The sequence below is a fragment of the Halopiger djelfimassiliensis genome (assembly GCF_000455365.1).
In the GTDB taxonomy this organism is placed as follows: Archaea; Halobacteriota; Halobacteria; order Halobacteriales; family Natrialbaceae; genus Halopiger_B; species Halopiger_B djelfimassiliensis.
The window spans coordinates 1,017,001-1,072,799 of the sequence record NZ_HG315684.1 but is presented as its reverse complement, the minus strand read 5'-3'; the positions used below and the strand labels follow the sequence as shown (position 1 = coordinate 1,072,799).

The following is a 55,799-nucleotide window of genomic DNA, read 5'->3' as shown; positions in this document are numbered from 1 at the left end:
CCAGCAGCGCCACGAGCATCTCGAGTCCCAGCAACACGCCGAAGTACGACTGCGGGGAAAGATCGACGGGTCCGACGGTCGGAACCGACAGCGAGAGCCCGACCTCGTGGAATCGCGTGACGACGATGACGAAGAAGACGTAGACCATTCCGTTGGCGAACCGAACGAGCGTATCGCCGACCAGCAGCGGCCGGAGCTCGGTCGGCATGGCCCGCAGATCCGCGAGCACCTGCTCGACGCCGGCGAACTCCGTGCCGAAGCTATCCTCCTCGACGTCGTAGCGGAAATGCTGGACGAGCGTGCCGACGACGCCGAAGACGACGGCGACCACGAGGATGAGTTGGAAGGCGAAGACGACGTCGCTGTCGGTCGAGCCGAAGGGGAAAAACAGCGCGGCGGCGAACAACGGCCCGACGAGAAAGGCCGTCCGGCGGAACGTTTCGGTGCTCGCGAAACCGGCGGCGAGTTGCGAGGGCGGAACTGACTGTTTGACGATCGCGAAGGTCGCCCCCAGCCCGAACGACTTCCAGGCCTGTGCGAACACCAGCCCGACGAAGATCGCGGCGATCTCGAGCGGGATCGGGCCGGCGGAGATCCCCTCGAGCGCGGGGGCGGCGAGCCAGATGCCGAACCCGATCGTCGAGCACAGGCCGAAGACGGTCAGGGCGTACCGCGACCCGAGACGATCGGAGATCGCTCCGCCGGGATAGGGGTAGATCGCGCTGATAACGTTCCCGAAGGTGCCAAACAGGCCGACGACGAACGCCGATGCTCCCAGCGCGTACATGTATTCGCCCATGTACCGGCTGGTCATCTGGAAGCCGAGGCTGAACGCGAACATCGCCGCCGAGAGGACGAGCACGTCCCGCTCGAGCGCGAAGAACTGGCGAAACGCGTCGAACGGATCGGCGTCCTCGGTTTCGGGGGCGTCGTGCTCGAGACCCATGGCTGAGGGTGCTGACTCGACCGGCTTTGGTTTTCCGCCGACGGTCGTGGTGCTCGTATACATGCCCCACGAAATCCGTTCGGTACGGCTACAAACGAACCGGACAGTCGATCTCAAAGGACAGTATAAAGACGAACCGGTCCGTCGTCAGGCACATGACGACGACGCTCGGAACGGCGAGCGCAGGGCCCGGCGAGATCGATACGGGCCGTCTCGAGATCGGCGAGACCAGAGACGGGAGCCCGTTCGGTCTGCCCGTCGCCGTGATCAACGGCGAACGGTCGGGAAAGACCCTGTACATGCAGGCAGCGAGTGATGGCGACGAACTCAACGGTGTCGGCGTTATCCAGCGCGTCGTGCCGCAACTCGATCCGGCGGCCCTCTCGGGAACGATCCTGATCGTCGGGATCGTTAACTACCACGCGTTTCAGGTCGCCGAACACCGGAATCCGATCGACGATACGAAGATGAACCGGGCCTATCCCGGCGACGAAACCGGCACCTCCAGCGAGCGGATCGCCGCCGCGACCTTCGAGGCCGCGACGCGAGCGGACCTCGTGCTCGATCTCCATCAGGGATCGACCAGCCGGATGATCGACGAGGTCCGGGTCCGCTGTGGGAAACGCCACCGCCTCCACGACGAGTGTCTCGAACTCGCGAAGGCGTTCGGCTGTGGCTACGTGCTCGATCAGAAAGGACCCGACGGCCAGCTCGCCCGTGCCGCCCCGGACAAGGGCGTCCCGACCGTCGATCCGGAACTCGGCGGCTGTGTCGGCTGGGACGAGACGAGCATCCGGAAGGGCGTCGACGGCGTGTTCAACGTCCTCCGCTACTACGGTTTCCTCGAGGAGGACGGTGCCCTCGAGCGCCAGACCCGTGCCAGCAGTTTCGAACAGTACGGCGCGCCGAACGGCGGCCTCGTCGACATGCACAAGGACCTCGGCGAGCAGGTCGCAAGCGGCGAGACGCTGTTCGAGGTGACGACCCCCTTCGGCGAACCGAAAGCGACTGTCACCGCCGACAGCGACGGAATCCTCTGGCGTGCGCGACGACTGCCACAGGTTGCAACCGGCGAGTACGTCTGCTCAGTCGGGACCGACATCGACTCCTACTAACCATGCCAGCCGATCTCCGCTGTCCCGCGTGCGAGACGACGTACGCGGCCGGCCCCGACGAACCGTGGCGGTGTGAGTGCGGTCACGCGCTCGAGTTCGCCGACCGACCCCACCCGGACGGCGAGCCGCTGCCGCTGTCGCGACTCGACACCAGCCGAGGGCTGTGGACCTTCTTCGAGTTCCTCCCGATCGAGGGACACGTGACCTTCCACGAGGGGTTCACGCCGCTCGTCGACGCCCCCGAGTGGGACGCGCAGTTCAAACTCGAGTACGTCCTCCCGACGGGGTCGTTCAAGGATCGGGGCGCGACGACGACCCTCTCCCGGGCGATCGAGCTCGGCGTCGAGCGGGTCATCGAGGACTCCTCGGGGAACGCGGGTGCCTCGATCGCGACGTACGCGGCCCGCGCGGGACTCGAGGCGGACATCTACGTGCCGGCGGACGTCAAGCAGTCGAAGCTGATGGCGATCCAGCGGGCCGACGCCCGCCCCGTCCGCGTCGAGGGCAGCCGGCAGGACGTGACCGACGCCTGTATCGACGCCGTCGAGGCCGGCGAGGGCTGGTACGCGAGCCACGCCTGGAACCCGGCCTTCTACGCGGGCACGATGACGATCGCGTTCGAGATCGCCGCCCAGCGCGACTGGACCGTTCCCGACGCCGTCGTCCTGCCGATCGGCCACGGGACGCTCTTTCTGGGCGCGTATCGTGGCTTCTCGCTGTTGAACGAGGCCGGCATCGTCGACGGGATGCCGCGATTGCTGGGCGCGCAGGCGGCGGGCCACGCGCCGATCGTCGACGCGCTCGCGGACGACCCGCTCGACGGGGACGGGAACGGCAGCGACATCGCCGACGGGATCCGGATCGCCGAACCGGCCCGCGAGGACGAGATCCTCGAGGCGATCGACGAAACCGACGGCGACGCCATCGCGCTCGGCTCCGACCCGATCGAAAGCGCGCTCGATCGACTCCACCGCGGCGGGTTCTACGTCGAACCGACGAGCGCGGTCGCCCCGGCCGCCCTCGAGCGATACCGCGCGGACGGCCACCTGGCCGACGACGCGGAGGTCGTCGTTCCCCTGACCGGAAGCGGATTGAAAACGCTTTGATGCAGTCGGTTACCCGACTACTGCCCCCGTTGTGACGAGGTCTTGAAACGAATAGTGTCAGGCCGCGAACTCGGGGACGGGGCATCCAAACACTCTTTACTGATTCGCTGTAAACTGTAATAAGCACCGAATCTCATGTCACGCACCTCGAACCGGGCTAACGGCACCGTTATTCGCGACTTTCTCTCGGTCGCGGATCTCCTTGAGGAGCCGCAGCTGGCCCAGCTATACGCGTACCTCGCTGGCGAAGGGGAAGCGACCGTCCGGGAGGTGATGAACGCGCTCGATCTCCCACAGGGAACAGCCTACACGTACGTCAACCGGCTCGATGATGCCGGCGTCATCGAGGCAACCAGTGACGGGCAGCCTCGGACGTACGCCGCTCACGAGATCGATCTGACCGTCACGGCCGCTGACGGCGAGCGTGAATATACGATCACGCCGGCACTGATCGACGCCGTCGGCCGACGCGAGATCGACGAAGATATCGACACCTACATCGATCGACACGGAGTTGCTGGCCTCGCAACGGCGCTCACTTACGCCGTTGCCCGGGAGCGCGGAGAGGTGACCCACCGGTTGATGGCTCGCGATCTCGATATTTCGCCGCTGGCCGCGGAGATCATCCTTCAGGCGCTTCGGCCCGTCGTCCGGGAACACTTCGCCATCGAGACAGCGGGAGCGTCGATCGCCGATCTTGGTGTCAACGATCAAGACACGATTGACGACGCGTGAGTACCACCCATATCGCTGATACCGGACTGTTCGTCGCGATGGGGCAGCCGTCGAACAACCGATATCGTGCCGTCCGCCGGTTTGCCAGACGAAACGACGTTACCTTTCTGGTGCCGGAACGAGTCTACGACGAACTGTCCGTCAACGATTCGACTACTCGAACGCCACCCGTTGAGACCGCACTCGAGGACGGATGGGTCGCCGTCGGCGACTCGCTCGACTTCTCGCGGCCGGTCGTCTCGCGAGTGATGGACGGAGTCCAGCGGTACATCGCCAACACCGACGACCGGCCGGCGGACGAGGTCGAACGTGCCGACGCCGCGCTCGCTGCACTAGCGGCGCAGCGTCTCGCCGCCGGCGAGGTGACCGAGGTGTACGTTTATACGACCGATATCGCCGCCGGCGAGGGCGCTGAAGCTGTACTCGCCAGCGAGGGTTACGGCGATTCGATCACGTTCGTAAACGGTTTCCGATTTCTCGAGGATCTCTGCCCGGAAACGGATTGAAAACCCTTTGATACCCCCATCACGGAACCCACAGTAGATGGTCAGCCGGCCACCCGACTACTGCCCCCGATGTGGCGACGGTCTCGAGACGATCGCGTTCGACGGACGCGAACGGAAGCGCTGTCCGACCTGCGAGGACGTCGTCTGGCACAATCCGGTTCCGTGTGCCGGCGTCGCGGTCGTCGATCGAACGACCTCGGGTTCGGAGCCCGCCGTTCTCTGTGTCGAACGCGGCGTGCCGCCGGGCGTCGGCGAGTGGACGCTCCCCGGCGGTCACATGGAGGTCGGCGAGGAGCCCGAAACCGCGGCGGCCCGCGAACTCGAGGAGGAAACCGGCGTCGCCGTCGATCCCGACGCCCTCGAACTCCTCGATGCGACGACGTTGGCCCCCCGGGACGGCAAGCACGTGATGATGATCCACTACGTCGTCGATCGGGCACACGCCGACGGCTCGCCGACGGCGGGAAGCGACGCGACGGCGGCGCGGTTCTGGACGCCGTCGGCGTTCGACGCGTCGGACGAGACGTTCCGGCCGGTACACGAACGGCGGTTCCGGGACGCCGCGTCGCTGTTCGGCTGACGGCCCGATCGGTATCAGGGGATTAATGAGCGCCCCGAGCCAGGGTCTGACGATGAGTATTCCGTCGTTCGTCATCGGGATCGCAGGCGGAACGGGAGCCGGGAAGACGACCGTCGCGCGCACCGTCGCCGAGACCGTCGGCGAAGCCGTCACTCGCATTCCGCTTGACAACTACTACGAGGACCTCTCGCATCTCGACTACGAGGAGCGGGCGAACGTCAACTACGATCACCCGTCGGCGTTCGAGTGGGAACTGCTTCGCGAACAATTGAACGCGTTGCTCATGGGGCAGTCGATCGAGATGCCCCAGTACGATTTCGACGTCCACAACCGCAAGGACGAGCGCGTGACCGTCGACCCCTCGGACGTGATCGTCCTCGAGGGGATCCTCTCGCTGTACGACGAGGCGATCCTCGAGATGCTCGACCTTCGCGTCTACGTCATGACCGACGCCGACGTCCGCATCCTCCGGCGGATCGAGCGCGATGTCGTCGAACGCGGCCGCGATCTCGACGGGGTTATCGACCAGTACCTCGAGACGGTCAAGCCGATGCACGAGCAGTTCGTCGAACCGACGAAGAAGAACGCGGACGTGATCATCCCCGAGGGGGCAAACCGAATGGCGGTCGATCTGCTGATCGAGAAGGTCGAAGCCGAACTCGCAAGCGACGGCCCCGACGGCGACCCCGAGCGCGAACGCTCGGTGAGCCCGACCACGGACTGACCGATTCGATGCCGGCGGTCGATCGGTCCGGCCCGTGAGACGAAACCCGACATTCCTTTACTCGAGCCCTGAATACGGGCGGGTATGTTCCTCTCCCTTCGCGCGGAGGTCGAGGGTGCCCTCGAGGGGGCGCTGTCGACGCTCGACTTTCCCACCGACGATCTCGGGATCGAAGAACCGCCGGAAGACGTCGCGAGCGTGCTGGCATCCAGCGTCGCCTTTCGACTGGCCGGCGAGGCCGGCACACCCCCGCCGGCGGTCGCCGACGAGATCGCCGCCGAGATCGACGCCGACGAACTGACCTACGTGTCGGCCGTCCGGACACAGGGACCGTACCTCAACTTCCTGCCCAGCGACGCCTACCGCGCGGAGACGCTCGAGGCGGCGACCGCCGACAGCTACGGGGCGTTGCCCGACCGCGAGGAGTCGGTCGTCGTCGAACACACCAGCGCGAACCCGACCGGGCCGGTTCACGTCGGCCGCGCCCGGAACCCGATCATCGGCGACGCCGTCGCCAACCTGCTCGAGTACGCCGGCTACGACGTCGACCGACACTACTACGTCAACGACGCCGGTCGCCAGATGGCCGTCTTCACGTGGGCCTACGAGACGTTCGACGAGGACGACCTCGAGGAGCCGCCCGAACGCGACCGCATCGAGTACGATCTCGTGCGCTACTACCGCAAGGGCAACGCCTACCTCGAGAACGCGCCCGAAGCCGAGGTCGAGGCGGCCGAGGCCGAGATCGACGCGATCATGCAGGGTCTCGAAGCGGGCGACGAGGAGACCTACGAACGGGTCAGCGAAGTCGTCGATCAGGTTCTCGGCGGCATGACGGAGTGTCTCGAGCGGCTGCCCGCGGAGTTCGACGAGTTCGTCAAGGAGACGCGGTTCATGCGCGACGGCTCGACCGACGACGTCGTTTCCCGCCTCAAGGACCTCGACGAGGCGGTGTACGAGGACGAGGCCTGGCAACTCGATCTCACCGATCACGGCATCGAGAAGAACCTCGTGTTCCTGCGCTCGGACGACACCTCGCTGTATCCCACCCGCGATCTGGCTCACCACGAGTGGAAGTTCGACAACTACGACCGGGCCGTAACGGTACTGGGCGAGGATCACAAGCTGCAGGCCAGCCAGCTTCGGACCGCCCTCGAGTTGCTCGGCAACGACGCCGATCAGCTCCGGCAGGTGCTGTACTCGTATGTCAACCTGCCCGAGGGGAAGATGTCCACGCGGCGGGGCACCGGCGTCGATCTCGACGATCTGCTCGACGAGGCGATCGATCGCGCCCGCGACGAGGTCGAAACCCGGCTGGACGACCGGATCCGCGACGACGAACTGGACGAAACGGATGTCGAGCGGATCGCCCATCAGGTCGGTATCGGCGCGGTCCGGTACGACATCGTCGCGAAACAGCCGACGAAAGCGATCACGTTCGAGTGGGACCGCGCGCTCGACTTCGAAGCCCAGTCCGCGCCGTACGTGCAGTACGTCCACGCACGCTGTTGTGGCATCCTCGAGGCGGCCGGGATCGATCCCGACGACGACCTCGCCGGGCAGGGTCTCGACGGGGACGTCGACGTCGACCTGCTGGATTCGGCCGCCGAGCGGGACTTGCTCGAGACGATCGGCCGGTTCCCGGCGGTCGTCGACGAAGCGGCGGACGATCTCGAACCCCATCAGATCGCGACCTACACGCGGGAGTTCGCCGACCGGTTTAACGCCTTCTACCGGGAGTGTCCGGTGCTGGGCGACGACGTCGATCCCGCGGTTCGGGACGCGCGGCTGGCGCTGGTGGCCGCCTCGAAACACACGGTCGCGAACGCCCTGTCTATCCTCGGCGTGGCCGCGCCACGCTCGATGTAGACTCACCGATCGGGGCCGGCCAGCGGGAGACACGCTCGGCTCATGTGGTGTTCCCCGGCCGGAAAACAGCTGCCGACGCGCTCGACCGCTGGACTACTCTTTCGTCTCGAGCATCCGGCTTACCAGTTCGTCTTTCGTGATCTCTTCGCCGATGTACTCGAGGATCCACTCGACTTCCGCGTAGAACGTGAGCAGCTGGTTGCCGTCGTGTTCGAGCACCCACTCGACCCTCGAGATTTCCTCCGTGAAGGCCTCGGAGTCGGTGACCGCCGCCGCGAGGTCCTCGGCCAGCACCTCGAGTTCGGAGTACAGCGCGTTCCTATCGGTGATCTCGCTGTCGGCGATGACGGTTGCCCGGTCGCCGTTGTGTTCGATGCCCGTGACCGTCAGGTGGTCGCTACTGACCGTGAGTGTATCGTGATCGAAGCCGGGAACGTCGTCGTAGCTGTCGTCCCCGTCTTCCGAATCGGTGTCGGACTCGTCCTCGGAGTCGGAGTCGGGCTCGTCGCCGAGCGACTCCTCGCCGTCATCCGGGTTTTCTTCGTCGGTCTCGGAACTGGAACAACCCGCGAGCACGGTCGCGAGTGCAGCGCCACTGCCAAGGAGGATCTTTCGTCGCTCCATGCTCGAGCAATCGATCAGGTCCCGAATTAGTAATTAGCTCGTACCGGTCCGATCGTTCAAAAATCGTCCGACGATCGGTGGAAAACGGATATACCGGGCGCACTGGCTCTGAAACGCCGGGTTTATGCGACGCTGGCCGATACCGGGCGACGACAGTTCGGAACGGAAGACAGTTCGGAATCGACGACTCTCTCGAGTTCGTCGTAGTCACAGCATTCGATAGCAATCCGGGGTTCGAGCGGTGAACCCGCCGGTTCAGACGGTCCCTACCGTTCCGGTAACGGGTGCCAACCCCGCGTGGGCGACTCGAACGGCCGGCGGGTCAGGGATCGGATTCGGCCTCCGTGATCGCACTCGAGACGTCGTCGCGTGTCGCCTCGCTGTCGTCGGCTTCGGCGTCGGTCTCGTCGGTCTCGTCCGGGTCTTGCTCGGCCGTCGGTCCCTCGAGATCGAGTCCGGACAGTTTGCCGGCGATTCCCCGGTAGGCGACGGCGGCGGGACCCTCGGGTTCGTAGACCACCAGCGGCGTCCCGGCGTAGACGCTCTCGCGGGCCGCCGAATCCTCGGGGACCGTGCCGAGCAGGGGGATCTCGAGGCGGTCGGCGATCTCCTCGTAGGAGATGTCGCTGCCGGCGTGGGTCCGGGTAACGATCAGGCCGGCGATCTCGCCGCCGGCGCGGTCGGTCAACTCGATGGTCTTGCTCGAGTCCTGAATGGCTGCGGGTTCGGGCGTCGAGACGAGCAAGACGGCGTCGGCGAGTCCGAGGGGAAGCACGGTCTCGTGACTGATACCCGCGCCGACGTCGAGAAAGACGTAATCGTACGTCGAGCGGAGTTCGTCGACGACGTCGCGCAGTCCTTCGGGGGAGGTTTCGGCGTACTCGTCGAGTCCGGTTCCGCTTGGCACGGCGACGATGTTGTCCGCCAGTCGGTAGGTCGCGTCGTCGATCGGTGCACCATCGGCCAGCACGTCGTGTAAGGTCGTCGAGTCGGGGGTGAGACTGACGAACCCGGCGAGGTTCGCCATGCCGAGATCGACGTCGACGACGGCCACGCGCTCGCCGGCCCGTGCGAGCGCCGTGCCGAGATTCACCGTCGTCGTCGTCTTCCCGACGCCACCTTTCCCGCTCGCGATAGCATATACCGTCTCTTGAGACATACTCGAATACTGTCCGGACAGTGGCACGGCAACACCTTAAATCGTCACCCCGAGCGAAGCCGTTTTTCGCCGGCGATACGGACATTGGTTACAGTACGCATTCGGTGCAAGCAACGTCTCCGAACGGATTCGGTCGACGGCCGAACCGTGATGGTCGTCGATGGTGTGACGATCGGTTCGTTCGGACGGTTCGATCGACAAAAACGGATCACAAGCGCCGACGAGCGACGTTTCGGCGGAGTCCTCGAGGATCGTTTCCGACACTCACCGCTAGATATAAGTCACTCTGAATGATAGTTTTCGTCGGAAGCTACCGTCTCCAGAACCGTCGTGGGGGGCATGCGCTGAAATGCCCCGGGTGTCCAAGCACCCGAGACGTGGCTTCCAACCCGGTAAGGTCGAAGCCATGATTGCGTACCCGCTCCCGAGACATAAACGTCTCGACGAAATTCCGTTCGTTCGGTACGGCAAGCGGCGCGTCCGAGGTGCGTTTTTGGGTCGCGTTCGGCGGTCGTGTCGAACCGGCCCGCTCGAGTCCGGCGGCCGGCGGGGTCCCCGGGGGATTCCCGCGAGGAGCGCATCTCGCCGCGGTCGCTCGAGCGAGCGCGTCGTGGCTTGGACCGATCCGGGACCGTTGCGCTGAGCCGCGAGTCGCGATCCGGTAAGCGACCGTCGGGATCGGCCCGGTCGTGTCGCCATCGTGGCTTCCGGTCCGGCCCCGCCGGCGCTGTCGGCTCGCGTTCCGGTCCGTGCCGTCGTCGGATTACCGGCCCGTGTCAAAGAATACTTACCCACAGCACCGTTTTGTACGGCCAATGAGCCAGGAGGGCGAGCAGGAGCAATCCGACCGGAAGAAATACGAGTTCCGGAAGGTCATCGAGGACCTCAAGGACTACGAGGGGTCCGGAACGCAACTCGTGACGATCTACGTCCCCGAGGATAGGCAGATCAGCGACGTGGTCCAGCACGTCACGCAGGAACACAGCGAAGCGGCCAACATCAAGTCCAAGCAGACCCGGACGAACGTTCAGGACGCGCTGACGAGCATCAAGGACCGTCTCCGCTACTACGACACCTATCCGCCGGAAAACGGGATGGTGCTGTTCTCCGGAGCCGTCGACTCCGGCGGTGGCCGGACCGAGATGGTCACGAAGGTCCTCGAGAGTCCGCCCCAGCCCGTCGAGTCGTTCCGCTATCACTGCGACTCCGATTTCCTGACGGAACCGCTCGAGGAGATGCTCGCGGACAAGGGCCTGTACGGCCTGATCGTCCTCGACCGACGTGAGGCGAACGTCGGCTGGCTGCGCGGGAAACGCGTCGAACCCGTCAAGTCCGCCTCGTCGCTCGTCCCCGGGAAACAGCGGAAAGGTGGCCAGTCCGCACAGCGGTTCGCCCGACTGCGTCTCGAGGCGATCGACAACTTCTATCAGGAAGTCGCTGGGATGGCAAACGACCTGTTCGTCCCCAAACGGCACGAACTCGACGGCGTCCTCGTCGGCGGCCCCTCCCCGACCAAAGACGAGTTCCTCGACGGCGACTACCTCCACCACGAGATTCAGGATACGGTGATCGGCAAGTTCGACGTCGCCTACACCGACGAGTCCGGTCTCTACGACCTCGTCGACAGCGCCGAGGACGCGCTGGCCGACGCGGAGGTGATGAAGGACAAACAGCAGATGGAGGAGTTCTTCGAGGAACTCAACGCGGGCGACCTCGCGACCTACGGGTTCGAGCAGACGCGCCAGAACCTCATGATGGGTGCGGTCGACCGGCTGCTGATCAGCGAGGACCTTCGCAAGGACGTCGTCACCTACGAGTGTCCGGAGTGTGATACCACCGAGCGCGAAGTCATCGACCGGCGCAAGTCGACGCCGGAACACGAGTGTACCGAGTGTGGCACCGCCGTCGAAGCCGCCGAGGACGACCGCGAGGACGCCATCGACCACCTCATCGAGATCGCCGAACAGCGCGGCACCGAAACCAAGTTCATCTCGACCGATTTCGAGAAGGGCGAACAGCTCTACAACGCCTTCGGCGGCTTCGCCGGCATCCTCCGATACTCGACCGGCGTCTGATCGAACCGATCACGACCCCGTCGACGTGACCGCCGGCCGTGAACGCCCGTGAATCTTCCGGCCAACATTTATTCGGACGTAAATACTTGTGATCAGCAGGTGTGCGCTCGCCGAGCCCGAACCTCGACGTTATCCGGACCGTCTCCCGTCGTCAGCCCCTCCTCGAAGCCCTCGAGGACGGCCCACGGCACAAGCGCGATCTCGTCGAGCGACTCGACTGCTCGCGGTCGACGGTCGATCGGGCGATCCGCGAACTCGAGTGGCTCGCGTTCGTCCAGCGACGCGACGACGGGTACCGTTTGACGGCCGCGGGTCGGGTGGCGCTGTCGGAGTATCGTCGCAGCGCCGGCGCGCTCGACTCGATCGACGAGGTGAGCGACCTCCTCGCGGACCTTCCGCGGGACGCGCCGATGTCGACCGCGTTGCTCGAGGGGGCCCGGACGACCGAGCCGAAACCGCACGCTCCGTTCAAGCCGCTCGAGCGGCTCGTCGACGGCATCGACGCGGCCGATCGGATCCGCGGGTTTTTCGCCGCGGAGCGTCTGCCCCGCATTCGGTTGCGGCTGTACGAACGGACGGTCGAGGGAACCCTCGACGTCGAGGCGGTGTTTACCGAAGCACTCGCGGCGTTTCTCCGCGAGGAGTATCCCGAACAGGTCCGCGAGTTCATCACCGAAGGGGAGTTCGACATGTACGTCGTCGACTCGGTCCCCTACGAACTGGCGATCGTCGAGACGGAAACCGGAGCGCACGTGTTCGTCTTCGTTCTGAACGATCGGGCGGAGATCGAGGGGGTCATCAAAAACGACTCGCAGGCGGCTCTCGAGTGGGCCGAGGAGGTCTACCAGCGGTTTCGCGCGGACGCGACGGCGCTGTCGCCGCCCGATCCGTCGGAGTGAGAACGGTCGCCCGACACGCCCCGACCGGCCTCGATCAGAGCGTCCCGCGGAGATAGACGGCGTCGTCGGTGATCTCGTCGATACTCCCCTCGTCGAGCGGATGTGCCGCCGCCGTCACGTCCCCCCAGCCGAGCTTGGCCTTGATCGTTCCCGTCAGCCCCGGATCCGGATCGACGTAGCCGTGCCCGTCTTCGACCGCGACGATGCGCCCGACCTCGGTCCCGTCGGTGTTCAGTACGCGTTTCCCCTCGTCGGCTTTCGTGATCGCGTCTCGTGTCATGTGCGCAATTCGGTCGATCGCTGCCGTGTTGCTCACGCCCCTCGAATCGACGCTGGCCGAGCCGCTACCGAACCACCGGAACCACGGCCGCAGCCATTATAAAGCGGCGAAACAGTTGTCGGCGGACACCGGCGCATTACGATCGTCGAACCGCTCCCGGCGACTTCGAACCGGCTTCGATATCGAACTCGTTCCGGCGGTAATGACTGTCTAGATCGCCGGCGGTTCGACACAACGGAAGGGTTATCCCGCTAGTCGCGTATTACCATTCGATCAATGGACGAGTCCCCGTCCTTCTTCGAATCGTTCGCCGATCCGCGAGTCACCGACCGGTTTTGCCACCGCCTGGGCGGGCCGGCCGGCGACCTGCTCCTCCTCGGTGTCGTCCACGACCATCCCGCAAGCGTCGGCCGCGTCCAGCGGGTCCTCGAGACGGTCGAGCCGGACGTGCTCGCACTCGAGTTACCGCCGGCGGCCCTCCCGCTGTACCGGGCGTACGCCCGCGACAAGGGGAACGGCGACCGGCCGCCACGGTTTGGCGGCGAGATGAGCGCCGCCATCCGTACCGCCCCCGACGCCGATATCGTGGGTATCGATGCTCCGAACTGGTCGTTCCTGCGACGACTGGTCACGCGCCTCGTCGCCGATCGGGTCTCGAGCGCGACCGCGCGTCGCGTCATCTCGAGTCTCGGCGGCGCGACGCGGGAGGCGCTTGCCTGTCGGGTTGCGGCGACGCTGACACACGCGACGTCGATGACCGTCACCCGCGACGATCCGATCGAGTACGACTGCTCCCACGACGACTCGCCGGCACGACAGGCCGAACACGAACGGTCCCACGTCGCCGGGGTGCAGGCGTTGCTCGGGAGCGTGGCGACCGAAAGTACGAGCGCGCTCGCCGTTCGGGACGAGACGCGCGAACGTTGTATGGTCGAGCGCCTCGAAACGCTTCGGACCCGCGGCGACACCGTCGCCGTCGTCGGGGTCGATCACCTCGAGACGCTGGCCGCGGAACTCGCGACGGCCGAGACCGGCAGTGAAACGTGAGGTTACCGCCGGGCAGGCGGTTCGATCAGGATTTCTCCGTCGCTGGTGACCGTGACGCGGTGATCGTCGACGACGAACGTTAGCGTCCCGCCGGTTCGCGGTGAGCCGTCGTGGCGCGGCCGAAAGAGGTCGTCGAGGGCGTCGGGATCGACGGCGTCGTACAGCGAGATCCGGCCGTCAGTGACGTCGACGCCCATACAGTCGGCCAGCGCGTGGATGACCGTCGTACTGAGCGTCGCGGGACCGTCGGGATCGTGATAGGCGCGGTACAGGGATGGAGGGCGAGACTGCGGTTCGGGGGGTGCGTGTCCGTGCATAACTGTTCGTCTTCTCCTACCCATCGGCAGTTGATCGACAAAAACGTAATCGTTGGTTACCGGGCGAAACGGTCGGAGCGAACGAACGTTCGAACGGAACCGGAGACGGTCGACAGCGTCGCTGAAAGAGCGCGTCGCTCGACGTGTTACCGACGGAGCGTCGAGATACAGTGCCAGCAGTACGTAAACACCTGATCCGCCGCATTGTTCGCGCCACAGTGGGGACAGCGGATCGTCTCGCCTTCGAGGTCACGTTCGGTCTCCGGTCCGTCGGCGTCGTCGAACTCATCGGGGGCGCGCGGATAGCGATCGGGGCCGGGCGAGGAGTGCGATCGCGCGCGGTTGGGATCGGCGAACGACGGCGTTCTCGTGTTGTCGCCGTCCCCGCGGCGGACGTAGGCGTAGTACAGTAACAGGTGCAACAGGACGAATAGCACCACGTACCCGATGAGCCATCCCCAGAGCTCCATCACTGTGCTATAGGTTCTCAAGACACTTGGCTATTCCCCGAGTCACGGCCCGGGGAGAGTCACGACGAATGGAATATTCGACGGATACACTCGCTCTTCCGGGGGGATAGCTGTCAACGGGGCGGCTGCAGGTCGCGCTGGAACTCGTCGAATACCTCGAGATCCGCCGGAAGGTCGTACTCGATCCGACGTTTTGCCTGCCGGTTGACGCCGGCCTCCTCGATCGGAGTGGCGACGTCCTCCCAGCCGGGTTTGATCTTGACGCTCTTTGCGGGCATCCCGACGGCGATGTGGTGGGCGGGGATGTCGTGCTGGACGACGCCGCGTGCCCCGACGATGGCGTTTTCGCCCACCCTGTTGCCCGCACGGACCATCGAATCGTAGGTGAGTCGGACGTCGTCCTCGACGATCGTGTGGTAGTTGCGGACCTCGGTCTGGTCGACGACGTCGTGGTCGTGGCTGTAGACGTGGACGCCGTCGGAGATCGAGACGCGATCGCCGATGGTGAGTTTCCCGCGGTCGTCGAGGTGGACGCCGTCGTGGATCACCGTGTTATCGCCGACGGTGATGTTGTGGCCGTAGGTGAACGTGATCCCTTTGAAAAAGCGACAGTCGTCGCCACACTCCTCGAAGAGGTGATCCGCGAGCATCCGCCGGAACCGCAGCGCGAACTCGACGTTGTCCGCGATCGGGAGGCTGTCGAACTGCCGCCAGAGCCACTGGAGGTGCTTCGACCGCCGGAACTTCGTTTCGTTTTTCTCGGCGTAGTACTCGCTCTCGAGCGTCGTATTACAGGGGTCGTAGCTCTGCAGGCGGACGCGCTCGGCCGGCGAGACCGGTTCGCCGTCCTGCCAGCGCTCGTAGGCCTTGCGGTCGCCCGAGAGGTCGATCAGGACGTCCTCGACGACCGAACAGGTGTCCTCGTCGCTCGCCAGTCGTCGGTCGACCTCGTCGATGAACTCGCGCATTCCCGCCTCCGCCCCCTCGGGGAGCGAGACGTGCCGCTTTGTCATACCCCGAGATAGTGCCCGCCGAGTTGATAGGGGTTCGGTTGTGCGTCCGTGCTGCCGGGTTTCGCAGGTGACACGCGTGCCACTACCCGTTCGTCGATCGGCTCAGGTTCGGTTTCGATCGGTTTCCGAGCCGGTGTCGTCCCACTCGGAGATGATCAACGCGGGCAGGGCGAGCGACCCGAGCAGCAACAGGGAACCCACGACGATCGTCCCGACGGTCACCCGGTGTGGGGTTACGGTCAGCTTTGTGGCGGCAAGCGGCGTCAGCACTGCGACGAGGAGCACGACTGCCAGCAGCCCGTGGGTCGAGTCTACGCGGCGGGCATCGGCCATACCCGAACTATTCAGCGACCGTACAAGAACGTTCGGCTCGAGTCCGCCGCACCGATCGAAAACGCCATCGAGCCGAACCGGTTCGGCCGGCTACGCCGGCGTTCCGTACGCCATAAGTCCCCTCACTACGAAGGGTTCGGTATGCAATACAACGAACTCGGTGACTCCGGGGTCGAGGTCAGCGAGGTCGGATTCGGCGCGTGGGTCGTCGGGACCGACTGGTGGGGCGACCGGTCGGAGGACGACGCGATCGAGATGGTCCAGTACGCCGTCGATCAGGGGATCACCTACTTCGATACGGGCGACGTCTACGGTCACGGTCGCAGCGAGGAACTGCTCGGCGAGGCCCTCTCCGAGGTCCGTGACGAGGTCACCATCGCGACCAAGGTCGGCTACGACTTCTACAACAACCCACAGGCCGGCCACGGCGAACTGCCGAAGGAGCTGTCCCCCGAGTACCTCCGGGACGCCGTCGAGAAGAGCCTCGAGCGGCTCGGGGTCGACTCGGTCGACGTGCTCCAGTTGCACAACGCCAACGTCGACGAGATCACCCCCGACGTGCTCGAGTTGCTCGACGAACTCGAGGCTGCGGGAACGATCGACGCCGTCGGCCTCGCGCTCGGCCCGTCGATCGGCTGGCTCGCCGAGGGCGACCTCGCCATCGAAGAAGAGTTCGACTCCGTGCAACTCGTCTGGAACGTGCTCGAACAGGAGGTCGGCAACCACTTCCTCGAGACGATCGAGCGCACGGGCTCGTCGACCAGCCTCATCCCCCGCGTGCCCCACTCCTCGGGTGTCCTCAACGAGCAGGTCACGCCCGACACCGAACTCGGCGAGGGCGACCACCGCGGCTTCCGTCCCGACGAGTGGTACGAAACCGGCTGGGAGAAACTCGAGCAACTCCGCTTCCTCGAGCGGGACGGCGAGCGGACGATGGGACAGGCCGCCATCGCGTGGCTGCTGAGCCACGAGCCGGTCGCGACCGTGACGCCGACCTTCCGCACGAACGCCGACATCGACGAGTGGACGGCCGCCAGCGACGTTCCCAAGCTCACCGACGAGGAGATGGCCCGCGTCGCGGAGCTGTACGCGGACGACTTCGGCATCGATCGCGACGACGGAATGGACTCGCTCCGGACGTCGGTCGACGGCGAGGACATCGAGGCCGCCGGGCTCGACAAGCTCGCGGCCGACTGATCGCTCGCGGTTTCACGGACGGACGAGCCGGCGGACGGCGACCCCCGTTCGGCGTTCGTCTGCCCGCACTCGAACTCGAGACGGCCGTCAGACGCTCGGTTCCGTCGAAGCTGGTTTCTCTCGAGAGCGGATTCAGGCTGGGTATCCGAAGGAACCGTTCCGGGCGCTATTCGGCGGAGTCTCGCACTCGGTGTTCGGCCCCGCCGTAGCGATCCAGACGGCTCTTTTGCGTGCTCCTCCGGGAGAATTTCACGTAATTTGGACGGGCATTCCTCACAGCTATTCAGGAGGACAGAACGGCCGCTCCCGTAGATACTCATGTGTCATGAAGCACGGTGTGGTCCATTTCCACACCTCTTTTTAAGTCGTGATCATACTCGGATCAGTTCGGTCGAGGATGCCGTCGAAATCGTCGTCGAAGCTCGCAATCGAATCGATATCTCGAAATTGACTATGTGCGATCGTCGTGGCGTCCGTGAAACTGAGTGCGTGGTCGTCGTACGTGGTGAAACACTCGAACGCGGCTTCGAAAATATCGGGGGTGACGTGGTCGAACGTGATCACGTCCGGGTAGGGATCGTTTCCGAGAATCCGGTCGGCAATTGTGGTCGCTGCGGTAGCGTCGTTCGTTCGTCTCCGTGTGAGGGTTACCGCCTCGTCGAGAATATAGTCGTTCGTGTACGGTTGACCAAATTCACCGTCAAGGACGCGGTCGAAGAAGGCTCGTGCCGTCTCGTGTCTCGCGGCATCTGTGTCGTGGTGGGCGTAGAACACACCCGTATCGATGAAGATGCTCATCCGTAGATGATGCCGTCGATGTCGTCTTCTGTGGTTTCCTGACCGGACGCAACGGTTCCCTCATGGAAGGTCTCGTGAGCGTCATTGTCGACGGGAACCCGCGACTCGCGGAATGAATCGATGACGTCGGCTTTCGATTCGGCGGCGTCGTTGACCAGTCGCTCTAGAATCTCCTGTTGGGTAACTTGTTTTCCCGTTTTTAGCCGAATTTCGGCTTGTAACCGCTCGAGACGAGACTTCGTTTCCTCGTCCATCTTTACTGATGTCGCCATACTGCTAGTAGTGTCCTCTACTCAATAACTGTTTCTACCAGTTTGTCAGTGACCTCCTCCTCCGCGTGAACGCGGAGGAATCCCACCACGGGATTTCAGGCCGAGCGAAGCGGCCTGTTGGTTTCAAGACGCATACGTTCCACGCGTCACCTGCTGGGTTGCAGCATCTGCGTAGCTGTCTTGTGGCCCGGTCAACGAGGCCCCATCCGTAGCCGAGTTCTTGGAATCGAAGATTTCCAGTGGTCGAAAACTCTCCGATTGTCTCGACATCGTCACCGGCCTTCTGCCGGAAACCCGGTCGCTTTGGCGGTGACTTTCCCCATCCGTATCGATGTCGTCGAAATCGAAACGGAGCGACTAGCCTACCGTCTCGAGACCGGCTTCCTTTTCGCGCTCCGGTGTCGGTTACGGGTTCGATCGCTCGAGACGTGCCCACAAAAGCTATACCGACCACCGAACGTTCCGGGGTATGACCCTGCATCGACGGGAGTACCTCCGCGTTACCGTGGACGCCCTCGTCCCGGGGACGACCGTCCGTTATCACTACGGAACCGGCAGTTCCCTCGCGACCGTCGTCGACCGGACCGATCACGGCATCACGTTCGACGGCGAGGACTGCGACGGAACGTTCACGGACGGACAGGTACGACGGCTGTTGTCGACGGGACAGCTTCGGATCGTACTCGGCGACGCGGCCGATCGCTAGGTCGCCGTCACCGACCTCCGGTAAGGACCACGAGTGTCGGCGGGCCGGCCGCTCGAGCGAACTCACTTCGAGAGCGCCCGCTCGACCGCTCCGGCGACGCTTCGGGCTTTCTCGGCCAACGGCTCGCTGACGAGGCCGTCGGCGACGGCGGCCTCGAGCTCGTCCTCGTCGACGACCTCGACCGCCCCGTCGGGTCGCCGGATCACGTCGACGTAGAGGTCGACGTAACGGATCTCGTCGGGGAACAGTTCCACGGGCGTACAGACGTTGACGTACGTCCCCTTGCTCGAGCCGTCGTCGCCTTTGTACGTCGTCGGATACCACCACCGGCCCTCGCGGAACTTCGTCACGGCGACGTCGCCCGTTTCTTTCGGCGTCCCGAGCGCGTCGTAGGTTCCGCCGCCGCTCATCGTGCGCTCGAGGGTGACGGTCCCGTCGGCGTCCCAGTCGATCACGTCGCCGTAGCCGAGCGAGATGCGCCTGCCGTCGGGTTTCCCGTGGCCGATCTCGAGGCGGTCGCCCTCGGTCGGCCCGAACTGGCGGGTCACGGCGTCGAAGGGAAACGTCCCGTCCAGTTCGGTCTCGCTCGACCCACAGACCGCTTCGGCGAAGTCGACCGCCGCGCTCGCGGCCCGATCCGCGGCCTTCGTCCGGTGGTGGCCCGGCATCGTCGTCTCGACCCGGCGGCGCGCCTCGTCGAGCGCGAACCGCGATTCCCGGCCGAACCACAGCCAGCCCGTCCGCCGCGGCGCAGCCAGCCGCGTCGGGTCGCCGGGCTCGTCGGCTTCGTCGGCCAGCGCGTCCTCGATCGCCGTCGCTCGATCGACGGCCCGCTCGAGCGCCGCCTCCATCGTTTCGAGATCGGCGTCGGCCGCCGCCTGCTGCCAGCGCAGCCCCCAGCCGTCGGGGATCGACACCGAGAGCAGATCGGTCATGCCGACGAGTTCGTCGGCGCGCTCGCCGCGCAGCGCCGCCGAAACGCCCGTTCGGTCACGCGAGAGCGTACAGAGTCCGCCCTGAACTTCGAGCGTGGGAACCACGCGCGGCCGGTCGTCGTCCCACGGCGGCGTCGGCTCGTGGATCTGGACGCGGTACCGGTTCCCCGTATCGACGTAGCCGTCGACGTCGTCGTACTGCAGGTAGCCCCGGCGGCCGTCGCCGAGGTCGACGACCGCGCCACCGCCGCCGCCGGCCTCGAGTACTTCGGCGTCGAAGACCGCGCCGCGGGGGCATTCGCTCTCCCAGTGGAAGGTATCGATCGCGAGGGTCTCGAGTTCCGAGACGACGGACGCGACCGCGTCGGGCGCGCCAGAGAGTTCGACCCCCTGTCGGTCCCGGGTGGTCTCGATCGTCACGTCAGCCGGGGCGAACGCGAACGGCCGGTCGAACCGCTCCCGGATCGGCTCCGAGGCCTGAACGACGTCGAGTCCGTTGTCGTCGAGCAGCCCGGTTATCGCGGTCGTGTAGATGCCCCGGACGCGGACGGTCGTCATCGGATCGTCACCCGGATTCGTCGCCGCGGTCGGTCGCGGCTGGATCCGTCGGTCGACATGGCGATCACCGCAGCGTCTCGCGATCGGGTGCGAACCGCACCCGGGCGTTGATCGTCGGGCCGAGCGTCAGTTCGACGGAGCCGTCCGGAAGGACGCGACCGTCTTCGACGTAGACGCCCCACGTCTCGAACCGGAGCCATCCTCGCATTTCGTCGGCGTGTGTCGTGATGTCGAGGTAGTCGACGGCATGTTCCGGGTAGTCGGCACTCGAGTGTGCCATCTCCATATCGGAGTAGACGGCGTCGTGATCGTCGAAAAACTCCTCGAGCGCCGTCGCGTCCGCCTCGACGGCGTCGACGACCGCCTCCGAAGCGGCCCGGAGATCGTCGGTCTCGAGGCCGACGTCCCGGAGCGCCTGCTGGGTTCGCTGGTCAAAATGCATACGCCCCGGTTGGACCGGGAACCCTTTGTGGATTCCGAGTCCGATTCGGCGGTCGCGCTCGCGTTCCTCAGTCGTCCGCGGCGAGTCGATCGTGTGTCTCGGGGGCTGTGGATGTCGCTGGCTCGCTCGCCGTGGAGAGGGTCGTTTCGCCGTCTTCCTCGTCGGTGACCGGCGTTTCGGTTCGTCGCTCGTCTTCCTCGACCGATTCCGGGGGTGCGGTATACAGAATGCCGCGACTGCCACTGTACATGAACCGATATGACGAGCGGACCCGGATAAGCGCATTCCTTATACGAGTCATGATACTGTATACCATACTAGGTGGAGCGGGAACGCTCATCAACGCTTACCGGTCGGGCCGCCGTAGGAACGGCCATGAAGCGACAGCGCGACCCGGTCGAACGAGCGAGCGACGAATCGACCGACCTCTATGACGTCTCGACGTGGGAACCCCGATCGATCCTCGATCTCCTCGCGTACACGATCTACAGCGGGATCAGCTACGGGTTACGCGCCATCGTGCTTTTCGTCGCAGTGGCGATCACGCTCGCCCTGCTGGTGCAGCCGGTCCGGCTCGCGCTCGAGGAGCCGTTTCTCGGCGTCTTCTTCGGTCTCTCGGTCGTTCCGGCGGCGCTGCTCGCTGGCTTTATCTGGTACTCGGATATCACGACGAACGAACCGCTCGGACTGCTTGTCGCGACGTTCCTGCTTTCGGTTCTCTTTGCGACGTTCGCCGCCGTCGTCAACTCGTTCGCACAGCCGTACTTTCGGGCGATTCCGTTCGTGGGTGCGGTCCTCTTTTTCTATCTGATCGTCGGTCCCGTCGAGGAGGCGGTGAAGCTGCTCGCGGTCCGGGTCTTCGCCTATCGGAGCGATTCGTTCAACGCGGTCATCGACGGCGCGGTCTACGGCGCGGTCGCCGGGCTCGGGTTCGCCGCGATCGAGAACGCCATCTACATCGCCGGTACGGTTGCCCAGACGGAGACGGGCGTGTTCACCGCTGCAACCGGGATTACGACGGTCCGGGCGCTCGTCGGCCCGGGACACGTCATCTACTCCGCGACGGCCGGCTACTACCTCGGGCTCGCGAAGTTCAACCGGCAGTACGCCGGTCCGCTGGTCGTCAAGGGGCTGCTGGTCGCGGCGATCATCCACGGCACGTACAACGTGACCGTCGGGATCGTTCCCGAGCTCATCGTCTCCGTCTATCCCGTCAGCTTCGGACTGGCGTTCGTCGGCTACGTGATCCTGTACGACCTCACCGTCGCGTACTACCTCTACCGGAAGCTCGCTCGCTATCGCCGGACGTTCCGTGACGTCAGGGACGGTACCGGCGAGATGCCGTCCCCCGAACTCGTCGAATTCGATCCGCCGCGACGGTGACGACCCCGGCGTCGCCGACGGCCGTCGAGGGCGGCCCACGTCACACCCCCGCGCGGCTGCAGGCAGCATCGGCTTGGGTGGAACTGCCACAGTGAGAGACATGTGTGCGACGTTCACGGACGACGACCTCGACAAACGAGTCGAGAACGAAAACGGCGACGTCATCGGGACCATCACCGAGATTCAGGGGGAGACCGCCCGCATCGAGCCTCGTTCGGGCGTGGTCCGCTCGATCAAGGCGGCGCTCGGCTGGCGGCAATCCGACGACGAGACCGTTTCGATCCACGAGAACGCCATCGACGAGATCACGAACGACGCGGTCCGCCTCGAAGGCAGGGCGGACTCGGCGGCGGAACCGGCGGACGGTCCGCCGATCGGTTTCGAGGGGGAGTCGCCGGCCCAACGCGAGGACGAACCCCCCGAGAACCTCGAGGAAGAAGCCCCGGAAACGCTGAGCGATGCGGCCGCGGCGGGTTCCGAAGCCGATCGCGAGATCGATCCGCCGGACGAGCGCGACGAACGGGTTCCGGGGGGAGATCCGCCCGGCGGTCACGTCGACGAACGTGATCGGGGGATCGCGACCGACGAACCGAACCGCGCCGTCGATACAGATCCATCGGCGGCCCCGTCCGCGGATTCATCGACGGACCCAGAACCGGTGACCGACCGGGAACGAGAGCCCGCGAACGCCGCGGAACGGGACCCGGGGACGGAGCCGTGGACGACCGGGGAACCCCGCGAGGAGACACAGGCGACCCACGAGGAGACCGACCCTGCGGAGACGAATACAACGGCATCCGACGCCGAAACGCGGGATCTCTCGGACGAACTGGATCTCGGTCCCGACGTCGAGTCGCTCGAGGACGCCGGCGGAACCGAAGCCCGAGACGCGTCGACGGAGACGACCGAAACCCCGGCGGCCGAGTTGAACCGCGGCGTCGACATCGAATCGGCGGTCGACGAACCCAGACCGGACGTGTCCAGCGACGAACGGGAGACCGAATCGATGGACCTGTCCGACGAACTCGCGACCGGCATCGACATCGATTCGGTCGGCGGGACGGCCGAACCGGACGCGGCGGACACCCGCAGTGAGCGCGACCGCGACATCGACCTCGAGGACCGGGAGCCGGCGGCGCAGCTCGATCCCGGCGTCGACGCCGTCTCGACCGAGTCCGACCGGAAATCGGAGTCGGCTATCGAAGGGAAAGGGAAACCTGAACCCGGTACGGACCGTGCTCACCGGGGGGACCGATCGTCCGATCGGCCGGACGGGGCTTCACCTGCCGCAGCCGCGGTCGCCGCACAACGCGTGGCGCTGGCCGGCAGCCGGGACGCGATGCGATTGGGGCTTGCTTCCCAGCGCAACGCCGCGCGAGCCGCGCTCGAGTGGCCACTGGCGCTCCAGCGTGGCGGACTCGAACTTACGGCGGCGGCGACCGAGCAGTATTTCAGCGCCGTCGCCGCGATGGCGGGACTGACGTTCGGAACCGAACGCGAATCCGGATCGGACGCGTTCGAGGGTGCGGCAGCCGACGCCGAGACGATCCGTACGCAACTGGACGACGAGGCGATCCACTCGCGAGTTGACGACGAGGCGTTCGTTCGGGACCTCGCGGAGTACTTCGAACGACAGGCGGAACTGCTCGAGCGGTCGCTCGACGCGGAGTCGGAATCGGAGGACGGAACGGATCACTGACGAGCGGACCACCCGTTACTCGAACCGTGACTCGAGCAGCCGTTCGACGTACTTCGCGAGGACGTCGACTTCGAGGTGGATCGGATCGCCGACGCTCTTCGTCGAGAGCGTCGTCAGTTCGTACGTCGTCGGAATGATTGCGGCGGTCACGCGGCCGCGCTCGTCGTCGAGGTCGGCGACGGTGAGGCTGATGCCGTCGAGGGTGATCGACCCCTTTTCGACGACGTAGCGGTCGTAGCCGTCCGGGAGTTCGAACTCGAAAAACCAGTCCTCCTCGACCGACTCGATGGCGGTGATGGTCGCGACGGCGTCGACGTGGCCCTGCACGACGTGACCGTCGAACCGACCGTCGGCCGGCATCGCCCGCTCTAGATTGACCGCGTCGCCTTCCTCGAGAGCGCCCAGATACGTCCGCTCGACGGTTTCCGTCGCCAGAAAGACCTCGAACCACTCGCCGCCCTCGTACCGCTCGACGGTAAGACACGTCCCGCTGACGCTGATGCTCTGTCCGTGTTCGAGCCCCGTCGCGACGTCGTTCGCGCCGATCCGGAGCCGAAGGCCGTCCGCAGTACGCTCCCGGCCGAGTATTTCGCCGGACTCCTCGACGATTCCCGTGAACATACTCGGAGGTGAGAGCCGGCGAATAAATGCGTTCCGAACCCGTCATGCGTTCCAGTTCCGTGATGGGTCGGGATACAGACCTTATTTGAGACCACCCGTGCTACCCGGACCCGATGGCCGGTATCATCGACACGATCAAACTCGCAGGGACGCTCGTTCTTGCACTCCCCGCCGCGCTCGCCGGGCTCGAACTGGCAGTGGTCCGTGGAAAGCCCCTCTACGGCGGGCTCTTGCTCGCGCTCGCGATCGGGCTCGTGGTGATTCAGCACCGACTCACCACGCCGTCGGACCTTCCCGAACTCGCCGTCAAACGGCTCGGGAGCGCGGTGACCGCGAACGAAGAGACCGAAGCGGACGGCGACGAGAACTGACGCGATAGCCGACGGCGTTACTCGAGCAGCGCCGTCGGCTGGAGCGACCGCGACGGGGCGTCGAACCGCTCGATCCCGTCCGTCGTCTTGACGAAGAGGTCCGCGAGCCGGAGCCACTGCGTCGCGGGCTCGTCGGCGACGCGAACCCCTGCATCGAGTCGAACGACGCTTCCGGGACCGATCTCCTCGCTGCCGGCCATGGGACGTTCCCGGGATTCGAGTCCGACGCCCGTGACTCGCGTCTCGATCCCGCCTTGCTCGCCGAAGGCGCGGATCTCCGCCTCGAGATCCGCTTCGACTGCCGTGACGGACGCGGTATCGGCCGATAGCATGGCTCGACTGGAGCGAAACGCCTGCGTGACGGCGACGTGTGTCCGTCGCTCCCTGCCGCCGTCGCTGTCGACGACGAGCGTCCGAACGAGGCCGCCGTGATACCCGGCCGGACCGCGCGGGGCAACTGCGACGACGATCGGCTCACCCGACCGAAGGACGTCGACCCCGGAGTCCGGATTGATCGCCGTGTTGCCGGCCGGAAACGCACCCGCCGAGACGATCGCCTCGTCGATCGCGGTCCGTAGCCGGTCGGTCGTTACTGGCCCGGATTCGTCCCCGGTCACGAGTCGGTCGTCTTCGTCCCGCACCGTCGCGTCGGCGAGCAGGGCAGCTGCCCGCCTGAGTCCGGCGCTCGCGGCCGTCTGTGCGTTTGCGATCCGGTCGCGTTCGCGTCCCGTTTTCGCCGCTCGGGCTCGAGCGACGACGTCGGTCGAGGCGAGGTCGAAGCCGGCGTTCTCGAGATAGAGCGCGGCGTCGTGTGGAATCCGTGGGGGTGCCAGCACCGTCCCGTCGCAGCCGCGATCGGAAAGAGCGGTCGCGAGCTCGGCGGCGGGATGGCTCGCGGAGTCGGCAACGGACGCCGCCGACCGACCGAGCCACTCGTCGCCGTCGTACGCGATCGCAGCGATATCGTGGCCGGATCCGGTCCGAACTGCGGCTCCGGCGTCAGCGATCGCTCGACAGTACGTTACGGCTGGATCCGCGTCGGTTCCCGCGTGGACGAACGCCGCTGCGCTACGGGACTTCAGTACCGCGGTGAGCGCCGACTCGAGATCGGAGCGACCGGCAGTGCCGTCCGGGGTTCCGTCGGAGACTCCGTCGGTCACGTGTTATGGCGTCTCGGCTTCGACTTCGGTCCCCGTGGCGTCGGACTCGGCAGGTTGTTGGGCCTCCTCGACCAGCTCCTCGAGGGACGCGTCGGTCAACTGGTTGTTGAGCAGGACGTCGATCGGCAGCGTCGGCGCGCCGTCGACGAGGTTCTCGAGGAGCACGAGCCGTTCCCGGGCCCGCGACATGCCCACGTAGAAGACGCGGCGTTCGTTGTCCGTCAGGACCGGAACCGGCGACGTCGTTTTGGTAAACTCCTCGCAACCGGGGATGTCTTCGACGCCGGTGTCTGCGTCGTCCGCCGCCTCCGACGGTACCCGGTCCTCGACGGTGGCGACCATCTGTTCGACGACCTTCTCGGTGAGATCGGTACCGACGAGGACGTGATCGGCCTCGCGGCCCTTCGCGGAGTGGATGGTACCGACGCGGACCCGATCGGTGTCCATTCCGTGATACTCGCCGATGCTGAAGTACGCTCGCACGCTTTTCTTCTGGAAGTTCGTGACCTTCCGGACCATATCCGACGCGGAGGCCGGCCCGGGCATGAACGGCACGTGATCCTCGATGACCTCGGCGGGGATCATGAGTTGCTCGAGGTCGTCGATCCCGGCTTCCTCCTGCCGTTCGTCGATCGTATCGAACAGATCGTCGCGCTCGTTGGTGCCGAACGCCGACTCCTGAAGCATGTCCGCGAGCCGACGGGCCTGCAGACCGGTGACGTCCTCGCCCTCGTCGATGGCCTCGACGGCGCGGACGTACTGGGTGAGCCGGTCGGTCCACATCCGCTGGTCGGTCAGCGACGTAAACGGCACCCCTTCCGTGATGAACTCGTCGATGAACTGGAACATCTGGTATCGGGCCCGGAACAGGACCATGATGGTGCCGTCGCCCTCGACGAGCGTCCGTCGGACCATCCGAACGACGTCGAGCATCGACGCGTTCGTCCGGGCCTCGACGGCCCCGCCTTCCTTTCGCGGTTTGAGGTCCTTGTCCTGCCGTTTATCGATGTGGCGGATCTCCTGATTGACCGCGTTGAGGACGTTCGACGGGAGGCGATAGGAGTTGGGGAGAATAATGTCCTCGTCGACGTCCTCCTCGAGCAAGAGCGCGGGATCGGCACCCTGCCAGGAGTAGACGACCTGGTCGTCGTCACCCGCGATCAGCACCTGCTCCATGTGGGGTTTCCACTCGTCGTAGACGTCGTACTGGAGGGTTGTGATGTCCTGAAACTCGTCGATCACCAGGTAGTCGACGCTCGGGAGCAGTGAACGCTGTTTCACGCGCTCGAGCATGTCCGCAAAGCCGATCTTCCCCTGCTCGCCCTTGAACGACCGCCACGCGCGGATCGCTTCGGGGACGTCGATCCGGTCGTCGTCGCTGGGCCAGGTCGGGGTGTACTTGTTCCCTTCCTGTGCGTTGGGGTCGATTTCGGGCGGGAGTCGAACCTCCTCTTCGTCCCACTGGAAGGGGACGTCGTACCAGTCCGAGACGTCGCGGCGGGTCCGCTGGAGCCACTGGCTCGTCGCGATGACCTTGTTGCCGATCGTGGTCGATCGGGCGGTCCGTCGGCCGGCACCGCTGTACTCGTCCTCGAACTCGAGGCCGTACTCCTCGCAGAACTCCTCTTTGTCGGATTCGCCGATGACGTCGCTGCGGGAGAGATCGAGCAGCTCGTACGCCTTCGCGTGCATCGTACAGACGTTACCCTGTAGCGCACGGGGACTCTCGTCGAGTCGATCGGCGAGTCGTTCGCGAACCTCCTGGGCGGCAGCTCGTGTGTACGAGACGACGAGGATGTCCCGGAACGTAACGCCGTCCTCCTCGAGGATCTCTTCGACGTGGTCGAGAAGTGCCGTCGTCTTCCCGCTTCCCGGACCACCGAACAACCGGGTCACCTTCGTCTCCGTAGTAGCCATTGTAGCTGTTCAGGGTCGCAATACCCATAAGTGACGTGGGTTTTCGTCGACTAACACAAGTCGCCGGCGGGGACGGCCTAGGGATTGCGCGGGGAACGGGCGGTTCGAACGTTGGCTCCGTCGCGGATCTTGTCCTCGCACTCCGGACAGACGCGCGGATCGTCGACGCCACGGGGGGTAAACACGCGAGCGTACGCGTCCGTGACGAACGCACCGCAGTTCTGGCATTCCGGCATTGTTCTTACCGTATGTGTTGCGGAGTTATACGTTATAATTGTGTCGTCTAACCGTTTCGGAAAATAGTCCGAAAGCGACTGCGCTCGGGCGTTCGTCCGGCCGTCGATTACCGCGTCGGCTCCCACCCACAGACGGTACAGGAGGCGGCGGACTCCTCGTGGAGGCCGCCACACTCGGGGCACTGTTTCTTGTTGTACTCCTGCTCCCACCCTACTCGTTCGACCGTGTGACCGCGGTCAGTGAGGAACTGATCGAAAACATCGTCACCGGCACCATTGGGTGAGGTTGCCATAGGTGTGTCAATGCAGACCACACTATTAAATCGTTGGGTTACCGAAGGTCCTGCCTCGAAGCGCCGGTTCCAGCGTCGCGATACCCATCCGCGGACTTTTCTCGCTCTCGTCCGAACGACAACGCATGAGCGACCTGCGCCTCGATGCGACCCAGCTCGATCGCTACTCGAGACACGTGATCATGGACGAGATCGGACCCGAGGGCCAGAGTCGGCTGCTCGAGGGGCGTGTCCTCGTCGTGGGCGCTGGCGGCCTGGGGTCGCCGGCGATCCAGTACCTCGCTGCCGCCGGAATCGGACGGCTCGGAATCGTCGACGACGACGTCGTCGAACGGTCGAACCTCCAGCGACAGATCGTCCACGGCGACGACGACGTGGGTCGACCCAAAGTCGAGAGCGCGGCCGACTACGTCGAGCGGCTGAACCCCGATATCGACGTCGAGACGTACGAAACGCGTCTCACGTCCGACACCGTCGCCGATCTGGTCGACGGCTACGACGTCGTCCTCGATGCAAGCGACAACTTCGCGACGCGATACCTGCTCAACGACCACTGCGTCCTCTCCGGGACGCCGCTTTCCCACGGTGCGATCTACCGGTTCGAAGGACAGGTCACGACGTTTACGAACGACCGAGGCGGCGACGACGAGGATCCCCCGTGCTACCGGTGTCTCTTCCCCGAGGCCCCCGAACCGGGAACCGTCCCCGACTGTGCGACCACCGGCGTCCTCGGCGTCCTTCCCGGCACCGTCGGCTGTATCCAGGCCACGGAGGTCGTCAAGTACCTCCTCGGAACCGGCGAGTTGCTCGAGGGCCGGCTCCTGCTGTACGACGCGATGGACATGGGCTTCGAGACGGTCGAGATGCGGTCGAACCCGGCCTGTCCGGTCTGTGGCGACGAACCCGAAATCGAGTCCGTCGATGACGTCGCCTACGAGGGGACCTGTTCGCTGACGGCGGATTGATGCCCTAGCTCCGCAACGACCCGCCGTCGACCGGCACCGCAGCGCCGTTGACGAAACTCGAGCGCGGACTCGAGAGGAAGGCGACGACGTCGCCGAGTTCGCTCGGTTCACCGACCCGCTCCATCGGAACGTCGCTCGCGAGGTCGGCGAGGCCGTCCTCGTACTCGTCGTAGGCTCCGCGTTCGATCCCGGCTTCGACGAGGTCTTCGATTCGGGGCGTCTCGATCGTCCCCGGAAGCACTGCGTTGGCCCTGATCTCGGGAGCGAACTCCCGCGAAACCGTTTTCACGAGTCCGATCACGCTCCGACACACCGAGTTCGACAGCAGGTTGTCGTCCGCGACCTCCCGAACCGTCCGGGAGGCGAGACAGGTGATCGTCCCGTAGTCGGACTCGAGCAGACCTGCGTGGGCTTCCTCGATCGTCCAGACGACGCTCATCACCAGCTGATCGTAGGCCCGGTACCAGTCCCGTTCGTCGGTTTCGAGGAAGGTCGTGCTCGGTGGGTTACCCGCGGCGGTGACGACGTGGTCGAGGCCGCCGCATTCGTCGACCGTCCGACTCACGAGATCCGAGACGTCGTCGGGGTCCGTGATGTCCGCCCGAACGGCGATCACCTCGCCGGTCGCCACGTCGGCGAGGTCTTCGCGAGCCGACTCGAGTCGTTCTCGAGCGCGGCCACAGATCGCGACGTTACACCCCTCGTCGGCGAGCGCCCGCGCACTCGCGAACCCGAGCCCGCTCGAGGAAGCGGTAACCAGCGCGGTGTTGTCGGCGAGATCGAGGTCCATGTGGGAACCGACGACGGCGAGAACCAAATTTCTCGGATCGATCGCTTCCCGTCACTCGTGCCGGCGGTCGCTTGCCGATCACTCCTGGTGGCGAACGCGAACCATCCCGTCCGAGGTCACCCCGACGATCAGCGGCGTCGCAATCTCGCGGCCCGAGACGGCCGCCCCGGCGGCGTCGCTGACGACTTTCATCAGGTCCGGCGCGGTGTAATCGACTTTGACTCCTTTCTCGTCACACGCGTCGTAGACGAGGTTCGGAACGTCGTAGAGGTCGGTTCCCTCGGGGACGCGCACCCGGACCGGAGCGCGCAGCGCCTCCGCGAACGCGACCGTCTCGCGGGCTTTCTCGAGGTTCTCGCGGGCGCTAGCCTCGACCGAGGAGACGTTCGCCCGCGAGGTCCCGAGTTCCTCGGCAATGTCGGCCTGCGAGATGTCGCGTTCACGCAGCGCGAGCACCTGTGCTTGACGGTGGGTCAACACGCTCTCGTTCGGGTCGAAACCGATGTCCTCGAGCAGCGCTTCGACCTCGTCGATCATGCCGACCGCCTCCGCCGGGCTCGGTGTCGCGTGTTCATACTGACACCTAGACGGCGGCGGGATCAAAGCTTCCCCGGTCGCCCCCGCGGGCGGTTCGGTCGGCCCACCGTCGCTTGCGAACACGGATCTGTCGGTCGGAAACGACGGCAGGGCGAGAATGTATGGCGCAGTTGATGATGTGGCGTGTGCCCTGCTGTACCTCGATGGAAGGCAGGTGGAGCAATACGCGTGACGCCAAAGTACGTTGGGTCACTGGGTGCCGGCCCTGCTCGAGACTGTCCACTCGAGGGTCCGCTCAGGAGCCCCAGAAGTTCTCCCGGCTCCCGAGTCGCTCCCGGGGTGGCGTTCCGTCGTCGTCGTGGTCGTCGTCGGCCTCGGCTTCCGACTCGTCGGTGTCGTCGTCCTCGTCCGTCTCGGGATCCATCGGCAGCCGCTCGAGTTCTTCCGCACGCGCGTGGTTGCTGTGAACCTGCGTGATCTCGACGCGAGCGCGGGCCTCCGGCAAGACCCCGTCGACCAGGACGATGAACCCGTCCTCGGTTCGACCGACGCCGGCACCGCTTTCGTGCATGTCGACGATGTCGATGGCGACCTCTTCCCCCGCCTTGACGGGCTGGGTTTTCAGATCTTCGATGGGCTGGTTGTAGTGGTTGCACCACTCCTTTCCGCCGCGGTCGCCGTAGTGTTGACACCCCATTCCCGAGATTCGTTCCGAAAAGCTCGGACAATCGTCGGCGAGTGGACAGTCTGCCATGATCCGTACTACCAGTGGCGTCGTTAAACCGTTTCCGTCTCGGGATCCCCGCCAGCGATACGGAAACGGTGGTAGCCACCCGTCGCCACTCGATGTCGAATGTAATGATGTCGGGGCGATACGGGAAAACGCGTTAACTAAACGGGAGCCACACGACGGGCGGTTTCGAAAAGGTTTACGGCACGGACGTTGCAGTGATCGATGATGAAAATCCTCGTTACGGTCAAAGAAGTTGCGACCGTCGAAGACGAGTTCGAGATCGAGGGGACTGAGATCGCCGATCAGTACCTCGGTGCCGACCTCAACGAGTGGGATGACTACGCCGTCGAAGAGGCTGTGCAACTCCAAGAGGCCGGGATCGCCGACGAAGTCGTCACGGTCACCATCGGTCCGGAGGACTGCGAACAGACGATCCGACAGGCGCTTGCGAAGGGGGCAGACCGTGCAGTCCGCATCTGGGACGATGCACTCGAGGACGTCGATCTGCTCGACGTCGGCGCGAAAACGGAGATCCTCAGCGCCGTCGTCGAGGAGGAAGACCCCGACCTCGTGCTCACCGGCGTTCAGGCCGGTGACGACAGTTTCGGTGCAACCGGCGTCTCGCTGGCCGAGCAGATCGGTTTCCAGTGGGGTGCCGTCGTCAACCACCTCGAACACGACTTCGAGGGCGACGTCGCCTCCGTCCGGCGCGAACTCGAGGGCGGCGTCGAGGAACTGACCGACGTCGAACTGCCGGCGGTGCTGACGATCCAGACGGGGATCAACGAACCGCGGTACGCCAGCCTGCGCGGCATCAGGCAAGCACAGCGCAAGGAACTCGACGTGAAGGCTCTCGGCGACCTCGGCGTCGACGAGGGCGCGATCGAATCCGAACTCGAGTTGACGGACATGTACGAACCCGAAAGCGAAAGCGACGTCACGGTCTGGGAAGGCGGTGCGGACGACACGGCCGGAGAGCTCGCTGAACTGCTCCGCGACAAGGGGGTGGCACCATGACGGACGTCCTCGCAGTTACCGACCACCGCCGTGGCGAACTGCGCGATGTCAGCTACGAGATCATCACCGCGGGCCGCGAACTCGCCGACGAGACCGGCGGCGACCTCCATCTGGCGGTCATCAGCGGGACCGTCGACGAGTTCGCGGAGAAACTCGACCGTGAGGGCGTTGACGCCATCCACACCGTCGACTACGGCGAGGAGTTCAACCACGATGTCTACACGCAGGCGATCACGCAACTCTACGACGACCTCGCCCCGCAGTACGTCCTGACGCCAAACAGCGTCAACGGGCTGGATTACGCGCCCGCCGTCGCCAACGAACTCGACCTGCCGATCGTCACCGACACCGTCGCGCTCGAGACCGACGGTGACACCCTGACCGCGACCCGCGAGATGTACGGCGGCAAGGTCGAGACGACTACCGAACTCGAGGGCGATGCCGTCGTCACGATCCGCGGTGCCGAGTGGGCACCCGCCGAGGGGACGGGTGACGCCTCGATCGAGGCCTTCGACGCCGATATCGACGAGGACGCCATCGGCTCGACGGTGTCGGGCTTCGAAGAGGTCGGCGGCGGCGACGTCGACATCACCGAAGCCGAGGTACTCGTCTCCGTCGGCCGCGGCATCGAGGAGGAGGAGAACCTCGAGATCATCCACGAACTCGCGGACGCGCTCGATGCGACGGTCTCCTCCTCGCGACCGATCGTCGACAACGGCTGGCTGCCCAAGAACCGACAGGTCGGCCAGTCCGGCAAGGTCGTCACGCCCGACGTCTACATCGCGATCGGGATCTCGGGTGCCGTCCAGCACGTCGCCGGCATGAAAGGCTCCGACACGATCGTCGCGATCAACACGGACCCCAACGCGCCGATCATGGATATCGCCGACTACGCGATCGTCGACGACCTCTTCGACGTCGTTCCGGCGCTGACGGAAGAGTTCCAGTAACATCACCGCGAGCGGCCTTTTCGCTCGAGCGGTAACCGGTCGTTTCTGTGAGCGAGTTTTCGATGTCGTCACGCCGGCGGCCACGACCCCAGTCGACAGCGGGACGAGATCGATTCAGCAGCGAATGAGCAATATTTATCATTATATCGAGATCGAAGACAGGACAGTACAGTTATATGGCAGGAATTGGATGGACAGATATGCCCGATCGATCAAACCGTCGGAAATTCCTGTCCGGTCTCTGTGCCACCGGCCTCGGCGGCCTCGCCGGCTGTCTCGATGCCGTTCCCGGCCTCGGGTCCAGCGACGTCGGGGCTGGGTCCGAGATCGGAGGGACCGACCGGACGATCAAACTCGGTATTATGAAACCGTTGAGCGGCGACCTCGAGTCGGTTGGTGGACCGATTCGGGACGCCGCCGAACTGCCGATCAAACAGGTCGAAGACGAGATCGACCTCGAGATCGATTACGAGGTCGCCGACACGGAAACGTCGCCCTCGACTGCCGTCCAGGAAGCCGCCCGCCTCGTCGACGAGGGGTACCCGATGATCAACGGGCCGGCGGACTCGGACGTGACCTTGCAGACGACACAGCAGGTGCTGATCCCCCACCGCGTCGTCAGTTGCTCGCCGGCGGCGACCACGCCGACGATCACGTCGTTGAACGACGCCGGACTCGTCTTCCGTACGGCGGTGTCCGACTCGCTTCAGGGGGTCGCGCTCGCCCAACAGGCGGCGACGGATCTGGGCCACGGTACCGCTGCCACGCTGTATGTCGATACCGACTACGGCTGGCAGCTCAGTCAGGCGTTCTCCAAGTCGTTCCGGACGGATCACGGTGGGACTGTCTCGGCGCAGGTTCCGGTAGAGCGGAAACAGGGCTCTTACGAAACGGAGCTCGAGACCGCCATGGAAGACAATCCGGATCTGTTGATCGTCATCGGCAACCCGGAGACCGGCGCACAGCTGTTCGACGACCTCGCCGCCAGAAGCGACAGGAACGGCGTCGACGTGCTCGTCACCGATGGGCTGCGGGACGGCGATCTCCACGAGGAGACCTCGCAGTCGATCGACGGCATCCGAGGAACGGCACCGGTTGCCGACGGGCCCGGAAATCCGCACTTCACTGAATCCTTCAAGGAGACCTACGACGCCGAACCGGGGATCTTTACGGCCCATGCCTACGACGCGACGGCCGTTCTGTTGCTCGCGAACGCATACGCCGGCCAGAACGACGGGACGGCGATCAGAAGCGCCATGCAGGCCGTAACGTATACGCCCGGCGAGACGGTCGGGCCATCGTCGCTCGCGGACGGAATCGAACGCGCAGCCCAGGGTGAGAACGTCGCCTACGAAGGCGCGTCGAGTCCGGTCAACTTCGACGGGAACGGCGACGTAACCAGCGCGACCTTCGAGTACTGGGAGTTCGACGAACGTGCAGACGACGGAATTACTACGATCGACGAGGTGACCCTCTAATGTCGGTGCTATCGAAACTCGTCCCCTCGTTCATCAGGAGTCGCTATCTCTTCAAGTTCGTCATCTCGATTCTGGCGGTCGTCCTGGTGATCGGGGCGGTCGGCTTCGTGAGTTACGTCGAAATCGACGAGATGGTCCGGAGCGACTCGAACGAACAACTCGAGTCGACCGCGGAGATGCAAGCGGACGCGATCGGCGAGTGGGTCGAGAGCATGCGCGTCCAGACGCGGACCGCGTCGGCTTCGCCGGTGTTACAGGAGGACGACCCACAGGCGATTCAGGCGCGGATCGTCGAAGATCAGGCGCGAATGGGCGTCGACGTGCGGGCGATCCACTACGTCGACACCGAAAACGGCGAGATCGTCACGAGTACGGCGTCCCAGTTCCGCGGCAAGTCGCTTTCCGACGTCGAGGATCCGTGGACCGACACCGACTTCGACGACGAACTCCGGTTCGACGAGGCAGTCTGGAATTCGGAGCAGGCCTACGAGTCGTCGACGCTCGACGACCAGGTGATGGCCTTCGCCAGTCCGGTCTCCGAGCGCGACGATCGCGCCATCGTCGTTATCGGGACCCTCGAGTACCGCGTCAGTCAGCTCCATCAGGAAGGGGCGGCCGGTTCGACGGCGATCGTCGACAGGGACGGCAACCCGGTGTTACAGACCGAACAGATGTCGACTGACGAGGACGCGATCGAGACGGCGATCGGCGGTCGACTGACCCGCACCGAGAACGCCGATGTCGTTCAGGCGTACGTGCCGGTCGGTGACACGGAGTGGGTCGCGGTCACGACCGTTCCCACCGAAGAGGCCTACGGCGTCGCGAACGACGTCGGGATGAACGTCATCACGATGGTGTTCGTGAGTCTGGTTGCGCTCGGGATCGTCGGTGTCGTTCTCGGTCGCCAGACGGTCGTCCCGCTGGCCGAGTTACGCGATCGGACGGCCGAGATGGAGTCCGGGAATCTCGAGGTCGACCTCGAGACGAACCGCGTCGACGAGATCGGGCGGCTGTACGACGGCTTCGACAGCATGCGAAACTCGCTTCGCGCCCAGATCGAAGAGGCGGAAGCCGCTCGTGAGGACGCCGAGCAAGCCCGCGCCGAGACCGAGGCGATGAACCGCCACCTCGAGCGAAAAGCCGAGGAGTACCGGGCGGTGATGGAGGAGTGTGCCGAGGGCGATCTGACCCAGCGGCTCGATCCCGAAAGCGACAACGAGGCGATGACCGACATCGCGCTCGCGTTCAACGCGATGCTCGAGGAACTCGAGGAGACGACCGCCGACGTCAAGGCCTTCGCAAACGACGTCGCGGCCGCCTCGGAGCAGGTCACTGCCTCGAGCGAGGAAGTGCGATCCGCATCCCAGCAGGTGTCCGAATCCATTCAGGAGATCTCCGACGGCGCGGATCGCCAGAACGAGAACCTCCAGTCGGTTGCCAACGAGATGAGCGGACTCTCGACGACGACCGAACAGATCGCGGCCTCCTCGAACGAGGTCGCCGATATCGCCGAACGGACCGCGGAGACGGGCCGAACCGGTCGCGAAGCGGCCCAGGAAGCCATCGAGGGGATGCACGAGATCGAATCCGAATCGACCGAGGCCGTCGAGGCGATCGAAGCCCTCGAGGAGGAGATGGCCCAGATCGACGAACTGGTCGAGTTCATCAGCGAGGTCGCCCGCGAGACGAACATGCTCGCGCTGAACGCCAACATCGAAGCCTCCCGCGGGAGCGGGGAAGGTGACGGGTTCGGTGCCGTCGCGAAACAGGTCAAAGAGCTCGCCGCGGACACGAAATCGACCGCCGAGGACATCGAACAGCGGTTAGAACGGATCGACGAACAGACCGAACGGACGGCGACGGAGGTTCAGCGGACCGCGGATCGGATCTCCGAACACGTCGATTCGGTCGAAAACGCGGCGGAAGCGCTCGACGAGATCGCCGATTACGCCGACCGGACCAACGAGGGCGTTCAGGAGATCTCCGCCGCGACCGAACAACAGGCCGCAGCCACGCAGGAAGTCGTGGCGATGGTGTCGTCGGCGACCGACATCTCCGAATCGACGGCGTCGGAATCCCAGCGTGTCGCCGCGGCGGCCGAAGAACAGACGTCGGCCCTCTCGGAGGTCTCCGAGAGCGCGAGCTCCCTCGCCGACCAGGCCGCCCAGTTGAGCGAGACGCTCGAACACTTCGAAACCGACCGGGAAGACGAGTGGGCCGCCGACGACCCCGACCCGGCTCTCGAGTTCGACGAGACGGCCGTCGACGCGGACGGGGACGACGAGGGAAGTGCCGGTGCAGACGAGTCCGCCGGACGGACGATCGTCGACGAGACGGCGGAGACGCCGGAGTCGAACGATGGTGGCGTGGTGGACGAATCGGACGGCGACGCCGCTGACGCCGACGATCCGGACGACGGTGACGCTGCCGACGAGTCGTTCTCGTTCAACCAGATCGACGAGGAGTAACGACGGAGACGCGGTCATCGTCGGCTCGTAACCGTCACGTACTTTTTGTCCCCATCCTAAGCGCGGGTGATGGAACTGCTGGAGCGCCGACGGACGCTGATCGAGGAGCGTCTCGTCGAAGTCGTCGACGGGGTCGATCCCCAGACGCTCAGCGATGAGATTCGTCACGCGGCGCTTTCGGGGGGGAAACGCGTCCGACCGATGGTCACGATCCTCGCCTGCGAGACCGTCGGCGGGACGGCAGAGGAGGCCGTCGACTTCGGCGTCGGGATCGAACTCGTCCACACCGCCTCGCTCGTCGTCGACGACATCATCGATCGATCGGAGCTACGGCGCGGCACGACCAGCGCGTGGGCCGAGTTCGGCCACGGCCCGGCGCTTATCACGAGCGACGGCTTGCTCGGGGAAGCGTTCGCACTGTTTTCGGCGGATCCGGACGCGACTCGCGTCGTCGCCGAGGCGATGGTCGAACTCGGGATCGGCGAGGCGACCGAACTCTCGGCCAGACCGGAAAGCGAATCGGAGTATATGACCCTCGCACGGCGCAAGACCGGCGCGCTCTTTCGGGCCGCGGCCGAACTCGGGGCGATCGCGGCGGATTCGGATCCCGTCACCGTCGAAGCGCTCGGCGAGTACGCCGAACGGGTCGGCATCGCCTTCCAGATCAGAGACGACGTTCTGGACGCGGTCGCCGACGCCGACGACCTCGGGAAGCCGACCGGACACGACGCCGCCCTCGAGCGCCCGTCGGTGGTACAGGTGACCGATCTCACGCCCCAAGAGGCAAACGCTCGCGCCCGGGCCGAAGCCGACAGCGCGATCGATGCCCTCGACCGGGTCGAGGTAGCCGACCCCGAAGCCGAGGAGTACCTGCTCGAGTTGGCGGAGTTCGTCGTCGAACGCGACCGGTAGGTGCCGAACCAGCGCTCGATCGGACCGACCGACTGCCGTTCGGACGACCAGCCGCGGGTCAGGCGTTGTCGATCTGGTGCGGTCCCTCGGAGTCGGCGTCCGGATCGGTATCCTCCGTGTATCGTGATTCGAGGACGGCAAACGCGAGCGTGCTGGCGATACCGAGCAGCGTGCCGGCGGTCAGTGCCGTCGCGAGATAGCTCACGTCGACCAGATCGAGGAAGAAAGCGCTGACCGCGTACAACACGATCGCGATCGAGACGACGTAAAACGGCGCGTTGAGGTACCGCCACTCGAGCGTCCCCGCGATGTACTCGTCGGTGATCTGTCCGAGGCTGGTCGTCACACCCGCGGCCGCGAGCCACTGGATCGAGCCGAACACGAGTGCGGCGAGCATGACGGGGACGCTGACCTCGCCGGCGGTCGATGCTTCGATTGCGTCGAGGGTGTTCATCCCGCTCACGCCGCCGAGGACGAACAGCGCGGCGGCGACGACGTACGCGAGCAGCGTCGTCCGACCGGCGTACAGCGAGCGGCGCGCGCGCTCGACGGCCGTATCGAGTCGGTCGCCGAGTCCGAGTCCGCGCGAGATGAGATAGAGCCCGAGCAGGGCCGACGTCGTCCCGAGAACGAATCCGGGCATCTCGAGGGCGCTGCCGATCAGCGCGAGCGGGTAGATCAACAGGAGAATACCCAGCGGGATCAACACCGTTCCGCGGGTTTCGGGGTCGTCGAGGACCTGTTTGATCGTGTAGTACATCGACTCGAGGTTCTGGGCCTGCCGGACGACGACCCGGCGGACGCCGTCGATGGGGACGCGCGAGCGGATGATCGGGATGACGGATTCGTCCTGTGCCCCGTCGGTGACGACGAGTACGGTCACGTCCTCGGCGGTCGAGAGGCTCGCGAGAACGGTATCGACCTCGTCGCCGACCTCGCGATTGGCGTTGACGTCGCCCTCGTCGTTGCCGGTCACGACGGCGACCTCGACGCTTTCGTCGCGTTCGTCGAGGTCGTCGTAGACGTGCAGCCCCTGAAAGATGACGTTCACGTCCGAGTCTTCCGGATCCGCGGTCGCGAGGGCGACGGCAGCCTCCTCGACTGGCTCGCGGCCGATGACCGGCGTCGAGAAGCCGGTTTTTCGACCGAGGTCGTCGTCGAGGTCGACACACAGGACCAGCAGCATCGCTTCGTGGTTGCACGCCGTAGTATTTCGTTCTTCTGGGACGACGAAACCGGCCGACCCTACGGCGGCGGCGACCTGATCGATGCGTCGCTGACGGACTGATCGGCACGCGAGCGGTTTCGCACGGCTTTTGAGGCTCGGCCCAGTATACACGCTCGAATGATCTCGAAGGGCTGTGAGCAGTGCGCGAAAGGCGGCAAGATGGTCCTTTTCGTTTACGGGTACTGTGACCAGCGCGACTGCTTTTACTGCCCGCTCGGTGAGAACCGCAAGAACGTCACCGACGTCTACGCCAACGAGCGACTCGTCGAAAACGACGAGGACGTCATTACCGAGGCAAAGCGGATGGACGCGCTCGGGACATCGATCACCGGTGGCGAACCCCAGGAAGCCCTCGACCGGACCTGTCACTACCTGTCCTTGCTCAAAGACGAGTTCGGTCAGGACCACCACACGCACCTCTATACCGGCATCACCGGCGGCCGCGAGAACATGCGCCGCCTTTCGGCGGCCGGACTCGACGAGATCCGTTTCCATCCGCCGTACGAACAGTGGGGCGACCTCCACGGTACCGAGTGGGAGGATATCCTGTATATCGCCCGTGAAGAAGGACTGACACCCGCGTTCGAGATCCCCGGCATTCGCGCCGAGGTGGAGTTCCTCGAGTTCTTAGACGAGGGGGCAGCCGAGTTCTGTAACGTCAACGAGTTCGAGATGTCACAGGGGAACTACCGCCGGATGCAGGAACAGGGGTACGAACTCAAGGACGGCCACATGAGCGCCGTCGACGGCTCCCGCGAGGATATCCTCGACATCATGGGCGACCACGAGAAGGTTTATTTCTGTACCTCGGTGTTCAAGGACGCCGCCCAGCACCGCCGTCGACTAAAGCGGATGGCACGGAACGTCCGCCGGGAGTTCGACGACGTCACCGACGACGGGACGCTCGTCTACGGCAAGACCTACGCCGATCCGGAGCGCTTCGAAGAACTCGGCGTTCCCGACGAGTTCTACACCGTCAAATCGAACCACGTCGAGGTCGCCTGGTGGCTGCTCGAGGAGATGATCGAGGAGGGCGATCTCGAGGACGGCGAAATCGTCGAGCAGTATCCGAGCTACGACGGGCAAGTGGTCGAGCGGACGCCGTTAGCGTAGGGGGTCGGACCGTGGGCGATCTTTTCGATGGAGCGTCTCCGAAGCGAACGAAGCGGCCGTGGAGACCGTCGAGCAGTATCCGGACGACGGGGGTTGACAACGCTGTGCGAAGATGGCACAGTAAAATCACGTAGGATACTGGGAAAAATATTTATTTCAAAGAATATATCATAATTACATGGTCGGAAATAGGATATCCCGTCGAAAGCTGATCCGGACGAGCGGCATCGGAATTGCAACGCTTGGCGGACTCGCGAGCACGGCTTCCGCAGACGAGGACGACGGCGAATTCGTCCTCGACACGACGCTAGAACCGGGTGACTGGGATGCAGCTAGCAGAACGGATCCGTTCGAAACCGCGTTCTTCCAGGCGATCGGCGAGGAATTCGATGAACCCGCAACGGTGAAACTGTGGTTCCAGGATACAAAGCCTGATTTCGAGCAGGAGACGCCGTATATCTCCGTCGATACGAACCCGCTCGGCATAAGCAAAACGCTCCACATAGATGGTGCTGAAGATACGGTATGGGCCTACGTCTCGCAATCACCGGCACAAGTGTCACTGTGGGTATGAGCTGAACTGCGGGGGAGGACCGCTGCCAAAAGTCGGCCTCTCGCCTTGCAGCGCCGCATCTCTACGGTGATCGTCAACCGTCGCGTTTCGAGGTATTCGATTCGAAGCAACGGACTCAAAAACGGGTTTCGGCGGTTACCGGACGCTCTCGAACGTTCGGACCACGAGCAACGGCCGGTGAAGTACCTCGGGGACAAGCCCCGAGGCTTCACCGTTTTGTCCGAGCGCCCAGAAATAGGCGGGCGGACGCAGGCGAATTTACTTCCCCTCGACTTTCCCCGTTGAGGTCGGTTGGCATTAACACCCGAACACCTCGCTGGTGGCCGTGAGGGTCGGTCGCTCCACCACGACCCGACAACACCCGTCTCACCTGCCGTAGCAGGGTGTTGAGAGGAGTCGCATTGCCAAACCTCCGAACGACCGCTTCGGATTACGGTCTTTCACCCACGTCACGGTCGTTAAACTACGATACGAGAGAGGAGAAGTTACTCCCTTTGACCGGCTTCACTCTCTAGGTCAAGCCCCGAGGCACTCGCCCTACTCAGCCTGTAGATATCGCCGGCGACCGGCTCCGTCTCGGATATTCGAGCAGTTCCGGATGAACGCCGCCGAGCTCGATTAGTCGATCTCGGTCGGATCCACTTCGGGCAGCGTGATGAGGTTCTCGCGCCCGATTCGGAGTTTCTCGATCTCGCCGTCCTCGTCCATCTGGGAGAGCAACTGCGAGACCTTGGCGTTGGACCAGCCGGTTTCGGTGACGATATTCGCCTGTTTCATCCGCCCGCCGTTTTGCTTGAGAAGCCGGTGAACGCGCTCCTCGTCGCTCAACAGTTCGGGATCGATCTCCTCGTCGACCGATTCGTCGTACCCGAGGTGGGCGGCTGATTCGTCGGAACCGGCGGCCGCGTCGGCCGGTTCCGATCCCGCGGGTGTCGCGTCTTCGGTCCTCGAGTCGGTGCCATTGCCGGTCTCGGCTTCGTCCGATACCGACCCGCCGATCGGAAGCCGCTCGAGTGGGAGTTCGACGTCGGCGTCAGAGCCCCGCAGATAGCGATACGCCAGATACGCGCCCATTCCGGCGGCCAGGGCGACGAGCGTGCCGGCAAGTAGCCAGCCAGTCCCCTGTAAGAGCGAGTTACCGGCCCCCCGGAGGAACACGATCTCGAGTTCGTCGGCCTCGAACTGGTGTGGGCCGTCCCAGACGAGTTGGGTCGGGGTCTCGAGGCCGTAGTTGGGCGGCGATTCGACGACCAGTCGCTGATCCGAGGACAGCCCCATCCACGTTCCGTCGTCTTTGCGGAACGCGTCACCGAAATAGACCCGGTCGTCGTCCGCGGTCGCGAAGTTCGTCCAGGTAAACGAGTAGGAGATCACGCCGATCCGGAGGTCCTCGTTGTCCGGCTCCGTCTCCGGGTCGGGTTCGACGGTTTTTGGTTGCTCCCACCCCGCGTCCACGATCGACATCTCGCGTCCGGTTTCCCGTTTCGCGTGAGTGACCCACGGATCGAACTGTCGGGTGTCGTATTCGACATCGCGGTTGCCAGCGATGACCGCGTCCGCGTACTCGAAGAACAGTTCCGTGTCGTCGTCATCGGTCAGGCGAAACCGTGTCTCTATATACCATCGTGCGTCGCCATCGGCGCTGACGTTGATCCGGAACACCGTTTTCGGGTCAGCTGGCTCGAGGACGGACTGTCCGGACGATGCTGTCATCGTCGGGGACCTGACTGTCGCTGGCTCCGCGGGGGAAAGCGGGGATGTGGGCGGAGCGACCGCCGGTTCCGATTCGAGGGGCGGTTCCGACGTCTGGACGGACGCAGTCGCCGTTGACGTCGGGGTAGCTGTGACGGCCACCGCCCCCACTGTAGACGTAACGAAGAGGGCTGTGAGGGCGAGTGTAACGGCGGTGGATAACCGCATGCGTACCAACGGGTGGTTTCCCGGGGGAAAAAACACTTTCCATCCGAAAATAAAACGTTACCGTCAGGCCTGCAGGAACGTCCACGGAACCGGTACGACCAGTGCGACCAGCTTTTATATCAGGAGTCCGTACGGTGGGGCGATGAACAACGCGATCCCTGCCCTCCTCGCGTTGCTTCTTATCTGCTCGCTCCCCGCGATAGGTCTTGTCGCGGCGGATCTTGGAGATAGGGCGCACACAGAACCGTTCCGAGTCCTACAGGAGTCGGATTCCGATCAGCGAACTCCGGTCGAAGTCAACGGGACGACGAACCGACTCCCGCTTTCGGGTGATGTCACGACGGAACACTCCGAGTTCGGGCCGAACTTCGGAACGACGTTCGCGACTCACGACGACGCGCTCAGAATGGACCACGAACAGTACGTTCTCGCCGACCGCGAGTTCGACGCCGCCAATCCCGACAAACAGGCGGTGATGATTCGGACGGCCTACTCCCGCCTCATCGAGCGGATCGACGCGCTCGAGGAACGAGAACGAAAAGCCGTTCGCGCACACGCAAACGGCGATCGTTCGAAAGCCGAACTCGTCCAGCTTTTGGTCCGAAACCACAACGAAGCCGCCCTGATCGAAGCGACGATCACCGAACTGGACAGCAAGTCGGACGAGGTGCCGGGCTTTTCGCTGTCCTCACATCAGATACAGGGGGACAAGCGGACGCTCGATCTCCATCAGACGCCGCTTCGAGCGAACCTCGAGCGAACGAGTCGAGCGCCCAGTACCGATATGGAACACGATCTCCGCGTGCAGACCTCGGAGTCGGGGTACAGACTGTCGACGGTCGAAAACGGGATGTACCTCTCGGAGACGATCCGGTTCGACAATCGAGACACCGATGCGGCCGATCAGTTCGAGGGCAACGACGAGGTAGAGGACTACGTCCGATCGCTGTATCCGTGGGCGGAAGACGTCGGACTGGCACACTACTACGGCGCAAAGGAGCATCCCCTCCACTGGATCGGTATCTACGGCGATTACGGTGATCTCGAGGTGTACCTCGACGGCGGTGCCGGAGAGGTATACCGGGAGTTTCAGGAGCTGTCGACGACGGAGCTACCGACGACGAACAGCGAAAGCGCGTCCAACGACGGTCTCACACTGTCGATCAACGAGACGCCGGCCGACGGACCGGTCGAAGTACGCGTCACCGATTCGACGACGGGTGACCCCGTCCCGGCGACGGTCTCGGTCGACGGACACGAGGTCGGCGAAACTGCCGCGGACGGTACCCGCTGGATCCTTCCGTCCGACGGCGAGTCCGAGATCACTGCGGAGACGACGGACGGAACCGTCACGGTATCGCTCTAGTACGCGGTCGCGTCGCGGATCGAACGTTTATACCGAAGGCCGCGGCCAGCACGCCGCGTGACCGAACGGTGGCTCGCTCGAATCGGACTCGATCGGCATACGAACGAACGAGGCGTCAGTCCGGTCGTCGGGACGCTGGTACTCGTTGTACTTACGATCTGTCTGGTCGCCATCGTCGGCGGCCTGCTTACGCTGTCGATCGACTCGAGCAGGCCTGCGGCCTTCGATCTCTCGGTTGACAGTACTGATTCGACAATCACGATCGAACACGTCGCGGGTGGCCCGGTCGATGTGCGGGAGCTTTCCGTAACGATCGTCGTCGACGGGACCGAACTCGCTGACCAGCCACCGGTTCCGTTCGTCGGCGCAAGGGGATTCAACGGAACCCCGATCGGGCCGTTCAACGCGAAGGCAGACCCGGAGTGGCGAGCCGGGGAGCGAGCAAGCGTTACCGTTGCCGAGACGAACGCACCGTCCCTCGATGCGGATGCCGTGGTCACCGTTACCATCGCGGTCGATGGCCGCCCCTTCGCACAACTCGAGACGACGGCGCGGTAACCGGGTCGTCTTACTCCGGGGCGCGTCCGATCGTCGTAATCGCGACGTCGGGATCGTACGGCGGCCCCATGAACGCGTGTTTTACGTCCTCGAAGCCGGCGGTTTTGAACATTCGGTCGGCCTCGTACTCGTCGTAAAAGAGCATTATCGCGTCCGCCAGCTTTTGGGTCAAGACGTTATCAGGATAGTTCGGCCCGACGACCAACACCTGCCCGCCGGGTTTCAGTACGCGCCGGAACTCCCTGAGTGCGAGGATTGGGTTCGGCCAGTACTCGATCGATCCCGACGACCAGACGACGTCGAACGTATCCGTCGCGAACGGGAGCCGTTCGGCGTCGCCGCGGTGAAAGTGGACCGGCGGTGCTCGCTTGCCGAACTTGTCGTAGGCCTGCTCGAGTTGGTGTTCGCTCTGGTCGATCGCGTACACTTCTTCGACGTGTTCGAGCAGCCCCTCGGTCGCAAAGCCCGTTCCACACCCGACATCGAGGACCGTCATCTCCGACTCGAGATCGAGTAGCTCGAGGGCGTCGGTCCGCATCTCTTCGGTCCAGATAAAGGGGTTTACCCGATCGTAGACCGTCGAGAGGTACTTGTAGAACAGCCGTGCTCTGGCCTTGTTCTCGAGAACACCCATTTGCGTGGACTTTCGATCGGATCGGGATATGTCTGCCGTTCCGTTCGGCCGGCGACACGACCCCCTGAGTAATCGAAACCTACCGAAGCCAGCGCGCGAACGCACTCCGGGCACTTTCGCAACTACCATATACGCGCTCTCGCAAACGTTTGCCTGCTTAGAGTATGCCGAGGCCAGAGGTTCTCGAACGAATTCAGTCGGCGGAGCAAGAAGCCGACGAAATCGTCGCAGAGGCGGAAAACGACCGCGACGAGCGAATAGCCGAGGCCCGGGAACGAGCCGAGGAGATTCGCACGGAAGCGGAACAAGAGGCACAGGAACTCAAGGAACGACGCCTCGAGGAGGCGCGGGCGGAGATCGACGCGGAGTGCGAACGCGTCCTCGAGGACGGCGAACGGGAGCGCGAGGCTCTCGCCGAGCAGGCCGAGGATCGGATCGACGAAGTGACCGAACACGTCGTCGAACTGTTCCAGGAGGACGTCCATGCTCAGACCTGAGCGAATGAGCAAGGTGTCGGTGACCGGCTCCAAGGGCGTGATGCCCACGGTCATCGAGACGATCCACGGGCTGAACCTGGTCCATCTCTCGGACTACGATGGCTCCTGGGAGGGATTCGACAACGGAAACCCGATCGAGGGGGCCGACGACGCCTCCGAGAAGCTGGTGACCGTTCGGTCCCTCGAGAGCACCCTGGAGCTGTCGGCCGAGGAGGTCGAACCGGGTTCGCTCGAGGAGGACTGGGAGGACCGTCTCGAAGCGGTTCGAACGCGGGTCAACGAACTCGACGACCAGCGAAGTGACGTCCGCGACGAACTCCGGCAGGTCGAGGAGCGGATCGACCGCGTCGCCCCGTTTGCGGAACTGGGGATCGACCTCGACCTGCTGTCGGGGTACGAAACCGTCGACGTGGCCGTCGTCGAGGGCCGCGTCGATGCGATCGAGGGCGCCGTCGCCGCATCCGACGACATCCGGGCGTTCGAGACGTTCACCGGTGGCGACGTCGTGGCGGTTGTCGCCGCGCCTACCGAGGATGCCGACGGGAACCCGATCGACGATGCGCTGGTCGGCGTCGACGTCACCCGACACGAGGTACCCGACACCGAGCAAAGCCCCGAGAACTACGTCGCGGAACTCGAGGAGCGAAAGCGCGACCTCGAGTCCCGGATCGACGAGATCGACACCGAACTCGAGGAGATCCGCCGGGAGGAAGCGCCGTTTCTCCTGCGGGTCGAGGACGAACTGACCGTCGAGGTCCAGCAGGCGGAAGCACCGCTGCAGTTTGCGACGACCGATCGTGCGTTCGTTGCGGAGGGATGGATCCCGACCGCGGAGTACGATCGACTCGTCACAGCGCTGCGCGATGCCGTCGGGGACAGCGTCGAGGTCGAAGAACTCGAGCGTGCGGACTACGACCGCCACGGCGCACACTCCCACACGGAGGAGGTTCAGAAGGGAGCGCCCGCGGCGGCCGACGAGGACGAGAGCGCCGCCGAGGCCGACGAAGAGCCACAGAAGGCGGTCACCGACGGCGGCTCGGCGGTCACGATGGGCGACCAGCCGCCGACGATCCAGAACAACCCCGGGCCCACCAAGCCGTTCGAGGTGCTGGTGCAGGCGGTCAACCGGCCGAAGTACAGCGAACTGGATCCGACGATCTTCCTGTTCCTGACGTTCCCGGCCTTCTTCGGGTTCATGATCGGTGACGTCGGATACGGGATCCTGTACGTGGCCATCGGCGCGTACATGGCCACTCAGTTCGACAGCAAGGGCATCACCAGCCTCGGCGGCGTGGCCGTCTGGGCCGGCGCGTTCACGATCCTGTTCGGGATCATCTACGGCGAAATCTTCGGGCTACACGTGCTCGGAGAAGTGCTGTTCCACGACCTGCTGCACGTCGAACTCCTACCGCTCAACAAGGGGCTCGAACCAGCAGCCGGTGACTTCGCGCTCGGCTGGATGGTCATCAGCGTGCTCGCCGGGATTTTCCACCTCAACGTCGGATACATCCTGGACTTCTACGAGAACCTCAGCCACGGCGTCAAAGACGCCATCACGCACAGCGGCTCGTGGATCCTGATGCTCAACGGGCTCTGGATCTGGATCTTCTCGGTACAGGGATACGATCCGAATAGTCCCGAGGAGAGCACGAAGCCGGCGTTCCTGTTCAAGACGTTCAGTTCGGAGGGCCCCTTCCCGATCGGCTTCGAGGGCTTCCCCGTGATGGAAGTGTTCTCGCTTCCCGAGGCCGTGCCGGGACTCGGCGGTACCGCGATCGGCGTGCCGTTGCTGGTCTTCCTGCTCGGACTCGTGTTGCTTGCCATCGGCGACGCCGTCGAGGTCATCGAGTTCCTCGACGTGCTCGTCAACGTCTTCTCGTACACCCGGATGGCGGCAGTGTTGCTCGCGAAGGCCGGCATGGCGTTCGTGGTCAATCTGCTGTTCTTCGGCGCGTACGAGGATCCACACGGCGAGTTCCACTTCCTGCGGAGCCACGAGCCGAGTTACGTCGCCGAGCACTACGGCGAAGGGGCCGAGGTCATCTTCGACGGCCTCATGCACTCCGGGACCGCGGCACTCCTCGGCGGTCTCGTCATTCTCGTGCTCGGACACATCCTCGTGCTAGCGCTTGGCGTGACAAGCGCCGGCTTACAGGCTGTGCGCCTCGAGTACGTCGAATTCTTTAACAAGTTTTATGATGGCGGTGGGGAGAACTACGAACCGTTCGGACACGATCGAAACCACAGCGAGAACTAACAACACCACAACTTACCAACAATGATCGAAAACGTAGCTGACGTCGCGAACATCGTACTGCAGAATGGTGGCACCGTCAACGAGAGCCCGTTCCTGACCGACGCGGGGGCCGCTGCGCTGGCCGTCGGTCTCGCCGCGCTCGCGTCGGGCTACGCGGAGCGGGGGATCGGTGCGGCAGCCGTCGGCGCGCTCGCCGAGGACGACGACCTGTTCGTTCCCGGGCTGATCATGACCGTCCTTCCCGAGACGCTCGTGATCCTCGCCCTGGTCGTCGTCTTCATCGTCGGATAACCACACCCCCTTCTCTCACCAATGAGTTTGGACACAGTCGTCAAAGACATTCGAGAAGAGGCCAACGCGCGTGCGGAGGATATCCGCGCCGAAGGCGAGGCTCGCGCCGAGGAGATCGAATCGGCGGCCGAGGAGGACGCCGAGGAGATCCTCGAGTCGGCCGAACAGGAGGTCGAACGCGAGATCGAGCAGCTGCGCGAACAGCGACTCTCCAGTGCGAAACTGGAGGCGAAACAGAAGCGTCTGGAGGCCCGCCGGAACGTTCTCGAGGACGTCCACGAGCAGGTCGAATCGGAACTCGAAGCCCTCGAGGGCGAGACCCGCGAGGAGTTGACCCGCGACCTGATCGACGCTGCCAGCGCCGAGTTCGACGAGGGCGACGACGTCAGCGTCTACGGTCGCGGCGACGACGCGGACCTGATCGAGTCGATCCTCGAGGAGTACGACGGCTACGAGTACGACGGCGAGTACGACTGCCTCGGCGGCGTCGTCGTCGAGAGCGAGCAGTCCCGCGTCCGGGTCAACAACACGTTCGACTCGGTGCTCGAGGACGTGTGGGAAGACAACCTCCAGGGGATCAGTAATCGGCTCTTCGAGCAATGAGTCTAGGTGCCTCGAACACGGAGTACGTAAACGCTCGCGTTCGATCACGACGATCCTCGCTGTTCGCGGACGAAGAGTACCGAAAGCTGGTCCGGATGGGACCAAGCGAGATCGCGCGGTTCATGGAGGAAACCGAGTACGAGCGTGAGATCAACGCACTCGGGGCACGCTTTTCGGGAGTCGACCTGATCGAGTACGCGCTCAACCGCAATCTCGCGAAGCACTTTCAGGACCTCCTCGATTGGTCGGAAGGCGGACTCTACGACCTCATCGGGCGGTACCTCCGGAAGTTCGACGTCTGGAATCTGAAGACGATCATCCGCGGTATCTACACCGAGACGCCCGCGGAGGACGTCCGGACGGACCTCATCCGTGCCGGTGAGCTCGACGACGCGACGCTCGAGCGCCTGCTCGAGGTCGACGAGATCGAGGACGCCGTGGAACTCCTGTCGGGAACGATCTATTACGAGCCGCTTGCGGCCGGCCTCGACGAGTTCGAGGAGACCGGCGCGCTCGTCCCGCTCGAGAACGCCCTCGACCGGGAGTTCTACGAACAACTGCTCGAGGACGTCAGTCGACCGCCTGGACGGGAACAGCCACAGGAAGGGCCGAAAGCGCAGTACATCGAGTTCCTGCAGGCGGAGATCGACTTCCGAAACGCGCGGAACGCGTTGCGGCTTGCACGAAGCGGTGCCGACCTCGATCCCGCTGCCTACTACATCGAGGGCGGCGTGTTGTTCGACGAATCGGAACTGAACCGGCTGGTCGCCGACTACGACGAGCTCGTCGATCACATCGCGGAGAACAAACGGTACGGCGACCGGCTCTCGGGAGCGCTGGATCGGCTGCGCGATGCTGACAGCCTTATCCAGTTCGAGCACGCACTAGACGCTGCGTTGCTGCAGTACGCGGATACGCTCGCGAGCATCTACCCGACCTCCGTCTCGGCCGTGTTGTCGTACATCCTCGCGAAAGAACGCGAGGTCGAGAACATCCGTGCGATCGCGCGCGGTCGGGAGGTCGGACTGAGCGAAAGCGAGATCGAAGACGAGCTGGTGATCCTATGAGCCAGGAAATCGCAGTCGTCGGCAGTCCGGAGTTTACGACCGGCTTTCGGCTCGCCGGAGTCCGTCGGTTCGAGAACGTCCCGGACGACGAGAAAGACGCCGATCTGGACGACGCAGTCACGACGGTACTCGAGGACGACGCCGTCGGTATCGTCGTCATGCACGACGACGACCTCGATTACCTCTCGCGGTCGGTTCGACAGGACGTCGAGACGAGCGTCGAACCGGTCGTCGTCACGATCGGAAGCGGAACCGGTGGCGGCGGACTGCGCGAGCAGATCAAGCGTGCGATCGGTATCGACCTGATGGACGAGGACACAGACAGCTAAACTATGAGCCAGGCAGAACAAACCGAAACCGTCGACGAAGACGGTGTAATCGAAAGCGTGAGCGGTCCGGTCGTGACCGCCACGGACCTCGACGCCCGGATGAACGACGTCGTCTACGTCGGCGACGAAGGACTGATGGGCGAGGTCATCGAGATCGAAGGGAACCTGACCACGATTCAGGTGTACGAGGAAACCTCCGGCGTCGGCCCGGGCGAACCCGTCGAAAACACGGGCGAGCCCCTGAGCGTCGACCTCGGCCCGGGGATGCTCGACTCCATCTACGACGGCGTCCAGCGCCCGCTTGACGTCCTCGAGGAGAAGATGGGGACGGCGTTTCTCGACCGCGGGGTCGACGCCCCCGGGATCGACCTCGAGAAACAGTGGGAGTTTACCCCCGAAGTCGAGGAAGGTGACACGGTCGAACCCGGTGACGTCGTCGGGGTCGTCCCCGAGACGGTCACCATCGACCACAAGGTCATGGTGCCGCCGGATTACGAGGGCGGCGAAGTCACGGCGATCGAGAGCGGCGAGTTCACGGTCGAGGAGACCGTCGTCGAACTCTCGTCGGGCGAGGAGATCCAGATGCGCCAGGAGTGGCCGGTTCGTGAGGCCCGACCGGCCGGCGAGAAGGAGACGCCCGACGAGCCGCTGGTGACCGGCCAGCGCGTTCAGGACGGCCTGTTCCCGCTCGCGAAGGGCGGAACGGCTGCCATTCCGGGACCGTTCGGTTCCGGGAAGACGGTCACTCAGCAGCAACTCGCCAAGTGGTCCGACGCGGACATCGTCGTCTACATCGGCTGTGGCGAACGCGGCAACGAGATGACCGAGGTCATCGAGGACTTCCCGGAGCTGCCGGACCCACAGACCGGGAACCCGCTGATGGCCCGGACCTGCCTCATCGCCAACACCTCGAACATGCCCGTCGCAGCCCGCGAATCCTGCATCTACACGGGGATTACGATCGCTGAGTACTACCGCGACATGGGCTACGACGTCGCGCTGATGGCCGACTCCACTTCCCGGTGGGCAGAGGCCATGCGCGAGATCTCGAGCCGGCTCGAGGAGATGCCCGGCGAGGAAGGCTACCCCGCGTATCTGGCCGCCGCGCTCTCGGAGTTTTACGAGCGCGCCGGCAAGTTCCAGCTGATCAACGGCGACGAGGGGTCGATTTCGGTCGTCGGCGCGGTTTCGCCGCCGGGCGGTGACTTCTCCGAGCCGGTCACCCAGAACACCTTGCGTATCGTCAAGACGTTCTGGGCGCTGGACGCCGACCTCGCGGAGCGTCGGCACTTCCCGTCGATCAACTGGAACGAGTCCTACTCGCTGTACAAGGACCAGCTCGACCCCTGGTGGGAGTCGAACGTCGCCGGCGACTGGTCGGACGTCCGCCAGTGGGCGGTCGACGTCCTCGACGAGGAGGACGAACTCCAGGAGATCGTCCAGCTCGTCGGGAAGGACGCGCTGCCGGAGGACCAGCAGCTCACGCTGGAGGTCGCACGCTACCTGCGTGAGGCCTGGCTCCAGCAGAACGCCCTCCACGACGTCGACACCTACTGCGAACCCGAGAAGACCTACCGGATGCTCGAGGCCATCAAGACGTTCAACGACGAGGCCTTCGAGGCGCTGGAAGCGGGCGTTCCGGTCGAAGAGATCCAGGACGTCGACGCCGCACCGCAGCTCAACCGGATGGGAACCGCCGAAGACTGGGAGGCGTTCATCGACGAGATCGAGAGCGACCTCACCGAACAACTCCGAGCACTGTACTAACGATGAAAGAGTACCAAACAATCACGGAAATCAGCGGTCCGCTGGTGTTCGCCGAGGTCGACGAACCCGTCGGATACGACGAGATCGTCGAGATCGAGACGCCGGACGGCGACACGCTGCGCGGTCAGGTACTGGAATCGAGCGAAGGGATCGTCTCGATCCAGGTGTTCGAAGGCACGGGCGGGATCGACCGCAACGCCTCCGTTCGTTTCCTGGGCGAGACGATGAAGATGCCCGTCACCGAGGATCTGCTCGGGCGGGTACTCGACGGGTCCGGGAACCCCATCGATGGCGGTCCGGACATCGTCCCCGACGAACGACGCGACATCGTCGGCGAAGCGATCAACCCGTTCTCACGGGAGTACCCCGAAGAGTTCATCCAGACCGGCGTGTCCGCCATCGACGGCATGAACACGCTGGTTCGGGGTCAAAAGCTGCCGATCTTCTCCGGATCGGGGCTGCCCCACAACGAACTCGCCCTGCAGATCGCCCGTCAGGCGACCGTGCCAGAAGAGGAAACGGGCGAGGGCGACGGCTCCGAGTTCGCCGTCATCTTCGGTGCGATGGGGATCACCCAGGAGGAGGCAAACGAGTTCATGGACGACTTCGAGCGGACGGGCGCGCTCGAGCGCTCGGTCGTCTTCATGAACCTCGCGGACGACCCCGCAGTCGAGCGACAGGTCACGCCGCGACTTGCGCTGACCACGGCCGAGTACTTGGCCTTCGAGAAGGACTACCACGTGCTGGTCATCCTGACGGACATGACCAACTACTGTGAGGCACTGCGCGAGATCGGTGCTGCACGCGAGGAGGTCCCGGGCCGGCGTGGCTACCCCGGGTACATGTACACCGACCTGGCGCAGCTCTACGAGCGCGCGGGCCGGATCGAGGGCAAGGAGGGATCGGTCACGCAGATTCCGATCCTGACGATGCCCGGCGACGACGACACCCACCCGATTCCGGACCTGACCGGCTACATTACCGAGGGCCAGATCATGATGGATCGGGACCTGAACAGCCAGGGTATCGAGCCGCCGATCAACGTCCTGCCCAGCCTCTCGCGGCTGATGGACGACGGGATCGGCGAGGGCCTGACCCGCGAAGACCACGGCGACGTCTCCGACCAGATGTACGCCGCCTACGCCGAGGGTGAGGACCTGCGCGACCTCGTGAACATCGTCGGTCGCGAAGCGCTCTCCGAGCGGGACAACAAGTTCCTCGACTTCGCCGACCGCTTCGAGGAGGAGTTCGTCCAGCAGGGGTACGACACCAACCGCTCGATCGACGAGACCCTCGAGATCGGCTGGGACCTGCTCTCGAAACTCCCGAAGGAGGAACTCAACCGCATCGACGAGGATCTCATCGAAGAGCACTACCGCGACGACGAGACGGAAGCCGCCGAAGTACCGGCCGACGACTAATCGCGCGGCCCCGATTTTTCGATTCTCGAGACCGCGACCGAAAGCGGTGCGAGCGTCTGGGATCGCGATTCCGTCTTGCGGTATTAGCGGGAACCAAGGACAGGATATATTTATTTATAAATAGTAAGAATGAATGTATGGGTGGCGAGATTTCACGTCGACGGCTCTTGGGGACGACGAGCACGACGGTTGTGACTGCTGGGTTGGCCGGCTGTGTTTCGACGTTTACCGCGGACGAAGAGATGAGCGAGCCGGCAGACGACGACACTGACGATACCGATTCCACTGTCGAGTCGGCGGACGACGACGCCGACTCCGCCGGTGAACCGACGGTGGCGAACACTGGTTCTCCCTGTGAGGTCGCAGAACGGTTTCTGGAGGCGCATCTCGGAACGGAGTACGAAACCGCCGTGGAGTTCTATCCGTACGGATACAGTAGTCAACTCTCCAGAGAGGCCCGGCTCTCGAAACTCAAAGAGACGGTTCCCGAGACGGAAACTATCGAACTGACTGATGTTTCCTGTGAACGGACGGAACCGGAACTGAACGATGAACGGCTCGCGGAATACTTCGAGGAACCGGTCACGTCTGTCACCAGACTCGAACTCGATTATTTCGTTCAACACGACGACGAGACGACCGAGAATTCGACAAGCGACGTCTGGATCGAAATCGATGAGGGATGGTACCTGTTCGATGTCGATCTCGATTCCGAGGTGACAGTCGAACTTTCAGAACATGTCGTCGATTCGGATGCGACCGGCGAGGACGCCGAAATCGCCGTGTCCGTCGTCGCCGAGAACGGGACGCCGGTCGAGGATGCGACGGTGGTCGCTTCTGCCGGTTTCGCGGAGCTCGACGACACAATTGATGCGGAAACGGGGGTCGTCGACGAGGATCTCGAGGGAACGTACGACGATCTGGCTGACCATCAGGCAGTCCTTCCTCTGGACGGCAGACAATCGCTACGTTCGGATCAGGACAGGGGAACTATCGAACTAGACGTTATTCCTCCGTCGGATTCGAACCTGATCGATGAACAGGCGAATCCAGAGCTTCAAGTTGTGAAGTGATGTCGCGGGCGTGTTCGAACTCGGCTGGGTCGAGTCGGAAGTGACCGGCACGCCGAACTGTCGCCCGGCGGCGACTATCACGTTCCGTAACTGACCGAAACAAACGTGGTCGCCGCCAATGGTGTATGTTATATATGCACAAACCACTGCTCGTGACCGACTTCCTCGATCGAGCACGAAAACACTACGGCGACGACGAGGCGGTCGTCGCCACGACGGGGGAGCGGTTCACCTACGACGAACTGGGAGAGCGGGCGGATCGGTTCGCGGCGGCGCTGCAGGACAGGGGCATCGAGAAGGGCGATCGCGTGGCCGTGCTCGATCCGAACACCCACTACCATCTGGCGGCGGCCTACGGAACGATGCAGGCCGGGGCGATTCATACGCCGCTGAACTACCGGCTCACGCCGGACGATTTCTCGTACATGCTCGAGGACGCCGGCGTCGATGCGATCTACGCCGACTCCGAGTACGCCGACAGGATCGACCCGATCCGCGACGAGGTGCCGACGGAGACGTTCATCACCAACGACGTCGACGCCGTCGAGGGCGGTGCATGGGACGCGTTCGACGACGTGCTCGAGGCCGCCGGGACCGAGTACGACCGCCCCGAGATGAGCGAGGACGAGATCGTCACGATCAACTACACCTCGGGGACGACCGGCGATCCGAAAGGGGTCTGTCGGACCCATCGGGCCGAAACGCTCCACGCGTACCTGATCGCGACCCATCAGGAGATCAGCGACGACGACGTCTACCTCTGGACGCTGCCGATGTTCCACGTCAACGGCTGGGGGCACATCTACGCGATCACCGGAATGGGCGCGAAACACGTCTGTACCCGCGGCGTCGACGCCGGGGACGT

At 64.4% G+C, this 55,799-nt stretch carries 59 protein-coding genes (2 of these 59 only partly in view); 35 read left to right on the top strand and 24 right to left on the bottom strand.

Annotation, left to right across the window (positions count from 1 at the left end; genetic code table 11):
• Positions 1-946: the 5' portion of an MFS transporter gene (locus TX80_RS05355; RefSeq protein ID WP_049922219.1), read on the bottom strand. The gene continues 434 nt to the left of window position 1, outside the view; only the first 946 of its 1,380 coding nucleotides appear in the window; it begins with the start codon at positions 944-946; its stop codon lies off the left edge, out of view.
• Between the two features lie 155 nt (positions 947-1,101).
• Here TX80_RS05355 and TX80_RS05350 point away from each other — a divergent pair, with 155 nt between their 5' ends.
• The 7 genes from TX80_RS05350 (at position 1,102) to argS (ending at position 7,581) form a co-directional block, all read left to right on the top strand.
• Positions 1,102-2,061: a succinylglutamate desuccinylase/aspartoacylase family protein gene (locus tag TX80_RS05350; RefSeq protein WP_049921959.1), complete on the top strand. Its 960-nt coding sequence runs from the start codon at positions 1,102-1,104 to the stop codon at positions 2,059-2,061.
• Between the two features lie 2 nt (positions 2,062-2,063).
• Positions 2,064-3,167 (top strand): threonine synthase, encoded by a 1,104-nt coding sequence (locus TX80_RS05345; protein WP_049921958.1) that lies wholly within the window; start codon positions 2,064-2,066, stop codon positions 3,165-3,167.
• A 135-nt stretch (positions 3,168-3,302) separates the two neighbouring features.
• Positions 3,303-3,902, top strand: coding sequence for a DUF7437 domain-containing protein (locus TX80_RS05340; RefSeq protein WP_049921956.1), 600 nt, complete (start codon positions 3,303-3,305; stop codon positions 3,900-3,902).
• Entirely contained in the window at positions 3,899-4,408 is a 510-nt protein-coding gene (locus tag TX80_RS05335) for a hypothetical protein (RefSeq protein WP_049921955.1), read from the top strand. The genes TX80_RS05340 and TX80_RS05335 overlap by 4 nt, the downstream gene beginning before the upstream one ends.
• 37 nt (positions 4,409-4,445) lie before the next feature.
• Entirely contained in the window at positions 4,446-4,988 is a 543-nt protein-coding gene (locus tag TX80_RS05330) for an NUDIX domain-containing protein (protein WP_049921954.1), read from the top strand.
• 52 nt (positions 4,989-5,040) lie between these two features.
• Complete coding sequence (gene udk / locus TX80_RS05325; protein ID WP_049922218.1) at positions 5,041-5,712, top strand: uridine kinase; 672 nt, start codon at positions 5,041-5,043, stop codon at positions 5,710-5,712.
• An 84-nt stretch (positions 5,713-5,796) separates the two neighbouring features.
• Complete coding sequence (gene argS, locus TX80_RS05320; protein ID WP_049921953.1) at positions 5,797-7,581, top strand: arginine--tRNA ligase; 1,785 nt, start codon at positions 5,797-5,799, stop codon at positions 7,579-7,581.
• A gap of 93 nt (positions 7,582-7,674) precedes the next feature.
• Here the strand turns inward: argS and TX80_RS05315 are convergent, their stop codons facing one another.
• Both TX80_RS05315 and minD read right to left on the bottom strand, forming a co-directional pair.
• Positions 7,675-8,205, bottom strand: a complete 531-nt coding sequence (locus tag TX80_RS05315) for a hypothetical protein (protein ID WP_049921951.1) — start codon at positions 8,203-8,205, stop codon at positions 7,675-7,677.
• Between the two features lie 322 nt (positions 8,206-8,527).
• Complete coding sequence (minD, locus tag TX80_RS05310) at positions 8,528-9,364, bottom strand: MinD/ParA family ATP-binding protein (protein ID WP_049921950.1); 837 nt, start codon at positions 9,362-9,364, stop codon at positions 8,528-8,530.
• A gap of 815 nt (positions 9,365-10,179) precedes the next feature.
• Here minD and prf1 point away from each other — a divergent pair.
• Together prf1 and TX80_RS05295 are read left to right on the top strand one after the other, a co-directional pair.
• Entirely contained in the window at positions 10,180-11,439 is a 1,260-nt protein-coding gene (gene prf1 / locus TX80_RS05300; RefSeq protein ID WP_049921946.1) for a peptide chain release factor aRF-1, read from the top strand.
• A gap of 101 nt (positions 11,440-11,540) precedes the next feature.
• Positions 11,541-12,338, top strand: coding sequence for a helix-turn-helix transcriptional regulator (locus TX80_RS05295; RefSeq protein ID WP_049921945.1), 798 nt, complete (start codon positions 11,541-11,543; stop codon positions 12,336-12,338).
• Between the two features lie 34 nt (positions 12,339-12,372).
• On the opposite strand, the gene TX80_RS05290 is transcribed toward TX80_RS05295, so the two are convergent.
• Positions 12,373-12,618 (bottom strand): hypothetical protein, encoded by a 246-nt coding sequence (locus TX80_RS05290; RefSeq protein ID WP_049921941.1) that lies wholly within the window; start codon positions 12,616-12,618, stop codon positions 12,373-12,375.
• 276 nt (positions 12,619-12,894) lie between these two features.
• On the opposite strand from TX80_RS05290, the gene TX80_RS05280 reads away from it, so the two are divergent.
• Positions 12,895-13,665 (top strand): hypothetical protein, encoded by a 771-nt coding sequence (locus tag TX80_RS05280; protein WP_049921939.1) that lies wholly within the window; start codon positions 12,895-12,897, stop codon positions 13,663-13,665.
• A 2-nt stretch (positions 13,666-13,667) separates the two neighbouring features.
• Here TX80_RS05280 and TX80_RS05275 read toward each other — a convergent pair whose 3' ends face one another.
• The 4 genes from TX80_RS05275 to TX80_RS05260 form a co-directional block, all read right to left on the bottom strand.
• Entirely contained in the window at positions 13,668-13,982 is a 315-nt protein-coding gene (locus TX80_RS05275; RefSeq protein WP_049921937.1) for a HalOD1 output domain-containing protein, read from the bottom strand.
• Between the two features lie 146 nt (positions 13,983-14,128).
• Complete coding sequence (locus TX80_RS05270) at positions 14,129-14,452, bottom strand: DUF7577 domain-containing protein (RefSeq protein ID WP_049921936.1); 324 nt, start codon at positions 14,450-14,452, stop codon at positions 14,129-14,131.
• 113 nt (positions 14,453-14,565) lie between these two features.
• The gene (locus TX80_RS05265) at positions 14,566-15,465 is read right to left on the bottom strand and encodes an acyltransferase (RefSeq protein ID WP_049921935.1); all 900 of its coding nucleotides are present in this window, start codon (positions 15,463-15,465) and stop codon (positions 14,566-14,568) included.
• A gap of 102 nt (positions 15,466-15,567) precedes the next feature.
• Positions 15,568-15,798: a hypothetical protein gene (locus TX80_RS05260; protein WP_049921934.1), complete on the bottom strand. Its 231-nt coding sequence runs from the start codon at positions 15,796-15,798 to the stop codon at positions 15,568-15,570.
• A gap of 141 nt (positions 15,799-15,939) precedes the next feature.
• Between TX80_RS05260 and TX80_RS05255 the strand changes: the two genes are divergently transcribed.
• The gene (locus tag TX80_RS05255) at positions 15,940-16,995 is read left to right on the top strand and encodes an aldo/keto reductase (RefSeq protein ID WP_049921932.1); all 1,056 of its coding nucleotides are present in this window, start codon (positions 15,940-15,942) and stop codon (positions 16,993-16,995) included.
• 360 nt (positions 16,996-17,355) lie between these two features.
• Here the strand turns inward: TX80_RS05255 and TX80_RS05250 are convergent, their stop codons facing one another.
• Together TX80_RS05250 and TX80_RS05245 are read right to left on the bottom strand one after the other, a co-directional pair.
• Complete coding sequence (locus tag TX80_RS05250; RefSeq protein WP_049921931.1) at positions 17,356-17,793, bottom strand: type II toxin-antitoxin system VapC family toxin; 438 nt, start codon at positions 17,791-17,793, stop codon at positions 17,356-17,358.
• Entirely contained in the window at positions 17,790-18,065 is a 276-nt protein-coding gene (locus TX80_RS05245) for a hypothetical protein (protein ID WP_195893036.1), read from the bottom strand. Before TX80_RS05245 ends, TX80_RS05250 begins: the two co-directional genes overlap by 4 nt.
• A gap of 469 nt (positions 18,066-18,534) precedes the next feature.
• Between TX80_RS05245 and TX80_RS05240 the strand changes: the two genes are divergently transcribed.
• Positions 18,535-18,771, top strand: coding sequence for a hypothetical protein (locus tag TX80_RS05240; protein ID WP_049921927.1), 237 nt, complete (start codon positions 18,535-18,537; stop codon positions 18,769-18,771).
• Between the two features lie 62 nt (positions 18,772-18,833).
• Here TX80_RS05240 and TX80_RS05235 read toward each other — a convergent pair whose 3' ends face one another.
• From TX80_RS05235 to TX80_RS05225, 3 genes are all read right to left on the bottom strand, one after another.
• Positions 18,834-20,264 (bottom strand): DUF402 domain-containing protein, encoded by a 1,431-nt coding sequence (locus tag TX80_RS05235; RefSeq protein ID WP_049921926.1) that lies wholly within the window; start codon positions 20,262-20,264, stop codon positions 18,834-18,836.
• Positions 20,265-20,328: 64 nt separating this feature from the next.
• The gene (locus TX80_RS05230; RefSeq protein WP_049921924.1) at positions 20,329-20,706 is read right to left on the bottom strand and encodes a DUF7532 family protein; all 378 of its coding nucleotides are present in this window, start codon (positions 20,704-20,706) and stop codon (positions 20,329-20,331) included.
• A 67-nt stretch (positions 20,707-20,773) separates the two neighbouring features.
• The gene (locus tag TX80_RS05225; RefSeq protein WP_049921923.1) at positions 20,774-20,956 is read right to left on the bottom strand and encodes a hypothetical protein; all 183 of its coding nucleotides are present in this window, start codon (positions 20,954-20,956) and stop codon (positions 20,774-20,776) included.
• Positions 20,957-21,081: 125 nt separating this feature from the next.
• On the opposite strand from TX80_RS05225, the gene TX80_RS05220 reads away from it, so the two are divergent.
• The gene (locus TX80_RS05220; protein ID WP_049921921.1) at positions 21,082-22,089 is read left to right on the top strand and encodes a PrsW family intramembrane metalloprotease; all 1,008 of its coding nucleotides are present in this window, start codon (positions 21,082-21,084) and stop codon (positions 22,087-22,089) included.
• Between the two features lie 100 nt (positions 22,090-22,189).
• On the top strand, positions 22,190-23,788 hold the full coding sequence (locus TX80_RS05215; protein ID WP_049921920.1) for a PRC-barrel domain-containing protein: 1,599 nt from the start codon (positions 22,190-22,192) through the stop codon (positions 23,786-23,788).
• Positions 23,789-23,803: 15 nt separating this feature from the next.
• On the opposite strand, the gene TX80_RS05210 is transcribed toward TX80_RS05215, so the two are convergent.
• Positions 23,804-24,409, bottom strand: coding sequence for a riboflavin synthase (locus TX80_RS05210; RefSeq protein WP_049921919.1), 606 nt, complete (start codon positions 24,407-24,409; stop codon positions 23,804-23,806).
• 113 nt (positions 24,410-24,522) lie between these two features.
• Here TX80_RS05210 and TX80_RS05205 point away from each other — a divergent pair, with 113 nt between their 5' ends.
• Entirely contained in the window at positions 24,523-24,780 is a 258-nt protein-coding gene (locus tag TX80_RS05205; protein ID WP_049921918.1) for a DUF7533 family protein, read from the top strand.
• A gap of 17 nt (positions 24,781-24,797) precedes the next feature.
• On the opposite strand, the gene TX80_RS05200 is transcribed toward TX80_RS05205, so the two are convergent.
• The 4 genes from TX80_RS05200 to TX80_RS05190 form a co-directional block, all read right to left on the bottom strand.
• Positions 24,798-25,940, bottom strand: a complete 1,143-nt coding sequence (locus TX80_RS05200; RefSeq protein WP_049921917.1) for a M24 family metallopeptidase — start codon at positions 25,938-25,940, stop codon at positions 24,798-24,800.
• Between the two features lie 3 nt (positions 25,941-25,943).
• On the bottom strand, positions 25,944-27,857 hold the full coding sequence (locus TX80_RS05195; RefSeq protein WP_049921915.1) for a UvrD-helicase domain-containing protein: 1,914 nt from the start codon (positions 27,855-27,857) through the stop codon (positions 25,944-25,946).
• Positions 27,858-27,934: 77 nt separating this feature from the next.
• A complete protein-coding gene (locus TX80_RS19320; RefSeq protein ID WP_195893034.1) occupies positions 27,935-28,093 on the bottom strand; it encodes a DUF7563 family protein in 159 nt (52 codons plus the stop codon).
• A gap of 107 nt (positions 28,094-28,200) precedes the next feature.
• The gene (locus tag TX80_RS05190; RefSeq protein ID WP_049921914.1) at positions 28,201-28,386 is read right to left on the bottom strand and encodes an HVO_0416 family zinc finger protein; all 186 of its coding nucleotides are present in this window, start codon (positions 28,384-28,386) and stop codon (positions 28,201-28,203) included.
• Positions 28,387-28,511: 125 nt separating this feature from the next.
• On the opposite strand from TX80_RS05190, the gene ubaA reads away from it, so the two are divergent.
• Positions 28,512-29,351 (top strand): SAMP-activating enzyme E1, encoded by an 840-nt coding sequence (gene ubaA / locus TX80_RS05185; RefSeq protein ID WP_049921913.1) that lies wholly within the window; start codon positions 28,512-28,514, stop codon positions 29,349-29,351.
• 4 nt (positions 29,352-29,355) lie between these two features.
• On the opposite strand, the gene TX80_RS05180 is transcribed toward ubaA, so the two are convergent.
• The 3 genes from TX80_RS05180 to TX80_RS05170 form a co-directional block, all read right to left on the bottom strand.
• Positions 29,356-30,141 (bottom strand): SDR family oxidoreductase, encoded by a 786-nt coding sequence (locus tag TX80_RS05180; protein ID WP_049922217.1) that lies wholly within the window; start codon positions 30,139-30,141, stop codon positions 29,356-29,358.
• A 78-nt stretch (positions 30,142-30,219) separates the two neighbouring features.
• Entirely contained in the window at positions 30,220-30,678 is a 459-nt protein-coding gene (locus TX80_RS05175) for a Tfx family DNA-binding protein (RefSeq protein WP_049921912.1), read from the bottom strand.
• Between the two features lie 295 nt (positions 30,679-30,973).
• Positions 30,974-31,432, bottom strand: coding sequence for a TRAM domain-containing protein (locus TX80_RS05170; protein WP_049921910.1), 459 nt, complete (start codon positions 31,430-31,432; stop codon positions 30,974-30,976).
• A 204-nt stretch (positions 31,433-31,636) separates the two neighbouring features.
• Between TX80_RS05170 and TX80_RS05165 the strand changes: the two genes are divergently transcribed.
• The 5 genes from TX80_RS05165 (at position 31,637) to TX80_RS05145 (ending at position 38,236) form a co-directional block, all read left to right on the top strand.
• Positions 31,637-32,428: an electron transfer flavoprotein subunit beta/FixA family protein gene (locus tag TX80_RS05165; protein WP_049921908.1), complete on the top strand. Its 792-nt coding sequence runs from the start codon at positions 31,637-31,639 to the stop codon at positions 32,426-32,428.
• On the top strand, positions 32,425-33,378 hold the full coding sequence (locus tag TX80_RS05160; RefSeq protein WP_049921906.1) for an electron transfer flavoprotein subunit alpha/FixB family protein: 954 nt from the start codon (positions 32,425-32,427) through the stop codon (positions 33,376-33,378). The genes TX80_RS05165 and TX80_RS05160 overlap by 4 nt, the downstream gene beginning before the upstream one ends.
• Before the next feature lie 200 nt (positions 33,379-33,578).
• Complete coding sequence (locus TX80_RS05155) at positions 33,579-34,856, top strand: ABC transporter substrate-binding protein (protein WP_049921904.1); 1,278 nt, start codon at positions 33,579-33,581, stop codon at positions 34,854-34,856.
• On the top strand, positions 34,856-37,324 hold the full coding sequence (locus TX80_RS05150) for a methyl-accepting chemotaxis protein (RefSeq protein ID WP_049921902.1): 2,469 nt from the start codon (positions 34,856-34,858) through the stop codon (positions 37,322-37,324). The genes TX80_RS05155 and TX80_RS05150 overlap by 1 nt, the downstream gene beginning before the upstream one ends.
• A gap of 69 nt (positions 37,325-37,393) precedes the next feature.
• Positions 37,394-38,236, top strand: a complete 843-nt coding sequence (locus TX80_RS05145; RefSeq protein WP_049921901.1) for a polyprenyl synthetase family protein — start codon at positions 37,394-37,396, stop codon at positions 38,234-38,236.
• A 58-nt stretch (positions 38,237-38,294) separates the two neighbouring features.
• Here the strand turns inward: TX80_RS05145 and TX80_RS05140 are convergent, their stop codons facing one another.
• Positions 38,295-39,422 carry a DUF373 family protein gene (locus TX80_RS05140; protein ID WP_049921900.1) on the bottom strand — a complete coding sequence of 376 codons (1,128 nt, stop codon included), beginning with the start codon at positions 39,420-39,422 and terminating at the stop codon, positions 38,295-38,297.
• A gap of 159 nt (positions 39,423-39,581) precedes the next feature.
• On the opposite strand from TX80_RS05140, the gene TX80_RS05135 reads away from it, so the two are divergent.
• Both TX80_RS05135 and TX80_RS05130 read left to right on the top strand, forming a co-directional pair.
• A complete protein-coding gene (locus TX80_RS05135) occupies positions 39,582-40,577 on the top strand; it encodes a radical SAM protein (RefSeq protein WP_049921898.1) in 996 nt (331 codons plus the stop codon).
• Positions 40,578-40,755: 178 nt separating this feature from the next.
• Entirely contained in the window at positions 40,756-41,151 is a 396-nt protein-coding gene (locus TX80_RS05130) for a hypothetical protein (protein ID WP_049921897.1), read from the top strand.
• Between the two features lie 618 nt (positions 41,152-41,769).
• Here the strand turns inward: TX80_RS05130 and TX80_RS05125 are convergent.
• Positions 41,770-43,071: a helix-turn-helix transcriptional regulator gene (locus TX80_RS05125; RefSeq protein WP_081661441.1), complete on the bottom strand. Its 1,302-nt coding sequence runs from the start codon at positions 43,069-43,071 to the stop codon at positions 41,770-41,772.
• 142 nt (positions 43,072-43,213) lie between these two features.
• On the opposite strand from TX80_RS05125, the gene TX80_RS05120 reads away from it, so the two are divergent.
• Both TX80_RS05120 and TX80_RS05115 read left to right on the top strand, forming a co-directional pair.
• A complete protein-coding gene (locus TX80_RS05120; RefSeq protein WP_049921894.1) occupies positions 43,214-44,437 on the top strand; it encodes a DUF7096 domain-containing protein in 1,224 nt (407 codons plus the stop codon).
• A 57-nt stretch (positions 44,438-44,494) separates the two neighbouring features.
• Positions 44,495-44,995, top strand: a complete 501-nt coding sequence (locus tag TX80_RS05115) for a type IV pilin (protein ID WP_049921893.1) — start codon at positions 44,495-44,497, stop codon at positions 44,993-44,995.
• A 10-nt stretch (positions 44,996-45,005) separates the two neighbouring features.
• Here TX80_RS05115 and TX80_RS05110 read toward each other — a convergent pair whose 3' ends face one another.
• Positions 45,006-45,629, bottom strand: coding sequence for a methyltransferase domain-containing protein (locus tag TX80_RS05110; RefSeq protein ID WP_049921890.1), 624 nt, complete (start codon positions 45,627-45,629; stop codon positions 45,006-45,008).
• A gap of 164 nt (positions 45,630-45,793) precedes the next feature.
• Here TX80_RS05110 and ahaH point away from each other — a divergent pair, with 164 nt between their 5' ends.
• The 10 genes from ahaH to TX80_RS05060 all read left to right on the top strand — a co-directional run.
• A complete protein-coding gene (gene ahaH / locus TX80_RS05105; RefSeq protein ID WP_049921888.1) occupies positions 45,794-46,126 on the top strand; it encodes an ATP synthase archaeal subunit H in 333 nt (110 codons plus the stop codon).
• Positions 46,127-46,130: 4 nt separating this feature from the next.
• Positions 46,131-48,383 carry a V-type ATP synthase subunit I gene (locus tag TX80_RS05100; protein WP_195893045.1) on the top strand — a complete coding sequence of 751 codons (2,253 nt, stop codon included), beginning with the start codon at positions 46,131-46,133 and terminating at the stop codon, positions 48,381-48,383.
• 21 nt (positions 48,384-48,404) lie between these two features.
• Positions 48,405-48,674, top strand: coding sequence for an ATP synthase subunit K (locus TX80_RS05095; RefSeq protein WP_049921885.1), 270 nt, complete (start codon positions 48,405-48,407; stop codon positions 48,672-48,674).
• 21 nt (positions 48,675-48,695) lie between these two features.
• Positions 48,696-49,277, top strand: coding sequence for a V-type ATP synthase subunit E (locus TX80_RS05090; protein WP_049921883.1), 582 nt, complete (start codon positions 48,696-48,698; stop codon positions 49,275-49,277).
• Positions 49,274-50,344, top strand: coding sequence for a V-type ATP synthase subunit C (locus tag TX80_RS05085; RefSeq protein ID WP_049921881.1), 1,071 nt, complete (start codon positions 49,274-49,276; stop codon positions 50,342-50,344). The genes TX80_RS05090 and TX80_RS05085 overlap by 4 nt, the downstream gene beginning before the upstream one ends.
• Entirely contained in the window at positions 50,341-50,673 is a 333-nt protein-coding gene (locus TX80_RS05080) for a V-type ATP synthase subunit F (RefSeq protein ID WP_049921879.1), read from the top strand. Before TX80_RS05085 ends, TX80_RS05080 begins: the two co-directional genes overlap by 4 nt.
• A gap of 3 nt (positions 50,674-50,676) precedes the next feature.
• Complete coding sequence (locus TX80_RS05075) at positions 50,677-52,440, top strand: ATP synthase subunit A (RefSeq protein WP_049921877.1); 1,764 nt, start codon at positions 50,677-50,679, stop codon at positions 52,438-52,440.
• A 2-nt stretch (positions 52,441-52,442) separates the two neighbouring features.
• Positions 52,443-53,861: an ATP synthase subunit B gene (locus TX80_RS05070; protein ID WP_049921876.1), complete on the top strand. Its 1,419-nt coding sequence runs from the start codon at positions 52,443-52,445 to the stop codon at positions 53,859-53,861.
• 137 nt (positions 53,862-53,998) lie between these two features.
• Positions 53,999-54,934 (top strand): hypothetical protein, encoded by a 936-nt coding sequence (locus tag TX80_RS05065; protein WP_154658572.1) that lies wholly within the window; start codon positions 53,999-54,001, stop codon positions 54,932-54,934.
• Between the two features lie 134 nt (positions 54,935-55,068).
• A protein-coding gene (locus tag TX80_RS05060; protein ID WP_049921874.1) for a long-chain-fatty-acid--CoA ligase crosses the window boundary here: on the top strand, positions 55,069-55,799 show its 5' end (the start). The gene runs 886 nt beyond the window's last position; the window shows 731 of its 1,617 coding nt (coding positions 1-731); it begins with the start codon at positions 55,069-55,071; the stop codon falls past the right edge of the window.

Excerpts from the sequence above, each read along its gene's own strand:
- TX80_RS05205 (WP_049921918.1), top strand. The coding sequence starts at position 24,523 with ATGGCCGGTATCATCGACACGATCAAACTCGCAGGGACGCTCGTTCTT.
- TX80_RS05070 (WP_049921876.1), top strand. The coding sequence starts at position 52,443 with ATGAAAGAGTACCAAACAATCACGGAAATCAGCGGTCCGCTGGTGTTC.
- TX80_RS05195 (WP_049921915.1), bottom strand. The coding sequence starts at position 27,857 with ATGGCTACTACGGAGACGAAGGTGACCCGGTTGTTCGGTGGTCCGGGA.
- TX80_RS05180 (WP_049922217.1), bottom strand. The coding sequence starts at position 30,141 with ATGGACCTCGATCTCGCCGACAACACCGCGCTGGTTACCGCTTCCTCG.
- TX80_RS05230 (WP_049921924.1), bottom strand. The coding sequence starts at position 20,706 with ATGCATTTTGACCAGCGAACCCAGCAGGCGCTCCGGGACGTCGGCCTC.
- TX80_RS05165 (WP_049921908.1), top strand. The coding sequence starts at position 31,637 with ATGAAAATCCTCGTTACGGTCAAAGAAGTTGCGACCGTCGAAGACGAG.
- TX80_RS05175 (WP_049921912.1), bottom strand. The coding sequence starts at position 30,678 with ATGATCGACGAGGTCGAAGCGCTGCTCGAGGACATCGGTTTCGACCCG.
- prf1 (WP_049921946.1), top strand. The coding sequence starts at position 10,180 with ATGAGCCAGGAGGGCGAGCAGGAGCAATCCGACCGGAAGAAATACGAG.
- TX80_RS05240 (WP_049921927.1), top strand. The coding sequence starts at position 18,535 with ATGACCCTGCATCGACGGGAGTACCTCCGCGTTACCGTGGACGCCCTC.
- TX80_RS05125 (WP_081661441.1), bottom strand. The coding sequence starts at position 43,071 with ATGCGGTTATCCACCGCCGTTACACTCGCCCTCACAGCCCTCTTCGTT.
- TX80_RS05235 (WP_049921926.1), bottom strand. The coding sequence starts at position 20,264 with ATGACGACCGTCCGCGTCCGGGGCATCTACACGACCGCGATAACCGGG.
- TX80_RS05250 (WP_049921931.1), bottom strand. The coding sequence starts at position 17,793 with ATGAGCATCTTCATCGATACGGGTGTGTTCTACGCCCACCACGACACA.
- TX80_RS05130 (WP_049921897.1), top strand. The coding sequence starts at position 40,756 with ATGGTCGGAAATAGGATATCCCGTCGAAAGCTGATCCGGACGAGCGGC.
- TX80_RS05345 (WP_049921958.1), top strand. The coding sequence starts at position 2,064 with ATGCCAGCCGATCTCCGCTGTCCCGCGTGCGAGACGACGTACGCGGCC.
- TX80_RS05265 (WP_049921935.1), bottom strand. The coding sequence starts at position 15,465 with ATGACAAAGCGGCACGTCTCGCTCCCCGAGGGGGCGGAGGCGGGAATG.
- TX80_RS05260 (WP_049921934.1), bottom strand. The coding sequence starts at position 15,798 with ATGGCCGATGCCCGCCGCGTAGACTCGACCCACGGGCTGCTGGCAGTC.
- TX80_RS05140 (WP_049921900.1), bottom strand. The coding sequence starts at position 39,422 with ATGCTGCTGGTCCTGTGTGTCGACCTCGACGACGACCTCGGTCGAAAA.
- minD (WP_049921950.1), bottom strand. The coding sequence starts at position 9,364 with ATGTCTCAAGAGACGGTATATGCTATCGCGAGCGGGAAAGGTGGCGTC.
- TX80_RS05340 (WP_049921956.1), top strand. The coding sequence starts at position 3,303 with ATGTCACGCACCTCGAACCGGGCTAACGGCACCGTTATTCGCGACTTT.
- TX80_RS05315 (WP_049921951.1), bottom strand. The coding sequence starts at position 8,205 with ATGGAGCGACGAAAGATCCTCCTTGGCAGTGGCGCTGCACTCGCGACC.
- udk (WP_049922218.1), top strand. The coding sequence starts at position 5,041 with ATGAGTATTCCGTCGTTCGTCATCGGGATCGCAGGCGGAACGGGAGCC.
- TX80_RS19320 (WP_195893034.1), bottom strand. The coding sequence starts at position 28,093 with ATGCCGGAATGCCAGAACTGCGGTGCGTTCGTCACGGACGCGTACGCT.
- TX80_RS05150 (WP_049921902.1), top strand. The coding sequence starts at position 34,856 with ATGTCGGTGCTATCGAAACTCGTCCCCTCGTTCATCAGGAGTCGCTAT.
- TX80_RS05090 (WP_049921883.1), top strand. The coding sequence starts at position 48,696 with ATGAGTTTGGACACAGTCGTCAAAGACATTCGAGAAGAGGCCAACGCG.
- TX80_RS05225 (WP_049921923.1), bottom strand. The coding sequence starts at position 20,956 with ATGTACAGTGGCAGTCGCGGCATTCTGTATACCGCACCCCCGGAATCG.
- TX80_RS05210 (WP_049921919.1), bottom strand. The coding sequence starts at position 24,409 with ATGTTCACGGGAATCGTCGAGGAGTCCGGCGAAATACTCGGCCGGGAG.
- TX80_RS05220 (WP_049921921.1), top strand. The coding sequence starts at position 21,082 with ATGAAGCGACAGCGCGACCCGGTCGAACGAGCGAGCGACGAATCGACC.
- TX80_RS05290 (WP_049921941.1), bottom strand. The coding sequence starts at position 12,618 with ATGACACGAGACGCGATCACGAAAGCCGACGAGGGGAAACGCGTACTG.
- TX80_RS05155 (WP_049921904.1), top strand. The coding sequence starts at position 33,579 with ATGCCCGATCGATCAAACCGTCGGAAATTCCTGTCCGGTCTCTGTGCC.
- TX80_RS05245 (WP_195893036.1), bottom strand. The coding sequence starts at position 18,065 with ATGGCGACATCAGTAAAGATGGACGAGGAAACGAAGTCTCGTCTCGAG.
- TX80_RS05100 (WP_195893045.1), top strand. The coding sequence starts at position 46,131 with ATGAGCAAGGTGTCGGTGACCGGCTCCAAGGGCGTGATGCCCACGGTC.
- TX80_RS05095 (WP_049921885.1), top strand. The coding sequence starts at position 48,405 with ATGATCGAAAACGTAGCTGACGTCGCGAACATCGTACTGCAGAATGGT.
- TX80_RS05145 (WP_049921901.1), top strand. The coding sequence starts at position 37,394 with ATGGAACTGCTGGAGCGCCGACGGACGCTGATCGAGGAGCGTCTCGTC.
- TX80_RS05350 (WP_049921959.1), top strand. The coding sequence starts at position 1,102 with ATGACGACGACGCTCGGAACGGCGAGCGCAGGGCCCGGCGAGATCGAT.
- TX80_RS05160 (WP_049921906.1), top strand. The coding sequence starts at position 32,425 with ATGACGGACGTCCTCGCAGTTACCGACCACCGCCGTGGCGAACTGCGC.
- TX80_RS05170 (WP_049921910.1), bottom strand. The coding sequence starts at position 31,432 with ATGGCAGACTGTCCACTCGCCGACGATTGTCCGAGCTTTTCGGAACGA.
- TX80_RS05330 (WP_049921954.1), top strand. The coding sequence starts at position 4,446 with ATGGTCAGCCGGCCACCCGACTACTGCCCCCGATGTGGCGACGGTCTC.
- TX80_RS05275 (WP_049921937.1), bottom strand. The coding sequence starts at position 13,982 with ATGCACGGACACGCACCCCCCGAACCGCAGTCTCGCCCTCCATCCCTG.
- ubaA (WP_049921913.1), top strand. The coding sequence starts at position 28,512 with ATGAGCGACCTGCGCCTCGATGCGACCCAGCTCGATCGCTACTCGAGA.
- ahaH (WP_049921888.1), top strand. The coding sequence starts at position 45,794 with ATGCCGAGGCCAGAGGTTCTCGAACGAATTCAGTCGGCGGAGCAAGAA.
- TX80_RS05255 (WP_049921932.1), top strand. The coding sequence starts at position 15,940 with ATGCAATACAACGAACTCGGTGACTCCGGGGTCGAGGTCAGCGAGGTC.
- TX80_RS05190 (WP_049921914.1), bottom strand. The coding sequence starts at position 28,386 with ATGGCAACCTCACCCAATGGTGCCGGTGACGATGTTTTCGATCAGTTC.
- TX80_RS05085 (WP_049921881.1), top strand. The coding sequence starts at position 49,274 with ATGAGTCTAGGTGCCTCGAACACGGAGTACGTAAACGCTCGCGTTCGA.
- TX80_RS05280 (WP_049921939.1), top strand. The coding sequence starts at position 12,895 with ATGGACGAGTCCCCGTCCTTCTTCGAATCGTTCGCCGATCCGCGAGTC.
- TX80_RS05270 (WP_049921936.1), bottom strand. The coding sequence starts at position 14,452 with ATGGAGCTCTGGGGATGGCTCATCGGGTACGTGGTGCTATTCGTCCTG.
- TX80_RS05215 (WP_049921920.1), top strand. The coding sequence starts at position 22,190 with ATGTGTGCGACGTTCACGGACGACGACCTCGACAAACGAGTCGAGAAC.
- argS (WP_049921953.1), top strand. The coding sequence starts at position 5,797 with ATGTTCCTCTCCCTTCGCGCGGAGGTCGAGGGTGCCCTCGAGGGGGCG.
- TX80_RS05110 (WP_049921890.1), bottom strand. The coding sequence starts at position 45,629 with ATGGGTGTTCTCGAGAACAAGGCCAGAGCACGGCTGTTCTACAAGTAC.
- TX80_RS05065 (WP_154658572.1), top strand. The coding sequence starts at position 53,999 with ATGGGTGGCGAGATTTCACGTCGACGGCTCTTGGGGACGACGAGCACG.
- TX80_RS05075 (WP_049921877.1), top strand. The coding sequence starts at position 50,677 with ATGAGCCAGGCAGAACAAACCGAAACCGTCGACGAAGACGGTGTAATC.
- TX80_RS05080 (WP_049921879.1), top strand. The coding sequence starts at position 50,341 with ATGAGCCAGGAAATCGCAGTCGTCGGCAGTCCGGAGTTTACGACCGGC.
- TX80_RS05135 (WP_049921898.1), top strand. The coding sequence starts at position 39,582 with ATGATCTCGAAGGGCTGTGAGCAGTGCGCGAAAGGCGGCAAGATGGTC.
- TX80_RS05120 (WP_049921894.1), top strand. The coding sequence starts at position 43,214 with ATGAACAACGCGATCCCTGCCCTCCTCGCGTTGCTTCTTATCTGCTCG.